The organism is Bacillus sp. FSL W8-0645, from assembly GCF_038007905.1.
In the GTDB taxonomy this organism is placed as follows: Bacteria; Bacillota; Bacilli; order Bacillales; family Bacillaceae; genus Bacillus; species Bacillus pumilus.
This window is the reverse complement of the sequence record NZ_JBBOYC010000001.1, coordinates 1729174-1786844: the sequence shown is the minus strand read 5'-3', so window position 1 is coordinate 1786844 and position 57671 is coordinate 1729174. Positions and strand designations below refer to the sequence as shown.

General features: G+C 40.7%; 50 protein-coding genes and 4 pseudogenes (1 of these 54 running past the window's edge). 8 read left to right on the top strand and 46 right to left on the bottom strand.

What is annotated here, in order from left to right; translation table 11 throughout:
* The 9 genes and pseudogenes from NST39_RS08955 to spoVK all read right to left on the bottom strand — a co-directional run.
* Positions 1 to 136: pseudogene (locus NST39_RS08955) on the bottom strand (peptidoglycan-binding domain-containing protein) (its annotated part extends 41 nt beyond the left edge of the window); the annotation flags it as partial.
* Between the two features lie 2 nt (positions 137 to 138).
* Positions 139 to 603: pseudogene (locus tag NST39_RS08950) on the bottom strand (XkdF-like putative serine protease domain-containing protein); the annotation flags it as partial.
* Positions 604 to 607: 4 nt separating this feature from the next.
* Positions 608 to 1018, bottom strand: coding sequence for a hypothetical protein (locus tag NST39_RS08945; RefSeq protein ID WP_341027979.1), 411 nt, complete (start codon positions 1016 to 1018; stop codon positions 608 to 610).
* Between the two features lie 431 nt (positions 1019 to 1449).
* Positions 1450 to 1686 (bottom strand): annotated as a pseudogene (locus NST39_RS08940) (hypothetical protein); the annotation flags it as partial.
* Between the two features lie 144 nt (positions 1687 to 1830).
* Positions 1831 to 3165, bottom strand: a complete 1335-nt coding sequence (gene glnA, locus NST39_RS08935) for a type I glutamate--ammonia ligase (RefSeq protein ID WP_003211015.1) — start codon at positions 3163 to 3165, stop codon at positions 1831 to 1833.
* 59 nt (positions 3166 to 3224) lie between these two features.
* Positions 3225 to 3635, bottom strand: coding sequence for a MerR family transcriptional regulator (locus NST39_RS08930; RefSeq protein WP_003211674.1), 411 nt, complete (start codon positions 3633 to 3635; stop codon positions 3225 to 3227).
* Positions 3636 to 3725: 90 nt separating this feature from the next.
* Positions 3726 to 5006: a methionine gamma-lyase family protein gene (locus NST39_RS08925; RefSeq protein ID WP_044141654.1), complete on the bottom strand. Its 1281-nt coding sequence runs from the start codon at positions 5004 to 5006 to the stop codon at positions 3726 to 3728.
* A gap of 18 nt (positions 5007 to 5024) precedes the next feature.
* On the bottom strand, positions 5025 to 6287 hold the full coding sequence (gene hflX / locus NST39_RS08920; RefSeq protein ID WP_217016905.1) for a GTPase HflX: 1263 nt from the start codon (positions 6285 to 6287) through the stop codon (positions 5025 to 5027).
* A gap of 121 nt (positions 6288 to 6408) precedes the next feature.
* A complete protein-coding gene (spoVK, locus tag NST39_RS08915) occupies positions 6409 to 7368 on the bottom strand; it encodes a stage V sporulation protein K (RefSeq protein ID WP_003211912.1) in 960 nt (319 codons plus the stop codon).
* A 320-nt stretch (positions 7369 to 7688) separates the two neighbouring features.
* Here spoVK and NST39_RS08910 point away from each other — a divergent pair, with 320 nt between their 5' ends.
* Positions 7689 to 8447: an N-acetylmuramoyl-L-alanine amidase gene (locus NST39_RS08910; RefSeq protein WP_106067501.1), complete on the top strand. Its 759-nt coding sequence runs from the start codon at positions 7689 to 7691 to the stop codon at positions 8445 to 8447.
* A 66-nt stretch (positions 8448 to 8513) separates the two neighbouring features.
* On the opposite strand, the gene NST39_RS08905 is transcribed toward NST39_RS08910, so the two are convergent.
* The 9 genes from NST39_RS08905 to NST39_RS08865 all read right to left on the bottom strand — a co-directional run bounded on the left by NST39_RS08905 (position 8514) and on the right by NST39_RS08865 (position 15391).
* Entirely contained in the window at positions 8514 to 9131 is a 618-nt protein-coding gene (locus tag NST39_RS08905) for a hypothetical protein (protein WP_341027975.1), read from the bottom strand.
* A gap of 84 nt (positions 9132 to 9215) precedes the next feature.
* Entirely contained in the window at positions 9216 to 10196 is a 981-nt protein-coding gene (gene nrdF, locus NST39_RS08900) for a class 1b ribonucleoside-diphosphate reductase subunit beta (protein ID WP_003212452.1), read from the bottom strand.
* Between the two features lie 17 nt (positions 10197 to 10213).
* Positions 10214 to 12316, bottom strand: a complete 2103-nt coding sequence (nrdE, locus tag NST39_RS08895) for a class 1b ribonucleoside-diphosphate reductase subunit alpha (protein WP_283924500.1) — start codon at positions 12314 to 12316, stop codon at positions 10214 to 10216.
* The gene (gene nrdI, locus NST39_RS08890; protein ID WP_008360380.1) at positions 12276 to 12668 is read right to left on the bottom strand and encodes a class Ib ribonucleoside-diphosphate reductase assembly flavoprotein NrdI; all 393 of its coding nucleotides are present in this window, start codon (positions 12666 to 12668) and stop codon (positions 12276 to 12278) included. Before nrdI ends, nrdE begins: the two co-directional genes overlap by 41 nt.
* Positions 12669 to 12933: 265 nt before the next feature.
* The gene (locus NST39_RS08885; RefSeq protein WP_003212415.1) at positions 12934 to 13146 is read right to left on the bottom strand and encodes a hypothetical protein; all 213 of its coding nucleotides are present in this window, start codon (positions 13144 to 13146) and stop codon (positions 12934 to 12936) included.
* Between the two features lie 79 nt (positions 13147 to 13225).
* Complete coding sequence (locus NST39_RS08880; RefSeq protein ID WP_113767695.1) at positions 13226 to 13555, bottom strand: YmzC family protein; 330 nt, start codon at positions 13553 to 13555, stop codon at positions 13226 to 13228.
* A 161-nt stretch (positions 13556 to 13716) separates the two neighbouring features.
* Positions 13717 to 13938 (bottom strand): RNA chaperone Hfq, encoded by a 222-nt coding sequence (gene hfq, locus NST39_RS08875; RefSeq protein WP_003211269.1) that lies wholly within the window; start codon positions 13936 to 13938, stop codon positions 13717 to 13719.
* A 25-nt stretch (positions 13939 to 13963) separates the two neighbouring features.
* Positions 13964 to 14920, bottom strand: coding sequence for a tRNA (adenosine(37)-N6)-dimethylallyltransferase MiaA (miaA, locus tag NST39_RS08870; RefSeq protein WP_185107309.1), 957 nt, complete (start codon positions 14918 to 14920; stop codon positions 13964 to 13966).
* Between the two features lie 69 nt (positions 14921 to 14989).
* A complete protein-coding gene (locus NST39_RS08865) occupies positions 14990 to 15391 on the bottom strand; it encodes a YmaF family protein (protein ID WP_341027970.1) in 402 nt (133 codons plus the stop codon).
* A 104-nt stretch (positions 15392 to 15495) separates the two neighbouring features.
* On the opposite strand from NST39_RS08865, the gene NST39_RS08860 reads away from it, so the two are divergent.
* The 4 genes and pseudogenes from NST39_RS08860 (at position 15496) to erbB (ending at position 17110) form a co-directional block, all read left to right on the top strand.
* A complete protein-coding gene (locus tag NST39_RS08860; RefSeq protein WP_341027968.1) occupies positions 15496 to 15750 on the top strand; it encodes a spore coat protein in 255 nt (84 codons plus the stop codon).
* 112 nt (positions 15751 to 15862) lie between these two features.
* Positions 15863 to 16408 carry a TetR/AcrR family transcriptional regulator gene (locus tag NST39_RS08855; RefSeq protein ID WP_106065322.1) on the top strand — a complete coding sequence of 182 codons (546 nt, stop codon included), beginning with the start codon at positions 15863 to 15865 and terminating at the stop codon, positions 16406 to 16408.
* Positions 16408 to 16726 (top strand): annotated as a pseudogene (gene erbA / locus NST39_RS08850) (SMR family multidrug efflux transporter EbrA). Before NST39_RS08855 ends, erbA begins: the two are co-directional and overlap by 1 nt.
* A 15-nt stretch (positions 16727 to 16741) precedes the next feature.
* Positions 16742 to 17110 carry an SMR family multidrug efflux transporter EbrB gene (erbB, locus tag NST39_RS08845; protein ID WP_113767693.1) on the top strand — a complete coding sequence of 123 codons (369 nt, stop codon included), beginning with the start codon at positions 16742 to 16744 and terminating at the stop codon, positions 17108 to 17110.
* A 47-nt stretch (positions 17111 to 17157) separates the two neighbouring features.
* Here the strand turns inward: erbB and NST39_RS08840 are convergent, their stop codons facing one another.
* Both NST39_RS08840 and NST39_RS08835 read right to left on the bottom strand, forming a co-directional pair.
* Positions 17158 to 17607: an OsmC family protein gene (locus NST39_RS08840; RefSeq protein ID WP_050944954.1), complete on the bottom strand. Its 450-nt coding sequence runs from the start codon at positions 17605 to 17607 to the stop codon at positions 17158 to 17160.
* A gap of 77 nt (positions 17608 to 17684) precedes the next feature.
* Positions 17685 to 18419, bottom strand: a complete 735-nt coding sequence (locus NST39_RS08835) for a poly-gamma-glutamate hydrolase family protein (protein ID WP_044141847.1) — start codon at positions 18417 to 18419, stop codon at positions 17685 to 17687.
* A gap of 585 nt (positions 18420 to 19004) precedes the next feature.
* Here NST39_RS08835 and NST39_RS08830 point away from each other — a divergent pair.
* On the top strand, positions 19005 to 20330 hold the full coding sequence (locus NST39_RS08830) for a S8 family peptidase (RefSeq protein WP_065097320.1): 1326 nt from the start codon (positions 19005 to 19007) through the stop codon (positions 20328 to 20330).
* Positions 20331 to 20422: 92 nt separating this feature from the next.
* On the opposite strand, the gene NST39_RS08825 is transcribed toward NST39_RS08830, so the two are convergent.
* From NST39_RS08825 to NST39_RS08815, 3 genes are all read right to left on the bottom strand, one after another.
* Complete coding sequence (locus NST39_RS08825; RefSeq protein WP_341027961.1) at positions 20423 to 21571, bottom strand: Rap family tetratricopeptide repeat protein; 1149 nt, start codon at positions 21569 to 21571, stop codon at positions 20423 to 20425.
* 165 nt (positions 21572 to 21736) lie between these two features.
* On the bottom strand, positions 21737 to 22486 hold the full coding sequence (locus NST39_RS08820) for a poly-gamma-glutamate hydrolase family protein (protein ID WP_217012506.1): 750 nt from the start codon (positions 22484 to 22486) through the stop codon (positions 21737 to 21739).
* Between the two features lie 313 nt (positions 22487 to 22799).
* Positions 22800 to 23273 carry a CarD family transcriptional regulator gene (locus NST39_RS08815; RefSeq protein WP_341027957.1) on the bottom strand — a complete coding sequence of 158 codons (474 nt, stop codon included), beginning with the start codon at positions 23271 to 23273 and terminating at the stop codon, positions 22800 to 22802.
* A 568-nt stretch (positions 23274 to 23841) separates the two neighbouring features.
* On the opposite strand from NST39_RS08815, the gene NST39_RS08810 reads away from it, so the two are divergent.
* Entirely contained in the window at positions 23842 to 24237 is a 396-nt protein-coding gene (locus NST39_RS08810; RefSeq protein ID WP_341027955.1) for a hypothetical protein, read from the top strand.
* A 125-nt stretch (positions 24238 to 24362) separates the two neighbouring features.
* Positions 24363 to 24896 (top strand): biofilm surface layer hydrophobin BslA, encoded by a 534-nt coding sequence (gene bslA / locus NST39_RS08805; RefSeq protein WP_044141854.1) that lies wholly within the window; start codon positions 24363 to 24365, stop codon positions 24894 to 24896.
* Between the two features lie 159 nt (positions 24897 to 25055).
* Here bslA and mutL read toward each other — a convergent pair whose 3' ends face one another.
* From mutL to NST39_RS08690, 23 genes are all read right to left on the bottom strand, one after another.
* Positions 25056 to 26951: a DNA mismatch repair endonuclease MutL gene (gene mutL / locus NST39_RS08800; protein WP_341027953.1), complete on the bottom strand. Its 1896-nt coding sequence runs from the start codon at positions 26949 to 26951 to the stop codon at positions 25056 to 25058.
* Between the two features lie 5 nt (positions 26952 to 26956).
* Positions 26957 to 29548 (bottom strand): DNA mismatch repair protein MutS, encoded by a 2592-nt coding sequence (gene mutS / locus NST39_RS08795; protein WP_341027951.1) that lies wholly within the window; start codon positions 29546 to 29548, stop codon positions 26957 to 26959.
* A 124-nt stretch (positions 29549 to 29672) separates the two neighbouring features.
* On the bottom strand, positions 29673 to 30218 hold the full coding sequence (cotE, locus tag NST39_RS08790; protein WP_003212450.1) for an outer spore coat protein CotE: 546 nt from the start codon (positions 30216 to 30218) through the stop codon (positions 29673 to 29675).
* Between the two features lie 265 nt (positions 30219 to 30483).
* Positions 30484 to 30918, bottom strand: a complete 435-nt coding sequence (locus NST39_RS08785; protein WP_065097314.1) for a RicAFT regulatory complex protein RicA family protein — start codon at positions 30916 to 30918, stop codon at positions 30484 to 30486.
* Between the two features lies 1 nt (position 30919).
* Positions 30920 to 32446 carry a tRNA (N6-isopentenyl adenosine(37)-C2)-methylthiotransferase MiaB gene (miaB, locus tag NST39_RS08780; RefSeq protein ID WP_341027947.1) on the bottom strand — a complete coding sequence of 509 codons (1527 nt, stop codon included), beginning with the start codon at positions 32444 to 32446 and terminating at the stop codon, positions 30920 to 30922.
* Positions 32447 to 32604: 158 nt separating this feature from the next.
* Positions 32605 to 33783: a glycine C-acetyltransferase gene (locus tag NST39_RS08775; protein ID WP_065097312.1), complete on the bottom strand. Its 1179-nt coding sequence runs from the start codon at positions 33781 to 33783 to the stop codon at positions 32605 to 32607.
* Positions 33783 to 34847, bottom strand: a complete 1065-nt coding sequence (tdh, locus tag NST39_RS08770) for an L-threonine 3-dehydrogenase (RefSeq protein WP_341027944.1) — start codon at positions 34845 to 34847, stop codon at positions 33783 to 33785. Before tdh ends, NST39_RS08775 begins: the two co-directional genes overlap by 1 nt.
* A 175-nt stretch (positions 34848 to 35022) precedes the next feature.
* Entirely contained in the window at positions 35023 to 38067 is a 3045-nt protein-coding gene (locus NST39_RS08765) for an efflux RND transporter permease subunit (protein ID WP_341027943.1), read from the bottom strand.
* A gap of 202 nt (positions 38068 to 38269) precedes the next feature.
* Complete coding sequence (gene spoVS / locus NST39_RS08760; RefSeq protein ID WP_029281188.1) at positions 38270 to 38530, bottom strand: stage V sporulation protein SpoVS; 261 nt, start codon at positions 38528 to 38530, stop codon at positions 38270 to 38272.
* 201 nt (positions 38531 to 38731) lie between these two features.
* Positions 38732 to 39526, bottom strand: coding sequence for a TIGR00282 family metallophosphoesterase (locus tag NST39_RS08755; RefSeq protein ID WP_003212177.1), 795 nt, complete (start codon positions 39524 to 39526; stop codon positions 38732 to 38734).
* An 88-nt stretch (positions 39527 to 39614) separates the two neighbouring features.
* Positions 39615 to 41177: a ribonuclease Y gene (gene rny / locus NST39_RS08750; RefSeq protein WP_003211958.1), complete on the bottom strand. Its 1563-nt coding sequence runs from the start codon at positions 41175 to 41177 to the stop codon at positions 39615 to 39617.
* A 501-nt stretch (positions 41178 to 41678) separates the two neighbouring features.
* Positions 41679 to 42719: a recombinase RecA gene (gene recA / locus NST39_RS08745; RefSeq protein ID WP_003211102.1), complete on the bottom strand. Its 1041-nt coding sequence runs from the start codon at positions 42717 to 42719 to the stop codon at positions 41679 to 41681.
* A 177-nt stretch (positions 42720 to 42896) separates the two neighbouring features.
* Complete coding sequence (locus tag NST39_RS08740) at positions 42897 to 44147, bottom strand: competence/damage-inducible protein A (RefSeq protein WP_341027938.1); 1251 nt, start codon at positions 44145 to 44147, stop codon at positions 42897 to 42899.
* A 16-nt stretch (positions 44148 to 44163) separates the two neighbouring features.
* Positions 44164 to 44745 (bottom strand): CDP-diacylglycerol--glycerol-3-phosphate 3-phosphatidyltransferase, encoded by a 582-nt coding sequence (gene pgsA / locus NST39_RS08735; RefSeq protein WP_044141864.1) that lies wholly within the window; start codon positions 44743 to 44745, stop codon positions 44164 to 44166.
* Between the two features lie 75 nt (positions 44746 to 44820).
* Positions 44821 to 45732: a helix-turn-helix domain-containing protein gene (locus NST39_RS08730; protein WP_003212257.1), complete on the bottom strand. Its 912-nt coding sequence runs from the start codon at positions 45730 to 45732 to the stop codon at positions 44821 to 44823.
* 23 nt (positions 45733 to 45755) lie between these two features.
* Positions 45756 to 46547 (bottom strand): DUF3388 domain-containing protein, encoded by a 792-nt coding sequence (locus tag NST39_RS08725; RefSeq protein WP_099725785.1) that lies wholly within the window; start codon positions 46545 to 46547, stop codon positions 45756 to 45758.
* A gap of 131 nt (positions 46548 to 46678) precedes the next feature.
* Positions 46679 to 46936, bottom strand: coding sequence for a DUF3243 domain-containing protein (locus tag NST39_RS08720; protein ID WP_003211590.1), 258 nt, complete (start codon positions 46934 to 46936; stop codon positions 46679 to 46681).
* A 73-nt stretch (positions 46937 to 47009) separates the two neighbouring features.
* Positions 47010 to 47738 (bottom strand): elongation factor P 5-aminopentanone reductase, encoded by a 729-nt coding sequence (ymfI, locus tag NST39_RS08715; RefSeq protein WP_341027932.1) that lies wholly within the window; start codon positions 47736 to 47738, stop codon positions 47010 to 47012.
* 31 nt (positions 47739 to 47769) lie between these two features.
* On the bottom strand, positions 47770 to 50889 hold the full coding sequence (locus NST39_RS08710) for an MMPL family transporter (RefSeq protein WP_341027929.1): 3120 nt from the start codon (positions 50887 to 50889) through the stop codon (positions 47770 to 47772).
* Complete coding sequence (locus NST39_RS08705) at positions 50867 to 51343, bottom strand: MarR family winged helix-turn-helix transcriptional regulator (RefSeq protein ID WP_065097306.1); 477 nt, start codon at positions 51341 to 51343, stop codon at positions 50867 to 50869. Before NST39_RS08705 ends, NST39_RS08710 begins: the two co-directional genes overlap by 23 nt.
* Positions 51344 to 51661: 318 nt before the next feature.
* Entirely contained in the window at positions 51662 to 52954 is a 1293-nt protein-coding gene (yfmH, locus tag NST39_RS08700) for an EF-P 5-aminopentanol modification-associated protein YfmH (protein ID WP_341027925.1), read from the bottom strand.
* The gene (gene yfmF / locus NST39_RS08695; RefSeq protein ID WP_106067486.1) at positions 52951 to 54231 is read right to left on the bottom strand and encodes an EF-P 5-aminopentanol modification-associated protein YfmF; all 1281 of its coding nucleotides are present in this window, start codon (positions 54229 to 54231) and stop codon (positions 52951 to 52953) included. The genes yfmH and yfmF overlap by 4 nt, the downstream gene beginning before the upstream one ends.
* Positions 54232 to 54376: 145 nt before the next feature.
* Complete coding sequence (locus NST39_RS08690) at positions 54377 to 57493, bottom strand: MMPL family transporter (protein WP_341027922.1); 3117 nt, start codon at positions 57491 to 57493, stop codon at positions 54377 to 54379.
* Positions 57494 to 57671: the final 178 nt, after the last annotated feature.

The following is a 57671-nucleotide window of genomic DNA, read 5'->3' as shown; positions in this document are numbered from 1 at the left end:
CATAAATACCGTCAGCAGCAAGACCATGCATCAATTAGAATCGTTTTATTGAATTTGCTGTTTTTGGTCCACAGTATCCATCAACACCGTTGTTTTTTGCTTCTTTATCCAGGTAGTAGTAAACCTCCGCTAGAGCTCACGCTGTTGCTTACCTATATCCGCTGTTCCGGCCATTGAGTATCCGGTGATCTCACCCTTTTGAATCTGTTCCCAGATTTCATCGGAAGCCTTTGTCACAAGGACCCACGATCCTTTCTTGATCAGCTCATCGCCCATTTCAAAGTCAGACGGAGCAATGTACGATTCAACGACTTCCCCGACACCGCCTTGGAAATCATGCTGCTTGTCGATCTCACTTGCATCCTTCAGGAACCCATGAGCGGCTTTTTCAATCTCCGCCGGCCCATGTGCATCTGCTACGTTTGGTTCGTATACAATAACGTACACAAGATGCTGTGCATCATCTGCTTTGGCAATGACCTTGATTTCTTTTTGAAAGTCTGGCTGCTTTTCTGATTTCATAAAAAAGAACTGCTTTTGATTAGCAGCCTTGTTCACATATGAAACGTGTGTGATTTTTGCATTTATCAATTCTCGTGGCATATTTTCACCCTCTTTCAGTTTCAGTTTCATCGTTTTCTTCTAAGAGCTCCATGCTTTCCCTTTCTTCTTCACGAATAGCCTTCTCTCTTTTTAGCTCTCGACATTTCAATGAAACCTTTTTCCACAAATAAGTTAAGCACAGTATTAAATAATCGTAGAAAGTTTTCTTTTGTTTTATGTCATCTGCAACAGCCAAGTTAATCAGCGAAGATATATATAGAATCAATTGCGAAATACAGAAAAATAATAGTAGATATAGTACCTTTAGTTTAAAATCTTCAATCCATATGCTTTCCTTTGAAAATTCATCCATCATTGCAAAAATGATAACTGCAACTACTTTCCAGCTAATAGCAAAGAACGTACTTTCAATAAAAATAGAGATTCTATAAAAAAAGCGGAACAGATAATTCATGTCGACAGTTCTCTTGAAATAATTGTGATCCTTATATATAGCTTCAAAGAGCTTCCAATACTCTTTATCTAAAAAATATTCCAAAACTTTTAACTTTAAGAAATAAGAATTTCTTACTTTGATCATGAAATTCGGTTAGATAGTGACTGTAAGCTGAATGTGTTTCTCTAAATCTGTTTATTAATTTTCTATTTCCAAGCTTTGAAACATTTATTTTTTCAGGATTATAAGTATTGAAAAACTTTCTTATAGATTCAACCTTATGGTGATCATCTTTTATATTTTTTATATTATTCATCTTAAAATACATAGGTTCTATCAATTTATATAAATTTTCCTCAGCATTTTGATAAAAGCAATCTCGATCTTTATGACGAATATTTGTAATAAAAGCAATAGTGGCTGATACTTTCTTCTTTTCGTCTGCAGCCTTCTAAATCCTTGAACCCATGCTCAGCATTAATAAGATCATCATACTTTGCGTTAATTGATTTTTCGACTTTTTCAAGCTGATATTGCAGCGCTTCTTTACGCTTAGAGTTTTCACGATCTTTTAGGAATTTATCTAAAACAAGCTGTTCATTTTGCATCTGTTCACTAAGTTATTTAACTTTTGATTTACCGAACTCAGAGTCATGGAGTGAATATCGATTTATTTGATCTAAAAGTTATGTTTGCTTTTGAAATTTTCTGTTGAATTTGGTGGTCAAAAAGTGGCCAATCTTCATTTTGATTCTGGTCACTATAAATTTGACCACCAAATCCTTTTTAAAAACCCCCTGAAGCCAATGGCTCCAAGGGGTTTCTCGAGATTAATACTGAGACATATACTGATCGCGTTCCCATGGGTGTACTTGGGTGCGGAACATATCCCATTCGATTTCTTTTGATTCGATGAAGTGTTCGAATAAGTGATCGCCTAGTGCGTTGACCATGACTTCGTTTGATTTCAGCAGCTCAAGTGCTTCTGCAAGTGTTGCAGGTAGGTCAGCGATGCCGTTTTCAAGGCGCTCTTCTTTGTCCATGACATAGATGTTTCTGTCGATTGGTGCTGGTGCGTCTAGTTTGTTTTTGATTCCGTCAAGACCTGCTGCAAGTAATACGCTTAGTGCAAGGTATGGGTTTGCAGATGGGTCTACGCTGCGTACTTCTACACGTGTGCTGATGCCGCGTGATGCAGGGATACGGATCAATGGGCTGCGGTTTTGTGCACTCCATGCCACATAGCAAGGTGCTTCATAACCAGGCACAAGACGCTTGTAAGAGTTCACCGTTGGGTTTGTGACCGCTGTAAAGCTTGTTGCGTGCTTGACGATACCCGCGATAAAGTGTCTAGCAGTCTCGCTTAATTGTAAATCTGCTTTTTCATCAAAGAATGCGTTTTTACCATTTTTGAATAATGATAGGTTACAGTGCATACCTGATCCGTTTACACCGAACAATGGTTTTGGCATGAATGTCGCATGAAGACCGTGCTTTCTCGCAATCGTTTTGACAACGAGTTTGAACGTTTGAATGTCATCACAAGAACGGATGGCGCCTGCATATTTGAAGTCAATTTCATGCTGTCCAGGTGCTACTTCGTGGTGAGACGCTTCAATTTCAAAGCCCATTTCTTCAAGCTCAAGCACGATATCACGGCGGCAGTTTTCGCCTAGATCTGTTGGTGCAAGGTCAAAGTATCCACCTTTATCGTTTAATTCAAGCGTTGGCTCGCCTTTTTCATCTAATTTAAATAAGAAGAATTCTGGCTCAGGTCCAAGGTTGAAATCACTAAATCCTAGGTCTTCCATTTCCTTTAAGACACGCTTTAAGTTATTACGCGGGTCTCCATCAAATGGCGTCCCGTCCGGCTTGTAAATGTCACAAATAAAGCGTGCAACTTTACCTTTTTCTGCTGTCCAAGGGAAAATAACAAATGTGTTGAGATCTGGGTATAGATACATATCTGATTCTTCAATACGTACGAAGCCTTCAATAGATGAACCGTCAAACATACATTTGTTATCGAGAGCTTTTTCTAACTGGCTCACAGGAATTTCAACATTTTTAATCGTTCCGAGAATGTCTGTAAATTGCAGACGGATGTACTTTACGTTTTCCTCATTTACTAATTTTACGATATCTTCTCTTGTGTATTTTGCCATTTCGTAAAACTCCTCCCCTACAAAAGGTAAAATTGTATAGCAATGCTTTTGCTAATTGGTTAACGGAAGAACCTTGACATATCCCCCTGCCTAAAGGTCGTTCCTTGTTGGAAACGTCCAGCCTGAATGAGTTCCTTCTTCAGTAGCTTCCTGAGTTCATCATCTGTCAAGTTGTGCTTGGCTGTGGTTTTCTCCTCGGTCTTTGCATCAGACGCTGGATGTTCTGCCTCAGCTTTGGCAAAAAGTTTTTTGATTCCTGCCATGTTTACACCTTGTTCGATGAGATTTTTAATTTCTAGTAATTTATCAACATCATGGAAAGAAAATAATCGGCGATTCCCATCACTTCTTGCTGGAAATACTAAACCATTTTCCTCATAATAGCGAATTTGCCTTGCAGATAATTCTGTTAGCTGCATGACAATCCCAATTGGGAATAAAGGCATTGAGCGGCGAATGTTATCACTCATCTCAACTGTCTCCTCCTCTTTGCTTAAATTTATTATATGTCATGTTATATTATGTGTCAACAATATGTTAGGAATATTAACATGGATTTTTTATCGAGCAGGTATGTCGATAAAACCTTGTTCCAATAAGGCATCTACAGCACTGCAAATCGCATTTTTCACATGGGCATACGTGAGTCCGCCTTGAACGTAGGCTGTATAAGGAGGTCTGATCGGTCCATCGGCTGATAACTCGATACTAGCTCCTTGGACGAAGGTGCCCGCTGCCATAATGACATCATCCTCGTATCCCGGCATATAGCTTGCATGCGGTGTGACGTGACTGTTGATCGGAGATGCATATTGAATCGCCTGACAGAATGCAATCATTTTGTTAGGATCGCCAAATTCGACGGATTGAATTAAATCCGTTCTTTTCGCATTCCACGCTGGGTTCGTTTGGAACCCGAGCTTCTCAAGAAAACGAGCCGTGAACACCGCACCCTTTAAGCTTTGTGCCACAACATGCGGTGCTAAGAAAAATCCTTGATACATTTCTTGGAGCGCATACAGCGAGGCACCCGCTTCACTGCCGATGCCCGGAGATGTCATTCGATAAGAGCAAGCTTCGACCCATTTTTCTTTTCCAACGATGTAGCCGCCTGTTTTGGCAAGCCCGCCGCCCGGGTTTTTAATAAGTGAACCCGCCATAAGATCCGCTCCCACATGACATGGCTCTTGTAATTCAGTAAATTCACCATAACAGTTGTCCACAAACACAATGATTTCTTCATTGATCTCTTTTACAAATGAAATCATTTGCTCGATTTCTTCTATTGTAAAGGAAGGTCTTGACGCATAACCTTTCGAACGCTGAATGCCGATCATTTTTGTTTTAGAGGAGATCGACTCTTTTACTTTGTCATAATCGACGGATCCATCTTGCCTTAAATCAATGGCCTTATAATCAATCTGGAAGTCTTTTAATGAGCCTGTCCCTTCTTTGCCGCGAATCCCTACAATTTCTTCTAGCGTATCGTATGGTTTTCCCGTCATATAGATTAATTCATCACCAGGTCTTAGCACACCAAATAACGCAATGGAAATCGCATGTGTGCCGGAAATGATCTGCGGACGCACAAGGCCGCTTTCTCCCCCGAAGACGTCCGCATAAATTTTTTCTAAAGTGTCTCTTCCCATATCATCGTAGCCATATCCAGTTGTTGGATTAAAGTGAGAGTCACTGACTCTATGCTTTCGGTAGCTTTCAAGCACCCGCCACTCATTTTGTTCGCTCTTTTGATCAATTTGCTGATGCATGTGTAAAATATCTTGTTCTGTTTCTGCTGCTACTTTTTCTAAAATACTGCCGTGTTTTAATGTATGAAACATCTTGATTTAATTCCTTTCTTACAACATATACTTCTTGATTTGACCTAATATGGTCTGCTCCTCACCGCTAAACCCGGTGATGTCATAAAGTTCTGCTTCTTTTTGAAATTCTAGTGATTCCACGAGCGTTTCTGATTTTAATGCGGAGATGAGCTTTCCTTCATACGCTGGAATCTTCACATGGTATGGCTTTAAAAAGGCTTTTTTCAGTTCAGCCATGATATCTTCTTTTAACCGCTTCACATCTTCTTCGCGTCTCGCACTGATTAACAGATGACGATGCTTTGAAGATGGGATGAAGTCTGGTCTGATTTGATCTTCTTTGTTATAAACCGTCAGCATTGGAATACGATCTGCTTCTAATTCCTCTAAAAGCTCATGAACCGTCCGTTCGTGACCTTCGTAATCCTCATTAGAAGAATCAATGACATGAAGCAAATAATCAGCTTCCTTCACTTCTTCAAGAGTGGAACGAAATGCCGCAATGAGTGTTGTTGGGAGGTCTTGGATAAAACCAACGGTGTCTGAAATCAGCACACTGTAGCCAGATGCTAATGTCATCTTACGTGTCATTGGATCAAGTGTCGCAAACAGCAGATCTTCTTCATGACTATCTGCATCTGTTAATTGGTTAAACAAAGTAGATTTTCCGGCATTCGTATACCCAACAATGGCAATTTGAAACACACCATTTTTCTTCCGGCGTTCCCGGTATCTTGTACGGTGTTCTTTGACTGTAGATAATTGTCCATTAATTTCGTGAATACGGTTTCGAATATGACGTCTATCTGTTTCAAGTTTTGTTTCACCTGGACCTCTTGCGCCAATTCCGCCACCTTGTCTTGAGAGGCTGATCCCTTGTCCGCTTAGTCTCGGCAAGGCATACTGAAGCTGGGCAAGCTCTATTTGCAGCTTCCCTTCTCTTGTCCGGGCTCTTTTTGCAAAGATGTCTAATATCAATTGTGTCCGATCGATAATTTTCACATCTAAGGCAGTTGCCAAAGCTTTTAGCTGACTTGGAGACAGTTCGTCGTTAAAAATAATGACATCACATTCGAATTCCTCACAAAGCACTTCAAGCTCTTCTACTTTCCCTTTACCGATATATGTTGCGCTGTCTTGTCTATTTCTCTTCTGCGTCATTACGCTGACAGCTTCACCGCCAGCCGTTTTGGTTAAGGAAGCTAATTCTTCCATTGAGTATTGAAAGCGTTCATCCGTGACATGCGGCAATTGACAGCCGACAAGGATCGCTTTTTCTGTCATTTCATGTTCATTCAACGTCAGTTGTTTCCTTTCTGTACTTAAGTTTTCAGTAGTACCATCATACCAAACACATCACACGTATACCACTATTCGGATGGTTTATTTTAGTATCTCTTTATAAAAAGGATACGCCATTTTAAGTAGGCGTATCCTCTTTCATTTGGAGATCGTGACTTTTAATCGTGAGCAAATCTTTTTTATCATAATGATCCACAAGCAGGAGTCTCATCGCTTGGGTTCGAATGGCCTTTTCAATCGTGTTTCGCACAAAACGGCCGTTGCTGAATTTTGCAGGACTCGTGGTGCTTTTAATGTGCATTAAGTAATCTCGCAGCTTCCATTCAGCTTCTTGAGTAAATATATATTCTCTGTCAGCCATCATCCGTTTGGCAATGTCCATGAGCTGATCGACGGTATAATCAGGAAAGCTGATATTGATTGGAAATCTGGATTGCAGCCCCGGGTTTAATGATAGAAAATGATCCATTTCCTTGGAGTAGCCAGCAAGAATGAGAATGAATTCGTGCTGTTTGTCCTCCATATGTTTTACTAGGGTATCAATCGCTTCTTTCCCAAAATCCTTTTCGCCTCCGCGGGCAAGAGAATAGGCTTCGTCGATGAACAAAATGCCGCCTAGTGATTTTTTAATTAAGTCTCTTGTTTTTTGAGCAGTATGACCGATGTACTCCCCGACTAGATCTCCGCGTTCCGCTTCAATTAAGTGACCCTTTGAGAGGACATTCATTTCAAAGAAAAGCTTCCCGACAAGTCTTGCAACCGTTGTTTTCCCTGTGCCTGGATTCCCTTTGAACATCATATGAAGCGCTTGTTTACCTACCTTTAACCCTTGTTCCTGCCTTTTTTGATTGACAAAGATCCAAGCATAAATCTCTTTTATGTTTCGTTTCATTTCATCCATACCGACAAGGCTGTTCATTTCACGCTCTATTTCCCGTAAGATGCTGTGTTTTGCCTCATTTTTCTGCAAGGCTTCCAGGTATTCTGCCTCTGAATCTGCATCAACCAATACTTGCTTTTGTCCGTTAAGTATAATATTGATTTGGCCGTTGTTTTTATATGTGACAGCTCGCTCCAACGTATTCACCTCTCGCTCTTCTCTCTTTATTCTATTCGGGTGGAGCTGTAATCGTGACAATCGCCCGCTTAAGCCCAAGTTTGCTGTCAAAATGACCCGAGATACCGAATATTGTAGGGATTTCTGCGGTTTCCCAGGAAATGATGTGCTATTTCCATTGTATTCATCCCATTTAGGCGGACAAACCAACAATTTGTTTTTTCTTTGAAAAATGTAGCTTTCTCATCACAAATTGTGCAGAAAAGAGTCTCAATGATTTCCGCATTTTGTACAGGCAATTTTTCTATTTTCTCATAAAATAAAGACGAGGTGATGAATAGATGGTGAAAATTTTTATTGATCCTGGTCATGGAGGAACAGATTCTGGAGCTGCTGTTAATGGACTTTTGGAGAAAAATATCACACTGCAAATTGCGATTTTATTGAGAGATATGTTGATTAGTGATTATGATGACGTTTCCGTCCGCTTAAGTCGTTCAATTGATCAATCCGTTACTTTGGCCCAGCGTACAAATGCGGCAAACAGCTGGGGAGCTGACTATTTCGTGTCTATTCATGTTAATGCAGGCGGGGGCACAGGTTTTGAAAGCTATGTGTATCCTGGCGTTTCAGCACCAACCACCACGTATCGCAATGCCCTTCATGATGAAATTGTTCGCTCGGTGGATTTTGCCAACCGCGGCAAGAAAACAGCGAACTTCCACGTTCTTCGAGAAACTTCTATGCCCGCTATTTTAACAGAGAATGGTTTCATTGATACGGCAGCTGATGCAAATAAGCTCCGCAACGCAACCTTCCTTCAAGGCATCGCTCGCGCTCATGCCACTGGATTAGAGAAAGCCTTTCAGCTGAAAAAAAAAGCAAGTAATCTTTATAAAGTACAGGCTGGAGCTTTCAAGGTGAAAGCCAATGCAGATGAATTAGCAGCCACACTGAAATCAAAAGGCTTTGACGCCTTTGTTGTATTAGAGGGCGGTATGTTCCGAGTACAAGCCGGAGCTTTTCGTACAAAGCAAAATGCAGATGACCTCGTCGCAAGATTGAAACAGGCCGGTCATGACGCATTTGTTTTCCAATAACTGAAGCTGTTATAACGAAATAAACCGGCTCAAGTCTGCTGCTGAGCCGGTTTATGATTGATTCCTTTATGCTAAAATGTTCACGACAAATTGAGACCACGTTTCAAGTCGATCGAAGTATTCAGGCTTTTTCAAATCGGATGCTTTCATCCATTTTCCTGATATTTGATCTGTTTCTTTCACTTCTACATGAGCATCTGGAGATAATTCAAGCGCTGATAACAGTCCAATGTGCACACGGCCGACACTGTTGTCATCATCATTAATTAAACCAAGGGTTTTCATCTCAAGTTTGTCTTCTTCTCGAATAGAAAGTTCCTCGTCTAGCTCACGATCCGTATTTTCTTTTAGAATTTCAGCAAAGTTTTTGCCTTCGATGAAATTCATGTGACCACCAAAGCCAAGAGATAACTTATGATGCAATCGAGTCTCTCCCCCGCCTTGAAGCCTTTCATATACATACACTTCGTCCTCACGCTTAATCACAACATAAGGAATCGGCTGCTTGAAGTCAGGATTTTCTTCCGCATCGCCTCTTCGCATCTGCTTGAAGTGCTCTTCGATTTCTTTCATAATTGTGTTGATTGTTTTCTCTTCACTATTCACACCATTAAACGCAAGCGTTTCATTTTGGAATACGCGTGTGCGCGGTGCAACTAATATGATTTCATCCATTTTTCCCATGTTCTTTAACCTCCAGTATGTAACGCATTGTATGAAATGGCAAAAAGCCAAAACGAGTGATGCGTTTTGACTTTTACGCCTTACTTATGATTCATCTCCAAAGAAGAAATCGTCATCTTTTAACGGCTCAACTGTTGCTTTTTTGTAGCCATTCCCTTTCATCGAGAAGAAGTCATGCGATTTTGTTTTTGTATTAAGTCCGTTCAATACAATTGGATTGATCTCTTCTTCTTCAAAGTAAGGGGCAAATCCAAGGTTCATTAACGCTTTATTGGCATTGTAACGAATGAACTTTTTCACATCATGCGATAAATTGACTTGGTCATATATATCTTCCGTGTAATGAAGTTCATTTTCATAAAGCTCGTTTAAAAGGTCAATCGAGAAATCATATAGCTCTTTTTGAACGTCAGGTGTTTGTTTGTTGTAAATTTCTTGTGCTAATAATCCAACGTACACACCGTGAATCGCTTCATCACGCAAAATCAAGTTGATGATTTCACCACTTTGCATGAGCTTTCCTTGTCCATAGAAATAAAGCGGGTAGTAAAAACCACTGTAAAATAGGAAGCTTTCTAAATAAACAGAAGCAACCATTGCTTTAAAGAGGGAAATCGGATCGTCCTTTTGAATCGAACGGTATAAACTGACAATCATATCTGCTTTCTTTTGCAAGAATTTATTCTTCTTGACCCATTCAAACACTTCACTGATCGTTTCAGTTGGTGCGAGTGTCATGAAGATATTTGAGTATGATTTCGCATGTACCGCATTTTCCATCATCGCCATAAAGTTTAATACCGCTTTACGCTGATGGCCTTCTACATGTTCAGCCACAATCGGCATCCCTGTATTTCCTTGTTCTGTATCAAGTAAAGTCAATCCAGCAAGTACCTTCATGTACGTATCTCGCTCTTTTTCACCTAAATATTTCCATGTCAAGAGGTCCCCGTTTAAGGAAATCTCTTCAGGAAGCCAGAACTGCTTCACATTTTGGTTGTAAAACATTTGTGTAAAATCGTCTTCGTGTTTTGACCAGTTGGCTGCATCATAAATTTTTGTCACGTTAAACTCTCCTTTAATCAAACAACACAAGAAAGACAGCCTTCCTGCCCTGTATCCTTCGTTCTTGCATAATAAAGTGTCTTAATGCCTTTATGGTGTGCATACAGATCGATGCGGTTTAAGTCACGCGTTGTCATCGTATCTTTCAGGAATAGTGTAAAGCTGATTCCTTGATCGACGTGCTGCTGAATCGTTGCGATCATATCGACCACTTTAAACATATCCATATCGTACGCTTCTTTATAGAAGAACCAGTTTTGCGCTGAAAGACCTGGCATTGGGTAATACGTTTTGCTGTTGCCGTATGTTCTTTCTTCGATACGTTCCATAATTGGCATAACAGAGGCTGTTGCCGATTGCACATAAGAAATGGAACCTGTTGGTGCAATACATAAGCGGTAGCTATGGTACATGCCATTTTCCGCTACAAAGTCTTTGAGTGCTGCCCAGTCTTCTTTTGTTGGAATGTGCATGCCTTCAAATAATGCTGCTGCTTTTTCTGTTTTTGGTGTGAAATCATTCTCCACGTATTTATTGAAGTACTCGCCCGTTGCGTAGCCAGAGCCTTCATAACGATGGAATGTTTCTCCTTTTTCTTTTGCAAGCTCACTTGAACGTTTAATTGAATAATAGTTTACCATCATAAAGAACGTATTCGCGAAATCTCTTGCTTCTTCACTTTCATAGGCCATTTGGTTTTGAGCCAAATACCCGTGAAGGTTCATCGCGCCAAGTCCGATTGACTTCATCGCTTTGTTCGCTTTTCGAACAGCTGGTGCATTGCGAATGTCTGTTGTTTCAGATACAAGCGTTAGTGAGTCTGTTGCTAGTTTGACCGTTTTTTCGATCGATTTGTTTTTCATGACATTCATGATATTTAATGAACCAAGGTTACAAGAAATATCAAGACCAATTTCATCTTCTTGATCGTAGTCAGCGTAAGAAGAGACCTCTGAAGCTTGAAGCACTTCTGAGCAAAGGTTTGAGAATTTCACTCGTGAAATATGGTTTAATGCATGCTCTCTATTCACATTATCTTGGAACATGATATATGGATAGCCAGATTCCGAGCGAAGAACAGCCAATTTTTCAAGAAGCTTTCTCGGATTGACTTTTTCTTTTTTGATTTTCGGGTTTTCTACAAGCTCATCATACATTTCTTCCATGTCCATCTCATCAAGATGCTGTCCATATTCTTTATAGACTGTGTGCGGATAGAAGGTGTAAGCTGTTTTATCTTCTCTTGCAAGCTCGATAAATTTATCCGGGATGACGACACCGATGGACAATGTTTTCACACGCACATCTTCATCTGCAGAGATTTTTTTTGTATCTAAGAAATCATTAATATCTCTGTGGAAAATATTAAGGTAGGCACTGCCCGATCCTTGTCTTTGTCCCATTTGATCTGCATATCTGAACGCATTATCAAGAAGCTTCATCACGCCGACGACACCTTTTGTCGCGTTTTCAACATCTTTGATTGCTTCGCCTTTTGCACGAAGTTTTGACAGGTTCAAGCTGACGCCGCCGCCTAATTTTGAAAGCTGCATAGAAATATCAATCGCTCTTGAAATATCGTTTAATGAGTCATTCACTTCAAGCAAGAAGCAGCTCACAAGCTCACCGCGTCTTTTACGTCCAGCGTTTAAGAATGTTGGTGTACTTGGCTGGTATTCCTGATTGATCATCAGTTCTACAAACTCAAGGGCTTTTTCTTTATCTCCGCCCGCAAAGAAAAGCGCTACAATTGAAATGCGGTCTTCATAGCGTTCAAGGATTTTCTTTTTATCATTTGTTTTCAGTGCATAGTCGTTGTAAAACTTAAACGCACTCATGAATGATGGGAATCTAAATTTCTTCGCATATGCAGCTTCGAATACTTCTTTAATATCTGCCATGCTGTATTGTCTTAAAAATTCTTCCTCATAGTAGTCGTTTTCTATTAAGTAATCAATCTTCTCTTCTAAGTTGTGAAAGAAGACTGTATTTTGATTAATATAATCTACGAAATAACTATGTACAGCTTCTTTGTCCTTATCGAACTGAAACTTTCCTTCTTGTTGAATCATAATCTCGTTATTTAATTGTATCCACTTTGGAACCTGATTTTGTGACAATTCTTTCTACCTCCTGTGTAAACAATTCAACATCCCTTTTTGTTCCGCTTAGTTCAAAGGTGTGCAAAATAGGAACTTGATATTGTTTAGAAATCGTATCGGCGCTTTTGGCAAAATTATCTCCCCACACTTTGTTTCCACTCACCGCTACACCTAGTAAAAGGTGAGCATTTTTCTCTAAAAAGGATTGAGTGGTACTTGGGACTTGTCCAAATCCTGTCGTAAAGGTGACGAGAATAAACGGCGTATCCAAAAACTCTTCTCCAGTCAATTTTCGTTTGTCTGTAAAAGGGGTCTTGTCCAAAAAGCGTTGAACATTTCCTGTTTTTGAATCAAATACGATTTGAATCAATTCCATCACGACCTAGTTTTTAGTATTGTTGATCATTTCGTTATTCACTATATATAGTATACTATGTTTTTTCAAAACACAATATATAGATGTTCGAAACGAAAAAAATCAACCAACCCGGCCGAACATTCATAGCCGAACTCGTACGTTCAAATAAATAGAGCAGAACAGGATCTAAAAATAGACTGCTCTACTCTCTATTCAACTGAAACCGAAATCTATCATAACACGAAAAAAAATCGCTTAGTAGACTAGACTTTTTGTTTTATTTTTTGTAGGCATCGCACTGTAAATCTTCTGATACTTCTGTAATTTCCACTTCAACACCTAATTCTTTTAGCACCGCTTCAAGCGCAGAGACGATTGAAGCTTCTCTGACTAATTCTTTCCCATTTACAGAAACACTTGTTCCATATTCAAAACAGGAGTCGTCTTCACAAGTTTGTTCCCAATGATTAATTTTAATTTTGTGTGTCATGAACTCATCCTTTTCTGTCTAGATGTCTGATGCATGATTATAGTGTAGCGACTTCACATTCATTTGTAAATTTACGTGCTTACTCTTCCACAGAATCGTCATCATCATCATCTTCGTCCCACTCATCTATGTATTTTGTTTTAATAAGGGTCAGTTCTCCCTCTTTTTCATCAAACCGGTACACATGTACTTCATCATCTTTCACAACAGCAAAGTGATTATTTTTTAGTGCAACAGCTGATTGTAATAGGCCATCTATATGTCCATGATCATCTTGATTAGAATAGTTATGCCAGCTTTCCTGTCTCGATTCAATGTTTGAAATGGCGCATGATCCAAATAAGACAACAATCCCAACTAGTAGAAGGATCACTCTAATCCTTCTTAATTCAAGCTCTGCATTTTCCATATCGCTTCCCTCACCTTTCTTCATATCCAATAAGGGATTATACGCAGAATAGGCAGAAAAGTTTCACGGCATGCAAAATAGCCCCTCTGCACTGACAAAAAACGTAGCGGGTTCCGGCCGGTTTATTCGCAGATGCATGGGGCTATTAGGTCGAACATATCCTATTCTAATTCTAGATTTACATTCTTTTGAGGTGCAAATGTAGAAATGGCGTGTTTATAAATAAGCTGCTGCTTCCCTTCTGTTTCAAGCAGCACCGTAAAATTGTCAAAGCCTTTCACTTGACCGCGAAGCTGAAAGCCATTCAGTAAGAATACTGTGACAAATGTATTGTCTTTACGAATTTGATTCAAAAATTGGTCCTGAATATTAATCGGTTTCATGTTTCGTCCTCCTTGATTCTGATAACTACAGTTTCGCTTTAAGTCCAAGCTTTCCTGCTATATATGCGAAAATTTCCTCTTTTTTGTCTGAAAAGTGGCAAGGCGGTGTCATGTCGAACCAAGTGACATCCATTTTATTACGGAACCACGTGAACTGACGTTTCGCATATCTACGGGAATTTTGCTTTAATTGCAGGATAGCTTCATCCAGTGAGCAGTCACCTTGAAAATACGCATACAGCTCTTTATAACCAATCGCTTGAACCGATTGACAATCCTTCAAGCCAGATTGATAAAGTGCGCTCACTTCCTCAATTAAGCCTTCATCTATCATCATATCAATTCTTTGGTGGATGCGCTCGTACAAAAGCTCTCGATCCATTTTCAGCCCAATGAAGGCTGTATCATAAAGAGGAACTTCTTGATGACCATTTTGCATCTCCGACATTTTCTGACCTGTTGTATGGATCACTTCCAGCGCCCGGATCACGCGGCGGACATTATTCGGATGAATGGCCTTTGCAGCATCAGGGTCTACTGCCTTTAGCTTTTCGTGTAGCTGAAGGGAGCCATGCTGCTGTTCAAACAGAGCCATTTCTTCTCTAAAAGAAGGGTCACTTTTCTCATCGGTAAATGTGTAATCATATAAAACAGATTGGATATACAAACCTGTTCCGCCGACAATCATGGGTGTTTTCCCTCTAGCGGCAATCTCTTTGATTTTCATACGGACTAGCTGCTGAAATTCAGCTGTAGAAAAAGATTCATCTGGCTCTTTCATATCAATTAGGTGGTGCGGGACACCATCCATTTCTTCAGGGGTGATTTTAGCTGTTCCAATGTCCATTCTTTTATAAATCTGCATAGAATCACCGCTGATAATTTCTCCATTAAATGCTTTGGCTATATGAATGCTCAGTTTTGTTTTGCCGACAGCCGTCGGTCCTACTAATACAATCACTGGTTGTTTCGTTTTTTTCATAACATCACTCTCTTTTACAAACTGCCTACAGTATAGCATAACTTCTCTTTCTCTCCTATATAGGGCCTATCACCAGCCGAGTGGTTCATTTCCGACCACTTCATATGTTTTTCCTTTTAAACGATGGGTATGCGTTGGCCTCTCTTGATCTGGACTATAGACGACACCTCCGTATCGGATGGGGACAGGATCTGTATAAGCAGAGTACGTGACCTCCTGGATTTCGTGATAATGTGTGCCATCGGCTCTTGGGATAGCAGGTCCTGTGATGCCATAGTATCTATGAAAATGGCCTCTTTCAAAAGAGGTGACCCCGCGATAGTAATGCGTATGCTGATCGGTATTGCTCCCATTGACAGGCTGAGAAATACCTTCTATTAAATGATAATGCTCTTCTGTTACATTCGTTCGTGCTTTATAGGCATGAGCATGCGGCGGGCATTTTGCCCAATCAGATGGATACAGGCCCATTTTTAACATTCCTCCTTATAATAGGCGTTCATCCAAACACATATAGGCCAATCGAATACACTGATGTCAGGTACAGTGATTTTATGTGAGAGGAGCCTTTTTTTATGAATTATTTTGATGCACCGCCATTTATGCAAGAAGACATGAGAAGACCTTTTGGATTTGGAAGACCTGGATTTGGATTTGGAGGCCCTGGGTTTGGAAGACCTGGATTTGGGTTTGGGAGACCTGGATTTTTTGGACCTCCATTTTTAGGTGGTTTTGCTGGAGGACTACTTGCAGGGTCCCTGCTTGCGCCAGGCTATGGCTATCCTTATCCACCACCATATCCGCCATATGGACCATACCCTTATTATTAAATGTGACTTTTAAGTGAAAACAACCTTTCATAAAATGAATCGATTGACACATTAGTTTTTCATGGGTTAACATTTACTTTACCGACCGTTCAGTAAAGTAGGTGTTTTTTTTATGTCTAAAACCAAAAAAGAGCAAATTTTTGAGGCAGCTGCTCGTACGATTTTAAAAGAAGGATTAAGTCAGCTTACCCTTCAGAAGGTAGCAGAGCATGCACATATGACCAAGGCCGGTCTGCTTTATCATTTTTCAAGCAAGGAAGAGCTCATTCAAAAAATGAATGAGCACGCGATTGTCTGCTTTCGTCAGCAGCTTGAGTCGTATCAGGAAACATACAAAAACGAAAAGGCTCCTTATGTACGTGCATATATTTTGGCGACATTAAATGATCTTGATATGCAAAACACGACCCAGTTATGTACAAGCATGCTGGCCACCATGTCATTTGATGAAGCGTTATTGAACCCTTGGCGTGATTTTTATGCGGAGTTTAAAGAGAAAGCAGCAGAGGAAATAAATGATCCTGCGCTGAGCCAACTGATCCGACTTGCATGTGATGGGATATGGTTTTCAGAGATGTTTCAACTTGAACCGCTGAACCGAGAGGAAAAAACTCTTTTACTTCATCGGATTTTACACCTTTTAGAGGAGGGAACATGATGATCCTCGGATATCTTTTTTTAGCTGTGGCCATTTTTTTCAGAAGCCGTTGGCGCCGTGATGTTAAAATTCTCAAATGGCTTTACTCGCTTTAAGCCTAGCGCTGTCGTTGTTGCTGGATATACACTTGCCTTTTATATGCTGTCATTGACACTGAATATCATTCCGCTTAGCATGTCTTACGCAACATGGTCTGGGGTTGGTACAGTCCTCACGGCTATTTTTGGCGTGCTTTTTTTCAAAGAAACCTTGAACCAAAGAGCAATCATTGGGATGGCGATGCTTGTCTCAGGGGTTGTACTTTTAAATATGTCATAAAGGATGTGAGAGATCATGAAAGGAATGCTCTATTTAACAGGGGCTATTTTGACAGAGGTTTTTGGCAGTACGATGCTGAAGCTTTCCCAAGGTTTTTCGCAACTGCTGCCGAGTATTGGGGTCCTGATCGGATTTGGGTGTGCCTTTACCTTCCTCAGTCTGGCACTTAAAACGATTGACCTTTCGTCTGCTTATGCAACATGGTCTGGCGTTGGAACAGCACTCACTGCTCTTATCGGACTCGTGCTGTTTAACGAAACCATTCACATAAAAGGCTTCATCGGACTTGCACTAGTGATATGCGGCGTGATTGTCTTGAACCTGTCAAAAAAACAAAAGAAAGAAAACAAAGAACAAATCGATCAAACCGAATGGACGTCATAAAAAAAGTCATTTTCTCCATTTCAATAAGAGAAAATGACTTTTTGTTTTTACCCGCCGACTTGAATGGTTTCTTCTAAGGAAATGTCCACATTTCCTTGAACAGCTCTTGAGATCATACATGAGCTTTCGGCTTTGTGCGCGAGCTTACGGGCAAGCTCAATATCTTGCGGAGAAGCAGAGGCTTTGAGGATGATGACAGGCCGGTGAATGATTTTTTCATATGTAAACACACCATTTGTCACATCTACGACAGCCTCAGAACTCATTGTGAGATCCTCTTTTTCTAATTGGCTCCGCTCCATCATAGCGGCAAGTGTAATAATATAACACGTAGCCGCTGCACCTAAGAGCATCTCATCTGGATTTGTTCCGATGCCGGGACCGTCCATTTCTTTTGGAATTGAAATCTTCGTTTTTAACTGTTCGCATGAGATTGTACCCACATCGTTACGCAGGCCAGGCCAGCTCGCCTGAAGATGAAAATGATGACGCGCCATATTTGTCTCTCCTTTTGTTATCACTTTTTTTAGTGTAACAAGAATTCACGCTGCTTGTCTTAACATGTGCACCATCTTTATGTATATTCCTCATCCAGCACTGTCCGAATCGCCCTGACATACCGGTAGAACGTCTCGTTTTTTGTACTCGACCGCCGCCGAAAGTCAAAACTGTCAAATAAAGCTTCACGCTGACTTCTACTAATCTCTAGCTGTACACTTTGCCCTGTTTTAGTAAGATTATTAATATTATGATTGCTTGTTCCGCTCAGGGTTGCGTGTGCGACAGCCAGTTCAGCAGAAAATCCGTTCCGCTCTAATGAGTTCACTATTTTTTCTGCACGGTCGTAATCTGTTCCGCCAACGAGCGTATGGTCAATGCCTTCCTCACCTTTGTATCCATGCACTGCTAAGATATAATCGTGTGCTTTTGCCTGCGCGACGCCGACTGGCTCATCAAAGTTTGTACTTGTCACATGAAGTTCTGACGCATTCTCTCTTAAACCTTCAAACAAATACGTAGAGAAATCATTATCGAAAAAATGGACGATCTCACTCACGCCGCCTTCAATTCTCCCGCCATGGGGTGACATCACAAGAAGACGGCTTCCAGGCACTGGGTTGGCTGTAATTTGATAGCTGCTTGTTGATTCGTTTTCTTCCAGTTCTTTAAAATTGCTATAAATATCATTTGAACCGCTTTCGTCTTCCCCACCTGATGACAATGGCTCATCAGGTTCCTGTGCTTGCATTGTATAATAAACGCCCCATCCGATCGCAAGCAGGAGAAGCAAAGCAAAAAACTTCTTCATTCCCGTTCTCCTTTAACAGATTTCTAAGCCGTTTCTATGATTTATATTGAATCATCATTTCTTTTCATTTTTTCCACTTTTTCTCTTCAAATTTGATCATAACACTCTAGATCATGAGATTCCTCAAAAATAAGATAATTGCATTTATATACACAGAAACGCCTCTCGTCTTTGAAAACAGAGTTAGAATAGTATGACAGACAAATGAAGTTATGTTTAAAATGACCTAGTTCTATCCAGTCTGTTTTCTTTAATTCGGCTACTTTTTATATGGATTTGATTTTTCCCCTCTGTGACAAGTCACATTTGTATGAGCATTGACCCTGTCTAACCCCTCCTTTTTTTCTGCAAAATCGTTTGTTTCACCGGTTCTCTAAGAAGAACTCTCCCACCTATCATCGGCTGATTCTACATGTTTTCCACCTTTTTCTATTATTTTACAAAATGTAAGCGCTTTTCTTTTTCATCAGAAATGAGTAAGCCGCCAATATGAAGAAAAGAAGGGACAAGAATCCGAACAAAGCAGCTCTCATTCTCATAACGTAAGAGTGTACAAGAATGGATAGCTAGAATGGAGGGCATCACATGTTTGGATTTTCGATGGTGCAAATGGTCAGAACACATGCTAGTAAACTGGATCAGCCTTTAAGAGAGACCGTCCTTCACCTTTATAAACCTTTTAAATGGACGCCATGCTTTCTTCATCGTTTCTTTGAAGGAAGATTAAAGAAGAGAAAGAAGCTTCGTGTGATTATTGAATTTAAGGAAGACGCGGTCGAAGCAGGGATTCAAAGCACAAAACAGCTCATGAAAAAAAGTAGAAAAACAAATATCAAACGGCACTTTTCACATATCGACTGCTGCGCTGCAGACCTAACACCGGCTGCTTTAGAGGAGCTGTTAGCAAATGGTGAGCATATTCGTAAAATTTATTTAGACCGGAAAGTTCATGCACTTCTGGATGTTGCCACACAAGCAAGTCACGCGGATGAAGTCATCCGAAACGGTACAGCCTTAACTGGGGAAGGCATTACGGTCGCTGTCATTGACACAGGAATTTATCCACATGAAGATTTAGAAGGAAGGATTCGCGATTTTGTGGACTTAGTCAAGCAAAAAACAAAGCCTTATGATGATAACGGGCATGGCACTCACTGCGCTGGAGATGTAGCTGGAGACGGAGCGGCCTCAGATGGCTTGTACAAAGGACCTGCTCCAAAAGCTCATTTAATTGGCGTAAAAGTGTTAAATAAACAAGGGGCTGGATCGCTTTCTACTATTATAGAAGGGGTTGAATGGTGCATTCAGTTCAATGAAGATCACCCTGATGATCCGATTCATATTATGAGTATGTCACTAGGCGGAGATGCTCAGCGTTATGATGACGAACAGGACGATCCGATGGTACGTGCTGTCAATGCTGCTTGGGATCAAGGCATTGTAGTATGCGTCGCAGCCGGAAACTCTGGTCCTAACAGCCAAACGATTGCGAGCCCTGCCGTCAGTCAAAAAGTGATTACGGTTGGCGCTTTTGATGACCGGAATACACCAGAATCAAACGATGATATCGTGGCACCATTTTCAAGCAGAGGTCCTACTGTATATGGTGAGACAAAGCCTGATATCCTTGCACCAGGAGTAAACATCGTCTCTCTCAGATCACCAAGATCCTTTCTAGATAAACTCGACAAATCAAGTAGAGTCGATGATGATTACACGACGTTATCTGGCACTTCTATGGCAACACCGATTTGCGCTGGTATTTGTGCTCTTCTATTAGAGCATTCACCAGATTTAACGCCCGATGAGGTCAAAACCCTGTTAAAAGAAAATACAAGCAAGTGGCCTGGGGATGACCCGATGATTTACGGAGCAGGTGCCATTGACGCAGAAAAAGCCATCAAAGAATAAATAAAAAAAGCCCTTTACGTTGATTCGTAAAGGGTGTTGTTTTTGTCTGTTATTACGTGTGAAGTCTTTCATCTACTTGATCAGCTGACATGTTATGCTTCGTTCTCATACATCTCATCTCCTTTTTGAATGTGCGTACGCGCTTCGATCACAATCTCAAAAAAAGTGGAGGATTCCTTGTACATGTCGCGTTCCTTATAATAATTAGCCGCATCAAGTGCTAATTCCTCTAAATCAGCAAACATTTTTTTGCTTCGCAGTCCAAATAGTGCCGATCTTAATTGCTCACAGCTGTCTTTTTCTATATAAAGCGCCTGCAAAAATTGGAATTTCAACTGATAAATTTCATCTTCCAATGAACAAGCCTCGTTCATTCCTTTACGTATAGCCTCACCCGCTCGCTCGATATCTCCGAGTTTAAACCAGGTAAGAGCAAGTGAAAATAATGATTTGATCATCGTGGATGCTTGATCTTTTTGATAAAGGGAAATGGCTTGTTCAAAAAAGACTGTCGCTGTATGGTACGTTCCCATACTATAATGACAAGCTCCTAAGTTATTAAGAGCCATCGCTTTAAAATAAGATGTGCACTTTTTCCGCTCCATCGCTTCACAGACCTTTAACGTTTTTTCTAGGTAAGGAAGCGCTTTTTGGTGCTGACTCACATCAATCCAATTACCTGCCATGACAAAATCACATTGAATGCTTCTTTTTCCATAAAGCTGATGTTTCTTATAAATGTCTCTCGCCTTTTTAGCATAATGCATGGAGAAATAAGTTTGTTTCATATGATAGTATACTTCAGCGATTTTATAGTAAAATTCCGCTTTTTCAATCTCATCTGTCACTAAGATCAGTTGATGTTCCGCATGCTTGTAATAGGAAATGGCCTCGATGTACCGGCGCTGGATAAACGCATACATTCCATGAAAAAAATGAAAGTAATAGCCAAGTAAGCCTGTCATCTCATCTTCTCCATCTTCCATTTCTTTCGGAAAAGACACGGCTTGAAGTGTTTCACTCCCTGCATGGACTGGCGTTAAATGCTGAAGCATCAGTTGATGGCGAAAATCCATTAGAGAATAATATAGAAGTAAATCTTGATCTTCTTCCATCTCATGAATTTCTTCTTCAACAAGGCGCTTCATATCGTTTGCTTGTTCGACTTCAAATTTGCAAATATGCGTGTACCATTGATTGATCTTTACACCTACTTCGGAAGATGGTATTTTATGTGCCATCCACTTCAGCCCCATTCTATCATATCAAACTGATAACTATTATTTTACATAATTTATGTTTTTAAGGCAAATTGTAATTTATTGCATAATTTATGTTCATTTCGCATATTTCTATCTTTTTTACCAAGTTTAAATAGAGTACTTTTGCCCATCAAAACGATTTTTCTATGAAGATGGGTCAAATTCTCTTAATACTTCTTTTAAAGCACGGATATAACGTCTGAATGCTTTTTTCTTTCCTTTTCTCGTATCAAAATGGTCGAAAAAAGCCTCTCTCTGTGCCGTACTAATTTCTAACTGAACGCTTTCACCACTTGCATTTCGATTATTAATGTTTTTAGGGTCTGTTCCTGAAAGCCGTTCGCCTTCTTGCACCATTTCTGCAGAAAATCCTCGATCTTTTAATTCTCGTACAACTGCTCTTTGCATTTTTTCATTTGTACCGCCAACTAACGTGTGCCTTTTATCACTTTTGTAGCCGTGGATGGACATGGAGAAGGGGTACGTTTTAATCATTTGAACCAATATCGGTTCATCAAACTTGGTGCTTGTAATATGCAAATCACGATTATTCTCTTGTTTCGTTCCTTCAAACAAATACGTCGAGTACCTTTCTTGAAATGCTTCGACAATTTCACTTGTTCCTGGTTCAATTTCCCCTCCATGAGGAGAAAAGACGAGTAAATCACTTCCGCCCTTTTCGTGAAATTCTATTTCATAGCCTTCTTTTTCATGCCTGATAAGCTGTTTAAAGCTTTCATATTGATCCCCTTTTTTTCGCTCTTTTTGATACTTTTCTACCTCTTCTTGATGTTGCTTTTGCTCTTTTTTTTCTTGAACAGAATGGCCGCATTTCACCATTAAAAGAGCACATAGGATCAGAAAGATGAATCCACATATCAGTAGCCTTTTCATTTCACCGCTCCTTTTCATTCTCTAAGGTGTCATCTTATCGCATTATTTTACTATCAATGGCTAACAGAATTCAAAGGTTGTCCGGCTCTTTTAAACGAATCAGGAGAACGTACCTGTTTTTTTATGCCTCTCTAGGTATTTCTGACTTCTTTGAATCATTCGCTGCTTGAATAAAAACTGCATCGTATGACCTTATTTTAACTTTAGTTAAAATCACCTACAAAAATGGACATATTCTTCTGATTTCAAACAAAAAAAGCCGTAAACAAAAGGGATACCCTTCTGTTTACAGCCAATTATTGTATATCCATCATTAAACTCTTAGTTCATTCTCTATAGCTGAAAGGACTTCATCTTGTGAAAGCCCTTGTGCAAGAGAAATTTCACTCACTAACATGCCTCGAGCATCTTCAAGCATCTTCTTTTCACTTGAATTTAATGCTTTCTTCTGATTTCGTCTCATCAGATCTTTGACAACGTCTGCACCATCTTCGATCGCACCTGTTTTTAGCTTTTTCATATTTTCATCATATCTTTGCTTCCAAGTAAGCGTGTCGTCGTTTGTTTCTTCTGCAAAATTGTTCATCACAACTTTCAGCGTTGCTTGATCTGCTACCTGACGTATACCTAGTTGATTGATTCTGCCTCTTGGGATCATCATCTGCATATTCGGCATTTGAATCAGAAAATATTCTTCCGTCTTACCTAAAATCTCTTTTTCTTCCATTCCTTCAATCACACCGGCACCATGCATAGGATAAACAATTTTATCACCTATTTGAAACAAATCCGCCACCTCCGAAAGTATTCACAATTTGATTATAACACATTTCATCGGCGAATAAAAATTTATATTTTATCATGTTATTTTAGCACTAGTCAATTCTTTTCATTTAAATTTTTCAGAAAAAGCCTTTTTTTACAAAAGATGCGCCACCATCCAGTCCCCTTGTCTTATTCGTGCATATACTAGCATTGAGTCACATTTAGGAGGGATGACAATGTGCAAATGCAAGTGCAAACATTCCCACTCAAACTGTTATAACCAGCATGACGATCATCGCCATGTTGATCCATGTAAAGAAAAGAAGTCTTATCATAAAAAAGATGATTGGTTTGAGAGCGATTTCTGGGATACTTCTAGAAGCTACGATCCCTATTACTATCCTAAAAGTGTCTGTAGCAGCTGTAAGAAGCGTCGCAGAAGAAGACACAGCATCTCATTTTAGCACCTGACGCTTTCACCTGCTTTTTGTTTTCCCGGCTGAAAAGCCGGTTTTTTTCATATGGATAGGCTCATGAAACGGATCATGCTCATAGGATATGGCAACCTGACATAAAGGATGAGATATCAAATGAACAATATGAATAGCCAAATGAATCATCATCACGAAGGAAATCCGTACCATACGTTTGAGAATGTGTATACAGCCAATCATGAGCATGTGGTCGCTCCAAACATGCATGATCATATGAATATGCCAAACCATTATCATGGTAAAAAAGATAAGTACAGCGGACATTATCCGCATCATCATTCAGCCTATCCGTCTTTTCCAAATCAGCATGACCCCTTTTCACATGTTCCAATGAAAGATCACCATCATCATGGCCACTATGGTGGATATGGAATGATGCCATATCATCCATTCGGATATCAAGATATGCAAATGATGATGCCGAATCAACAAATGCCAGGCTTTGGTTACGGAATGAACCAACCAAATGCACATTTCCCCCGTTATTATTAAGAAAAATGACAAAATAAGGGCACAATATACCATTTAATACCATGTAGGGATATGGTAACATTATAGGTAAATAATGGATTTAATCGTCTATTATTTACCTATAATCAACAAGGGGGAATGAAGAAATGAAAAAAACATGGACAATGATCATGATGGGGATGCTGACACTGGTCATGGCACTATCGGTACCGATTGCCGCATCAGCTGAAGGAGCCACAGAGGAAGGCAAAGCATCAACAAATGCCAGACCAGCAGAACTTTATGCGAAAATTACAGGTACAAGTAAGCAGGAATGGTCTTTTTCTGACATTGAGTTAACATACCGCCCAAATTCTGTGTTAAGTATCGGTGCCATTGAGTTCACATTACCTGCAGGCTTTCAAGCGACAACAAAAGACATCTTCAACGGAAAAGCATTAAAAGACAGCTACATTTTGAACAGTGGAAAAACTGTCCGCATTCCAGCTAGAATCGATTTATTAGGAATCTCACAATATAAATTACAACTTTCACATAAAGTACTTCCTGCTGCAGGTACATACACGTTCCGCGCAGAAAACCGTGCGCTTAGCATTGGTTCTAAATTTTATGCAGAGGACACCCTTGATATTCAAACACGACCAGTTGTGGTCACACCGCCAGATCCGTGTGGATGCTAAATAAAAAAGCGCTCTAAGTAAGAGCGCTTCAGCGTGTAGACAAACCCTCGCATTCGGTACTCGTCTTTCCTAGGGCTGCAAAGGTTTTCTATCACGCTGAAAAGAAGACAAAGGGCTAAAATGATTTTTATTTTAGCCCTTTGTCTTCTTTTTATTTGATCACATGACCCGTTTAAACATTTTCTCCATTTCATATGTCGAGTGATGAATGATAATCGGCCGGCCGTGCGGACAAGTGAAAGGGTCCTTTGTCTGCCTGAGTTCATCTAATAGTGCTTTGATTTCATCATTTCGCAAATGACGATTTGCTTTGATAGAGCCTTTGCAGCTCATCATGATTGCCGCTTCTTCTCTTAATTTTTTGATATCTACACGTTTCTCATCCAGCACTTGCTCTATAATCTCTTCGATCAGTTCAGCCTCTTCCCCTTTTGGAAACCACTGTGGATGCGACCGAACAATGTAGCTTCCTGAACCGAAAGGCTCTAAGAAGACACCCACTTTCGTTAGTATCTCTTTATGCTCTTCAATAATCAGCATATCGTTTTTCGAGTAGTGGAATGTTAATGGAACGAGCATTTCTTGCACTTCCTGTTTGATCTCTCCTACTTTCTCACGATAATACTCATACTTGATTCGCTCCTGGGCCGCATGCTGATCGATAATATAAAGCCCACGTTCATTTTGAGCCAAAATATATGTGCCGTGCATTTGCCCGATGGGATACATGACAGGAACTCGTTCGTTTTCTAAAATGGTTTCTGCAGCATCTTCTCTCAGTTCTGACTCTTCATATTCAAGAGAAGCGGCGGATTCCTCTACATGAACACGCTCAGATGGAGCATCTTCATTAAATACGGGTGATGATGCACTTGTCATTTCCTGCGTAGGCGTCCCGTATGTGCTCATCTGATTCGTCTCGTATACAACCGATTCGAAAGGCTCCGGCTGATAGGATGTTTTCGCCTCGTTTTTGTTTCCTTTTTTCGCATCAAAGGTTAAGGATTGCTGCTCATTTTTGATCGCTGGCATTGGTGCTTTCTTTGGCACCGAAGCACTTGGAATGAGCTGCTGCTTTTGAAATACTTCCTTAATTCCTTGTTTGATTAGCTCATGAAGTTCCTGCTCTTTACTAAGTCTCACTTCAAGCTTCGAAGGATGAACGTTCACATCCACTAAAATGGGGTCCATCTTCATCTCAATAAATGTAATCGGGTGGCGGCCAATCGGTAGCAGCGTGTGATACCCTTCATGGACCGCTTTCACGAGAGGAAAATGTTTGACATATCTGCCGTTTACAACAGAAGACATATAATTTCGTGATGCCCTTGTCACTTCTGGCAAGGAGATATATCCTTTCACTTCAAAATCAAGTGATTGCACATGAAGTGGCACCATTTTTTTCGCAACAGCTGTCCCGTAAATGGCCGCAAGCACATGCCTCACATCCCCGTTTCCATTCGTCTGAAGCAGGACTTTTCCTTGGTGACGCAAGCGAATCGATACTTCTGGGTGAGCCAGCGCAATTCGATTGACGACATCTGATATATTGCCAAGCTCCGTATGAACGGTTTTCATGTATTTTAGGCGGGCCGGTGTATTGTAAAATAAGTTGGTAACGACGATCTCGGTACCGCGGCGACTAGAGGTTTTTTTCTCTGAAATGATCTTTCCGCCTTGCAGCACCAGGTGCGTTCCAGCTCCTTCACCAGTACTTGTTTTCATTTCTAGATGAGAGACAGATGCGATACTTGGCAGCGCCTCTCCCCTGAATCCGAGCGTTCTGACACGGAACAGATCATTTTCATCTTTGATTTTACTCGTTGCATGGCGCTGAAAGGCGAGCTTACAATCTTCAGCATCGATTCCAACACCATTATCAATCATTCTAATAGAGGAAAGACCTGCTTCTTCTACATCGATTTCAATCACTGTACTACTTGCATCGATTGCATTTTCCATAAGCTCTTTTACGACAGAAGCTGGACGCTCGACTACTTCACCTGCAGCAATTTTATTGGATAGGTCATCGGATAACTGAATAATCTTTGCCATTTTGCTCACCTCACCTTACATGATAATTTCTTTTGCAATTCATATAGCTTAGTCATCGCTTCGAGCGGAGTCATATCCATTAGATTGAATGACTTTAATTCCTCGATCACCGCTTGATCTTTCTGTTTTAGAACTGGTTTGGTTTGCGGTTTTTCTTCTACTTCAAAGAAAGAAAGCTGCTGTTTTTCCTCGGCCTTTTCTGTTTTTGAAGCTGCAGATACGTGCGGGGTCACTTCATGTGATCCGCTCTCAAGCTCCGTCAAAATGGTCTGGGCCCTATCGATGATCGCATCAGGCAATTCAGCAAGCTGCGCTACATGAATACCATAGCTTTTATCAGCTGCACCCTCTTTGATTTGATGTAAGAAAACGACCGTGCCTTCATGCTCTTCAGCACGTACATGAACATTTTTCAGCTCGCTTAATTGAGATTCAAGAACTGTCAGCTCGTGATAATGTGTGGAAAAAAGCGTTTTGGCACCAATATGATCGTGAACAAATTCAATGATCGCCTGCGCAAGAGCCATTCCATCATAGGTGCTTGTCCCGCGTCCAATTTCATCAAATAAAATCAAGCTGTTTTTCGTTGCATGCACCATTGCATTTTTTGCTTCGAGCATCTCTACCATAAAAGTACTCTGACCAGAAATCAAATCATCTGCCGCCCCAATGCGTGTAAAGATTTGGTCAAAGATCGGAAGAGTTGCCTTCGATGCCGGCACAAAGCAGCCAATTTGCGCAAGAATGGAGATAAGCGCCATTTGTCTCATATACGTACTTTTCCCTGACATATTTGGTCCAGTAATGAGTAAGGTTTGCCGGCCATTTCCCATATGGCAGTCATTCGGTACATACTCCTGGTGATCCATCACTTTTTCAACGACTGGGTGACGACCATCTATGACATCCACCTCATCCTCTGAGAATTCCGGACGGATATAACGGCGTTTTTCACTGACAGTCGCAAAGCATTGAAGCGCATCCAGCTCACTCATTTGTTTTGCAAGCAGCTGTAATCTAGGAATATAACCTTTCACTTGTTCTCTGAGAGCTGTAAATAGTTCATATTCCAATTCGTTAATATTTGATTCTGCTTCAAGTATCAGTGCTTCTTTTTCTTTTAATTCAGGTGTGATATACCGCTCTGCATTGGCAAGCGTTTGTTTTCTTTCATAACGGCCTTCCTCCAGCAGATGTGTATTTGCGCGTGTCACTTCGATATAATAACCAAACACTTTATTAAACCCGACTTTTAAGGAGCGAATGCCGGTATATTCTCTTTCCTGCTGTTCAAGACGTGCAATCCAGTCCTTTCCGTTTCGGCTGGCATCACGGTATTCATCTAATTTTGCATTGTAGCCATCTTTAATCAAATTGCCTTCTTTTATCGTCATCGGCGGATTTTCATAAAGTGCATCTTCTAATAAATTAAGCAAGTCGCCACAAGGATCAATCTCATTCGCTCTTGATTTTGCCATTTCCTCTGGCAGTGAGTGCACAAGCTCTTTAATGGCTGGTACTTGTTTTAAGGATTCCTTTAACTGAATGAGATCACGGGCATTTACGTTGCCAAATGCGACGCGGCCCGCTAAACGTTCGAGATCATATACTTGCTTTAACCGTTCACGCAGATCCTCTCGTTCAAAGAGATGGTCCATAAGAATTTGCACCATTTCCTGGCGTTCTTTAATGTGCGAAAGCCGAATTAACGGCCGGTCGATCCATTGCTTGAGCAGCCTTCCACCCATCGCTGTTTTTGTTTCATCTAACAGCCATAACAAAGAGCCCTTCTTGCTTTTTGAGCGGATCGTCTCTGTTAATTCAAGATTTCGTTTTGAGTAAAGATCAATTTTCATTGTTTGTTCGAGCTCAAACACTTGAACTTGCTGAAGGTGATCGAGACTTCTTTTTTGCGTTCTTCTTAAATAAGCATATAATGTCAAAAAGGCCGATCTTAGTTGCTCGCTCAGGCGGGACACGAGCCGCTCAGCTTCATCGATCAATTCATCACTATCTTCGTATGAAATGGTCGCTTGGCACCGATCCTTTAAGGTCTTGACTGTTTCCTCATCCAGCTGCTTTGACACCACAATTTCTTTTGCACCGACAGAATAAATTTCAGACACGACTTCATCTAATCGATCAATGAAAGCCGCCATGTTTTCACCAGTAGATAAATCGGAAAGTGCAAGTCCATATCCACTTTCAAATTTTGTCACAGAGGCAATGAAGTTGTTTTCATTTTCACTTAAGCCTTTACCATCCATCACCGTACCTGGTGTAATGAGTTGAACGACTTCTCTTTTGACCACACCTTTTGCCGTTTTAGGATCTTCCACCTGCTCACAAATCGCGACCTTGTAACCTTTTGAAATCAATTGTTCTATGTATGCAGAAGCAGAATGATAAGGAACACCGCACATTGGTATGGTCCCGCCATCTCTGCTTGTTAGCGTGATTTCTAATTCTTGTGACGCTTCTTTTGCGTCATCAAAAAACATTTCATAAAAATCGCCTAAGCGAAAAAATAAAAAGGCATCTTGATACTCTGCCTTGATTTTTAAATATTGCTGTATCATGGGCGTATAACTTGCCATATTTCTAATCCCTCACTATATTACATTCGAATTCATACCATCTTTCATTATAGCATAAAAAATCACCTTTTTTCTCCTAGATAGGACACAAAAAAACTAGGGGGATATGCGCCCTAGTCATCAATTACTCTTCTGGATCACCCGCTAGGAATTCTGGATGAATATCCTCTAACTCCTCATCCACCTCTTCTTCCCACTCATGATCATCTTTTTCTTTCCAGCTTGAATTGACCTCTACAACAATTTTTGTTTCTCCTACCACTTCAGCAATGAACTCCCGCTCTGCTTGAACGATAATTTTATTGCCGTTTGGAGAAATGGTCACTTCTAAGCAATTCGGCTGCTGCAGCACTTTTGCAATCACTTCGTGCTCATCATCAAGGAAATTTTTATCTTTATATCTCAGTTTGATGATGTCTACATATTTCACCCGTTCTGTGACGACTTCTGTTTTTGTGTTATCAGCGTAAGAATACCATACGTTAATATCAAAGGTTCCTTCAATCTCAACAGTTTTACCGACCTTTTCAGCATCATACTTATGATTAATGATCCAACCACCTAGGATGCTGGTTGGTTTTTGCGATGGAGAAATGGTGTGTGTGCTTTGGGTGAATTTCCTCCCTTTTGCAACCACCGCTTTTGTAATAATTTCTCTGTATTCAGACATTCCGGCATGCCTCCTTGTTCTTGATCGTTTTATCTTATGCTGGGCATTCGTCTAGTGTGTCACGATTTTGAACTTCATGTTCAATTAAATTCATTTCTGTTTCAGTGTATGCATGGTCGCCCATAAACTTGCCTTGAAAATTGGAAAAGTTGGAGAGTGAGAGATTTTGGGGTGACGAAGCAAGAAGTAGAATGGGAAGTGAGATTTTTGTTCTTTCAAAAAATGATGATAGCAAAACAAAAAACCCCGCATCTGCGGGGTTTTCTCATTTAATGGAGCAACTTGGTGATGAGTTTTTGACTTTTGAACCGGTTTCTCCTAATAAGAGGTCACCGCCGGTTGAAAGAATAATTTCATCTGTTACTTGATTAGAAATCGTATGCGCTACGAGCTGAAGCAGGGAATTGACTACCACTTGTGATTCTTTGAATTCTTGAATCACTGGGATTTCATCCAGTTCTTCTTGCAGGGCATCGATTTTTTCTTCCACTTGCTTTAAGGCTTCATGTTTGCCGTAATGCTTTAAATTCACAGCTTGTTTTTGAAGCGCCTTAATTTGATTAATAATCGTTGAAATTTTTGTATTTTCATTGATTTGCGCTTCTGCTTTCTTGAAGAAATCAACTTCTTCTGTTTCAGAAATCATTTTAGCGAGCTCTCTTGCGCGCTCGACAATCTCTTTTTTTGAATAAAGCGTCATTTTAATTCACCTCGATAGCTTCTCCAACCATTTCTCCGTCAAGAGACCAAGTTTTGGCTTGTGTGATTTTCACTTTGACGATGTTGCCAATCGCTTCTTTTGGTGCTTTAAAATTCACAAGCTTGCTTTTACTTGTATATCCGGCTAGGATTTCAGGGTTGTTTTTACTTTCACCCTCTACTAATACTTCGACAGTCTGCCCTTCATATTCCTTCATTTTTTTCGCAGAAATTTCATTCACGAGGGCATTCAGGCGCTGCAGACGTTCTTTTTTCACATGAATTGGCACGTTGTCTTGCATTTTCGCTGCTGGTGTTCCTTCTCTTGGAGAGTAAATGAACGTATAAGCAGCATCAAACTCAACCTCGCGATAGAGGGAAAGTGTTTCTTCAAATTGCTCATCTGTCTCATTTGGGAACCCAACAATAATATCCGTTGTTAATGAAGCATTTGGCATCGCTTCTTTGATTTTGCGTACAAGTTCAAGGTAACGTTCACGGTCATATTTTCTCGCCATAAGCTTCAAGACAGAAGAACTGCCTGATTGAACTGGCAAATGAATATGATCGAGAAGGTTCCCACCCTTAGCAAGCACTTCAATTAAGTGATCGTCAAAGTCACGTGGGTGGCTTGTTGTAAAACGGATACGCGGAATATCGATTTTACGCAGCTCATCCATCAAGTGTCCAAGACCATATTCCATGTCTTCAAAATCTTTTCCATACGCATTCACGTTTTGACCAAGAAGGGTAATTTCCTTATATCCTTCTGCCGCTAAACGTCTAACCTCTTGAATAATTTCGTCAGGGCGGCGGCTTCTTTCTTTACCGCGCGTGTAAGGGACGATACAGTATGTACAGAATTTATCACAACCGTACATAATATTCACCCAGGCCTTAATTTTTCCTTGGCGGGCTCTCGGAAGGTTTTCAATGACATCGCCTTCTTTTGACCAAACCTCAATGACCATTTCTTTTGAAAGATAGCATTCAGATAACAACTCTGGCAAGCGGTGAATGTTGTGTGTACCGAAAATCAAATCAACAAATGGATGTTTCTTCAAAATTCGGTTGACGACAGATTCCTCTTGCGACATACATCCGCAAACACCTAAAATTAAATCTGGCTTTTCACGCTTTAATGCTTTTAAATGACCAAGCTCTCCGAACACTTTGTTTTCCGCATTCTCACGAATTGCACAAGTGTTTAATAAGATGACATTTGCATCATCCGTTGAGTTTGTCGGTTCATAACCAAGCGCCATAAAAATACCAGCCATCACTTCTGTGTCATGCTCATTCATTTGACAGCCATATGTGCGAATATAGAACTTGCGCCCGTTTCCTAACCCTTGAAAACGTTCGTCAATTTGAAATTGATTGTATTCGACTTCTTCTTTACCCCGTTTTTTTGCATCTTTTAAGGAAGGCGGAATGTACACAGCTTCAAAATACTGGCTGTAGTCCTTCTCGGATTTTTTGTCCGATGAACTTACTTGTCCACTCGCTTTTCTCTGCTCTTCATTCATGAATTTGTACTCCTTTCAAACCAAGCTCCACCCTACAGTATAGACTATTTTGTCGTGAATTGAAAATAAATTCATATACAGTCTTTCTATAAAAAATGGCTATTCATCAAGAAGGTCACAGCCAATCTCTTTATCAAAAAAAGAGAGCCCGCGCTCTCTCAATCAAGTATGTTTAGTTTTTTTGCTTCTTCTTCGATGATCGTCAGTGCACGGTCTAGTTCTTCTTTTGTGTGCTCGGCTGTGATGATGGCTCTAATTCTCGCTTTTCCTTTTGCCACAGTTGGGAAGGCGATGCCTTGAGCAAACACGCCTCGTTCTATTAAAGCCTTTGAAAAGCGAAAAGTAAGGGCTTCGTCTCCAATCATGATGGGGATAATCGGTGTCTCTGTCGGTGCAACTTGAAACCCAAGACTGACGACCTTTTCTTTAAAATAGGCGGCGTTTTCCCAAAGTGTATCGATTCGCTCCGGTTCATCTAACAGCACTTCAATCGCTTCTTCACACGCTCTAGTCACAGCTGGCGGATGTGAGGTGCTGAATAAAAACGGTCTTGCTTTATGCTTTAAATAATCAATTAAAACGGCTGAACCCGCTACATAGCCGCCAAGGACTCCGACAGCCTTACTAAGTGTCCCAACCTGAATGTGCACTCTGCCGTCGAGTTTAAAATGGTTGACTGTCCCGCGGCCATTTTTACCAAGCACGCCCGAGGCATGCGCATCGTCTACCATCACAAATGCATCATATGCTTCTGCGAGCCTGACAATCTCAGGAAGTGGCGCAATATCTCCATCCATTGAGAACACACCGTCTGTGACGATGAGACGCACGCGGTAATTCATAGATTTCTTTAAAATTTTCTCAAGCTCTTCCATATTGGAATGACCGTATACTTTTTTATCTGCTTTTGTTAACCGGATGCCGTCAATGATTGAGGCATGATTCAGTTCATCTGAAATCACAATATCATCTTTTGTCAGGATACTTGATAAGACCCCTTGATTGGTCGTAAAGCCTGATTGGAACACAAGGGATGCCTCGGTCTTTTTAAATGCAGCGAGCTTTTTTTCAAGACGTTCGTGCATCGTCATTGTGCCAGCGATGGTTCGTACAGACCCCGTACCAGCACCGAATTCATCAATGGCCTCTTTTGCCGCTTTCATCAGCCTTGGATGTGAGGTGAGTCCTAAGTAGTTATTTGAGGAGAGCTGTATGACAGATTGTTCATTTAATGTCACAGTGGATGATTGTTTTGAGTCAATCTCTTTCAATGTTTGGTGGGTGCCTTGCTGCTTCATTGTTTCCAGTTCATTTTGTAAATACGTGAATTCTTTCATCATTTCTTCCCCCTTTGGTTTGATGGCATTATCAGTACGACTTTTCCGCACGTACCATTTCTCATGAGTTCAAATCCCTTTTCGAACTGTTCAAATGGCAGCGTATGGGTGATAACTGGCTGGACATCGATGGTATTCGTTCTTAATAGCTCAGATACTTGACGCCACGTCTCAAACATTTTTCTCCCCGTGATTCCTTGCACGGTTAATCCCCTAAAAACAATTTGATTCGTAATGTCAATGGTCACTGGTCGTTCTGGCAAGCTTAGTATATTGACTTTCCCTCCATTTGCACACGCTTCGAGAGCTTGATTAATGGCAACTGGATGTCCTGACATCTCGCATATCACATCTGCCCCCTCCATCCGCGTGAACTGCTTAATCACCTCAACAGGATCATCTTTTCCAATATCCACGATATGGTCTGCCCCCATTTTCTGGGCAAGATCCAGCCTATATTCGTTTTGATCGACAGCAAACACTTGGACAGCACCGGAAGCTTTCGCGACGGCGATCGCCATTAAACCGATTGGTCCGCAGCCAAAAATCGCCACTGACTTACCTGAAACAGGTGTGTGTAGTACTGTATGAACCGCATTTCCAAGCGGCTCTTGGATAGACGCAAGCTCTACTGGCATTTGAGCTGGATTGTGCCACACATTTTGTTCAGGTACTTTGACATATTCAGCAAAACAGCCGTCAATGTCTACCCCTAAAATTTTCGTTTCATTGCACAAGTGCTGCTGCCCTGTTAAACACATAGAGCACTGATTACATACAACATGTGTCTCTGCCGATACAAAATCCCCTACTTTTGCTCGTGAGACTTGGTTCCCCGTTTTGACAACTTCCCCTGTAAATTCATGTCCAAAAATGTAGGGCGCTTTAACTCTTCCCTTTGCCCAGTCATCCCAATTATAAATATGCACGTCTGTTCCGCATATCGATGTGGCTTTTACCTGAATCAATACTTCATGATCATTGATTTCTGGAATCGGCATCTCCATCAGCACCGCTCCGTAAGCGCTTTCTTTTTTAACAATCGCTTTCATCGTTCCACACATGACGTACAACCCCTTTGTTAAAAAACTTCTCCCAATGAGATTTTAACACGTCTTATTTTCGTCGTAAATACCACTGTCCTCCACAAAAATACAAATGAACACTCCACATATTTTTTTGGATATTTTTCTAAATAAAAAAGCAAATCCCCGTAGAAAAGGAGATTTGCTTTTTGCGTCACCGTCTTTTTGAAACGGCAATATATAAGGCAGGTACGATTAATAGTGTCAAAATTGTTGAGAAAAAGACACCCGATACAATGCAGATGGCCAGCGGCTTAAAGAGCGGATCATTACTTAATGCTACAGGCATAAGGGCGACAAGTGCTGTAAATGCTGTTAGTAAAATTGGCCTGATCCTTGCTCTTCCCGCTTCAATGACAGCTGTCTGTTGATCGAATCCCTGCTTACGCCGCTGCTCAATAAATTCGAACAAGACAACCGCATTTCGGACCACGATACCAGCTAATGAGACAATTCCCATTGTGGCCATAAAGCTGAACGGCGTTTGGGTGACAAACAGTCCGATAACAGCTCCAGATATCGCTAAGTAAACCGTTCCTAGAACTAATAGTGGAAGCATCAATGAATTGAACTGGAAAGCGATGGTCACATAAATGAGCAGCAAGACAACTCCAAATAAGAGACTAATTTCAATAAAGAACTGGGATTGATCTTCATTTTCTCCGCCTTGAGAAATGGCTAAATCCTTCGCTTCATCCGTTTTTCCTACTTGATCGACAACTTCTTTCATGTCGTCTTTAAACGAGTCTGACGTGCCAGGGTACGCCTTCAGCGTAATGGTCGGAATTCCATTTTCATGTGGAATGCTTTCGTACTGCTCTGTTTCTTTTTCTTTTACATATCGGCTAAGCGGCTCTAGTGAAGGCATACCGCCTTCATTTGAATTGACAGGCACTTTTATTTTGTTTAGCTTTAATCCATTTTGATGTGTACCTACATCCTGTTTGACCACTAAGTCGATATCTTTTGTTCCTTGTTTAAAGCTGCCTAATGGCATGCCTTCAGTCACAAGACCGAACTGTCTGCTGACAAACTGAGCGCTGAGACCATCTTCTGCCATTCGGTCACGGTTTAGTTCAAAGGAGATCGTTTTTACCGGCTGATTGACATCGTCAGTGATCAAGCTTGCTCCTTTTTCTTTCATTTCACTTGTGAGCGTTTCTTTGACATCAATGAGCTTTGCAAAAGAGTCACCCGCAATGGTTACTGTCACAGGCGCACCAGTTGGCGGTCCTTGAACAATGGTTTTCATAAAGATATCAGCATCTTTAAATTTCTTACGCAATGGCTCTGTCATACGATCTATTAATTGTTTACTCGTCATCTGATCATTGTCTACTCTCACGACAACCTGACCAGTATGATCACTTGCATTTGAAATACTTTCATTAAACAGGTTCGGTACACCGCCGCCTGCAAAGATCGCCGTTTCTTCAATGCCTTTCTGCTGTTTCATCTCTTGTTCTATTTTCTCTAATGTTTCATTTGTTTTGTCTAATGTTGTTTCACTTGGAAGTGTGACAGTGACAACCACTTCTTTCTTATTCGCTGCAGGGAAAAATTCAAATGGTGTGACGAAAATCAGTAAAAAGGCAAGCGTTGCAACAAGCAAACCACTTAAGCCCATAAGCAGCGGACGCTTCACAATGTTCGTCAGCACACGGTCTGCATAAAAATCAGCTAATTTTTTTAACGGTTTGCCTAGGAACCCTGGCTCTTTTTGAATTTTCTTGTTCTGTCTTTTTCGGTTCACGGTATATTGATAGACTGGCACTAGTGTCAGAGAAATCACCATAGACGCAAGTACAGTCGTTACGAGAACAGACGGTAATGCTCGTATAAATGAACCGTTTGCACCTGATAGGAAAACAAGTGGCAAGAAAGCAAACACAACCGCTAGTGTTGATGTCAAAATAGACCCTGCAACTTCTTTGACCCCTGCAATCGTTCCTTTCAGCGGACTTTCATATTTTTTCATCTGTCTTAATATATTATCGTTGACGACAATGGCATCATCGACAAGTATTCCTAGGGCAATGATAAAGCCGATAATCGAAATCTGATTGAGGTCCACTTGTAAAAATGGCAGCGGAATCGTTCCGATTGTGATTGATAATGGGATGGCAAGTGAAACGATAAACGCACCGCCAATGGTAAGACCAAGTGTGGTGACAACAATAACAGCGATGACCGCAACAATGGCTTCTTTTATCAAATCATTAAAAATGGCATCCACTTCACTTTTTTGTGAATAGTAGTTTACCCACTCGACACCACTTGGAAGCTGCTTCTCTTTCTCAATAACATCACTGACTTTGTCATACATTTTAGGTATATCAAGCCCTGGTTTGATATTGACTGTAAATGAATAGGCGGGCTTTCCGTTATACGACACAATGTCACTTTTCTCTTTTTCTACTTCTTTTAAGCTGCCAAGCTGACTGATTGTGACCGGTTCACGGTTCGTTTTGGAGAAAAGCTCAAGCTTTTTCACTTGATCCAAGCGGTCGTAGGTATTGATGGACAGCTTGACCTTCTCGTCGCCTGTCCGAATGTCGCCTAGTGGAGATGTATCAAATTCCTGATTGATGGCATTTGTGACATCCGTTACATTTAACCCTTCATCCTCTAGTTTGCTTGAATCTAAGTTTAATACCGCTTGTTTATCATTGAATCCTTTGATGACGACACTGTCTAACCCTTTGATGTCCTCAACCTTTTCCTTCAACGCACGCAGCGATTCCTGACTTTTTGCTAAGTCTGCTGATTGACTTGCCACAACCATATAAGAACCAACCGGCACGTTGCCAAACTCATCCTTTACATCAGGCTCCATCACTCCGTCAGGAAAGGACGACGCAGCACTTGTGGTTTCGTTCTTAATTTGACTTGCCACCTTTTGAAAGTCGGCTTGATCATCAATTTCAAGCACAATATTTGAAAACCCAATGGCAGAAACAGAGCTCGTTTTCTCTACACCATTGATATCAGATATGGCTGATTCGAGCTTATTGGTTACATCAATTTCCACCTGTTTTGCATCCGCACCCGGAAACACGGTGGAAATTGTGACAATATTCGCTTGGAATTCTGGCAGTTCTCGCTTAGGAAGCTGCGTAAATAAATAGCCACCAGCAATGAGAACAATAAAAAATAAAATAAAAACAAGCTTTCCTCTTTTCAAAAAAGCTTCAACCATTATTTCACCTACTTAAATATTTATTTTTGATGAAGTATTTTTAACTTAATCTTAATTTATCATCATGGTGAAAAAATGCAAGCTCTAATATGTCATTTTTATCTATTTCATGAACTGAATATGTTATATAAGAAATGTATAGTGGTAAACAAAAACAACCTGCTTACATGATGTAAGCAGGTTGAAAATAATAAAATTAGAATTATCGTGGCTCAATAATCAATTTGATGGCTGTTCTTTCTTCTCCATCGATAAGAATGTCAGTAAAGGCTGGAATGCATATCAAATCCACTCCGCTTGGTGCAACAAATCCCCTTGCTATGGCTACAGCCTTGACCGCCTGATTCAGCGCTCCAGCGCCGATTGCTTGTATTTCCGCTGCACCGCGTTCACGTAAAACGCCTGCTAATGCTCCTGCTACTGAATTCGGATTTGACTTTGCTGAAACTTTTAAAATTTCCATTTCTGCTCCCCCTTAAATTTACAATGGATAAGTGAGTGTTCATTAGAACAATCTTTGTTAGATGATGCTATTTTTTGAAAATCCATCCCCAAAATGTTTTTCAAAAATAGCAGGCTACCTACCATTTTTACTATATTCACGATAGAGGGCGCATATTCCTTCTTTCTGATTAATATTTTTCTGAAATAAATATGTGAACATTTATTCAAAGAAAATATGGTCATCATTTATCAAAATTCGATCAATTTTGACAGCTTTTTTCGACTGTTCGTCAATTTCTACGATCACTGCACTTAATGTCGTGCGGCCTTCTGCAATTTCAAAACGGACTGGAAGACTTGTTTTGAATCGTTTAATAATCGTCTCCCGATCAACACCTAAAATGCCATCATAAGGTCCTGTCATTCCCACATCTGAAATATACGCAGTTCCTTTTGGCAAAACGCGATTATCTGCTGTTTGAACATGTGTATGCGTTCCAACGACACATGATGCACGGCCGTCTGTATACCAGCCCATCGCTAGCTTTTCACTTGTGGCTTCACCATGAAAATCAATAAAAATAAACGGTGTACGTTTGGATGCTTCCGCAATTAACTCGTCTACTTTTTGAAATGGGCAGTCAAGTGGGGGTAAAAAAGTACGTCCTTGCAGGTTGATGACGGCTAATTCTTTCCCTTGTTTTTTTATAAATGTAAGACCTTTACCAGGTGTACCTTCTGGGAAGTTCGCCGGACGAACCATGTTGGCAGCGTCATCGATGAAATCAAAAATGTCTCTTTTATCCCAAGTATGGTTGCCCATTGTGAGCACGTCAGCTCCTGCTTGCAGCAGTTCATGATAGATTTTTTCAGTGATCCCTTTCCCATGAGCAGCATTTTCTCCGTTGACAATGGTAAAGTGGGGCTGATATTTCTTCTTTAGCTTTGGTAAGTATTCTTTCAGTGTGTCTCGTCCAGGTGAACCGACAATATCTCCAACAAATAATATTTTCATGCGCTTTGAACCCTTTCTCTTATAAATTGACTTCTTATCAGTGTTGCATATTTACACAAAAAAATAAAGCGGCGCTAAGCGCACCGCTCTATTTTGCATACTCTACTGCGCGAGTTTCTCGAATGACCGTCACTTTGATGTGACCAGGGTAATCGAGCTCGTCCTCAATTCGCTTACGAATATCCCTTGCTAGACGGTGAGCTTCAAGATCATTAATTGAATCTGGCTTCACCATAATACGCACTTCACGTCCAGCCTGTATCGCAAACGATTTTTCAACACCTTCATAAGATTCAGAGATATCTTCTAATTTCTCAAGTCTCCGAATGTAATTTTCAAGCGTCTCACTTCTTGCACCAGGGCGTGCTGCAGATAATGCATCTGCTGCCGCAACAAGAACAGCGATAATAGATGTCGGTTCTTGGTCACCGTGGTGAGAGGCAATACTGTTGATGACAACAGGATGCTCTTTATATTTCGTCGCAAGCTCAACGCCAATTTCTACGTGGCTTCCTTCTACTTCATGATCAATGGCTTTTCCAATGTCATGCAGAAGACCTGCTCGTTTTGCAAGCTTTGCATCTTCTCCAAGCTCTGAAGCCATGAGACCTGCAAGATGTGCAACCTCAATTGAATGCTTCAGGACATTTTGTCCATAACTTGTACGGAATTTTAAGCGACCGAGAATTTTGATGAGATCCGGATGCAGACCGTGAACTCCGACTTCGAATGTCGTTTGCTCACCCATCTCACGGATATAATCATCGACTTCACGGCGTGATTTTTCCACCATTTCTTCAATTCGTGCAGGATGAATGCGGCCATCCTGGACTAGCTTGTCCAGAGCTATCCTCGCTGTTTCACGTCTAATCGGATCAAAGCCCGATAGGATAACAGCTTCAGGTGTATCATCTATGATCAAGTCAATACCTGTTAACGTTTCTAACGTACGGATATTTCGTCCTTCACGTCCGATAATACGACCTTTCATCTCATCATTTGGAAGATTGACTACAGATACCGTCGTTTCAGCTACATGATCAGCTGCACAACGCTGTAACGCAAGTGAAAGAATGTTTTTCGCCTTTTTATCAGCCTCTTCTTTCGCTCGGTTTTCAGATTCTTTCGTCATGACTGCAATGTCGTGGGAAAGCTCATTTTCAACTTGATCCAGAATGATTTGTTTCGCTTCATCTCGAGTTAAACTTGAAATACGTTCCAACTCGGCTTTCTGCAAACGAATCATATCATCCACTTTGCTTTCCATCTCTTCAATATGTTGTTGTCGTTCATTCAGAGAATGATCTCTCTTCTCCAACAGGGACTCCCGTTTATCTAAAGATTCGTCTTTGCGATCAAGATTTTCCTCTTTTTGAAGTAAACGGTTTTCTTGTCTTTGAAGCTCATTACGTCTTTCACGAACTTCTTGCTCCGCCTCTACACGAAAGGAATGAATTTCATCTTTCGCTTCCAAGAGCGCTTCTTTCTTCAATGCTTCCGCATCACGCTTTGCATCCTCAACAATTTGTTCGGCCATGTTTCTTGCGCCGGATATTTTTGCTTCTGCAATGGTTTTACGAACAAAGTAGCCAACAACTAAACAGATTAGGCTCAGCAAAATGGAGATGATCGTAAACATCGTAGGCGACATATTTTCACCTCCTCTTGCTATGAACTTGGTTTTACAAATAAAGTGTCGGCATGTACATTGTTTTGTGTCTCAACATACAGGGCCTTCACAGGGAATGAGATCCTCACTGCCCTTGTCAAGTTTAAATTAGTTATCAATCATGTTAAGAAAAACAAGTGATACATTTCCATTGTAATTGTGTCGGAAATACTTGTCAAGCTAGTCAGACTGAGGCGTAAGTCGTTATTTCAAGCAAAGACAGAACTTTTGACCTGCTAGCTGTCATGTAAATGTAAAAAAAAGACGCTTTTCAGCGTCTTTAGCGTGTAGACAAACCCTCGCATTCGGTGTCAGGTCTGCGCTCCGGTGCTCACGAATGGTTTAATTCGCTCCGCTCCGGTACTCATCCTTCCTAGACTTCAAAGGTTTTCTATCACGCTGAAAAGAAGACAAAGGGCTAAAATCAAGATCATTTTAGCCCTTTGTCAACCATCTAAGACGCTTTTCAGCGTCTTTTAGTCTTTAAATTTCCAATTCCTCTTGACCTTCTTCTTCTTCAGCTGCTTTCACTCCGTTTGTATCCAAACCGTAGTGCTCTCTAATTTGTTCTTGAATCATGAGAAGAATATCTTTGTTTTCTTTAAGGAACTGTTTCGCATTTTCGCGGCCTTGTCCAAGACGTTCCTCTTGGTAAGAATACCAAGCACCGCTCTTTTGTACGATATCTAATTCGCTTCCAAGGTCGATAATTTCGCCCTCTTTTGAGATTCCTTCACCGTACATAATATCTACTTCTGCAATACGGAATGGCGGTGCTACTTTGTTTTTCACCACTTTAATTCTCGTTTTATTCCCCATAATGTCATTGCCCTGCTTCAGCTGTTCAGCACGGCGCACTTCTAAACGAACAGATGAATAGAATTTCAGTGCACGTCCACCTGGCGTTGTTTCAGGGTTACCGAACATGACCCCAACTTTTTCACGAATTTGGTTAATAAAGATGGCAATGGTTTTTGATTTATTAATGGCACCAGATAGTTTACGAAGTGCTTGGGACATCAAGCGTGCTTGTAGACCAACGTGTGAATCACCCATGTCTCCTTCAATCTCTGCTTTTGGTACAAGAGCAGCTACTGAGTCAATAACAACAATATCAACTGCCCCGCTGCGGACAAGAGCTTCTGCAATTTCAAGTGCTTGTTCTCCTGTATCAGGCTGAGAAAGTAACAGCTCATCAATATTGACACCTAGTTTTTGAGCGTAGACTGGATCGAGCGCATGCTCTGCATCAATAAATGCAGCTTGTCCTCCCTGCTGCTGAACCTCAGCAATGGCATGAAGTGCTACTGTCGTTTTACCAGAACTCTCTGGACCATATACTTCAATAATACGGCCGCGAGGATATCCACCTATTCCTAGTGCAGTATCAAGTGCTAACGAACCACTCGGTACTGTTGAAATACGTGTATCTGTTCGCTCTCCTAGTTTCATAATAGAGCCTTTACCAAACTGTTTTTCTATTTGTTTAAGAGCCATATCTAAGGCTGCTTGACGATCACTCATTCTATTGTTTCCTCCTTTATCAATTCCACTATCTATACTATACCTTGTTTCACGTCATTTGCCAAGAAAAAAACGAACACATATTCGATTTTTTTCTTGGCAGATTTTTAAGAAAAGAGTGATTTCTATTAGAAAAAACACTCTTTTATAAAGGAGTAAACCTAACAAAAAACAAAATTAACTTTCTTTTAATAAATTGAGCAAGTGTTGCAGTCCGTATTTCACAGCGCGCTTTCGAATGCCCGACCGGCTTCCTGTAAACATCCATTCAAACACGTCTGTGTGGTCTTTCGTAGATAGCCCGATGAACACTTTTCCGACAGGCTGTCCCTCGTGGGTATCAGGGCCCGCTACACCCGTAAAGCTAATGCCAATATCACTTCCCGTAAGCTTTCTAGCACCTTCAGCAAGCTCTAAAGCACACTCTTTGCTAACAGCACCATGAGAAGACAATGTTTCCTCACGGCAGCCAAGCACCTGCTGTTTGACTTGGTTTGTATAACAAACGATACTGCCGCTTAAAATCGACGATGCACCTTCAAGGTCTGTCAGCCATTCAGAAAACATTCCGCCTGTCAGGCTCTCAGCCGCTGCCACTGTTTTCCCGTGTTCGTGCAGGGCCTTGGAAGCTTCACGGACAAGTGATGTATCACCATACCCGTAGAAGTACTCTCCTGCACGCGCTAAAATTTTCGCTTCCGTCTCTTTTAACAGACGCTCCGTTTGTTTTTCATCCTCATGCTTAGCCGTGAGCCTAAGTGTCACTTCACCGTCAGATGCGAGAGGTGCAATCGTTGGGTTGGTTTGAGCATCAATTAAATCTTCTAGGTCTGTTTCAAGCTGTGATTCACCGATTCCGAAAAAGCGGAGAACAACAGACACGATTTTTTCCTTTAAGTCCAGTTTCTCAGATATCAGCGGCTTCGCCTCGTTCTCAAACATTGGATGCAGTTCACTTGGTGGTCCAGGAAGTAGCATATAAAACGTATCGTCTTCTTGAATAAACATACCTGGGGCCATCCCAAACCGGTTCACGAGCACATCAGATCCTTCTAGAACGAGTGCCTGCTTCCGGTTATTCGGTGACATGTCTCGTCCAGTCTTTCGAAAGTATTCTTGAATGGATTCAAATGCTTCTTCATTTAGCACGAGCTCTTTTCCAAGTGTACTCGCGATGGTTTCTTTTGTTAAATCATCTTTCGTTGGTCCAAGACCACCTGAGAAGATAATAAAATTCGATCTTTCCTGCGCCACTTGAATGGCCCTTTTTAAACGCTCTGGATTGTCACCAACTGCTGTATGGTAATACACATTCACACCAATTTCAGCTAGCTGTTTGCTGATGAATTGTGCATTCGTATTCGTAATTTGCCCTAGCAAAAGTTCGGAACCGACTGCAATAATTTCTGCTTTTCTCTCTGACTTCAAAGCGTACACGTCCTTTTTAGTTAGCATTCTTTAAAGATTCCCAGTTTTTCACAAAGTAATCCCAGCCTGACACAACAGTGAAGAACACTGCTACCCACATCGCAAGGTCACCAAACGGGAATGATACAAGTTCGAACGGCAGGTTATGCAATAGAAGAGCTGAAATCGCAATGATTTGCGCCCATGTTTTCACTTTTCCAAGCATATTAGCCGCTACCACTTCACCGCCTCCGGCTAGTACAAGTCTTAGACCAGTTACAGCAAATTCACGGCTAATGATCACAATCGCCATCCATGCCGGCGTGAGGTTGTACTGAACAAGTATAATTAAAGCAGCTGAAACAAGCAATTTATCTGCAAGCGGATCTAAAAATTTACCAAAATTCGTCACTAAGTTCAGTTTACGCGCATAGTACCCATCAATCCAGTCCGTTGTCGAAGCAACAATAAACAGGATTGCTCCAACAAGATGCGTCACTTCGATGCTGACGTGACCAAAACGTGCAACGCCCCAATCTAAAGGTGCAAGCATAATAATCATAAAAACAGGGATCAAGGCGATCCTAGAAAGAGTTATTTTATTCGGTAAGTTAAACATGAATTTCAATCCTCCAATAAGCCATTTTTTTATGTATATATAATAGTAGGAACAAAAGAAAAGTCATCTACTTGCTTAAGATGACTTTTCCTTTCCTTTATTCACAATCACAATGTTTTGTGTCATGGTGTTCTTAGGGTCTAATTCGTACTTAAGTGTCTCGTCATTCACCTTAATATCAATTCCAGTCGCATTGCCTAGACGGATATCGACCTGAGAGAGCTCAGACAGGTCTGTTTTAAACGATTCACCATCTTTTAGTTCACCCATTTTCAGCACTTTTCCAGATTCGTCTCTGACGCGCAGCCAAGAAGCTTTTGTAGCAGAAATGGTTAACTCCATCTCATCTGCGCCTGACACTTCATACGTTGTCGTTGAGCCTTCTGTATTCGCTGCCTTCAAAGAGACCGTTTCATCGTCTTTGGATGAATCCTTTGATGAGTCATCTTTTTTAGATGATTTTTCTTGATCATCTGACGAAGCTTTTTCTTTTTTCTTTTGATCCTTTGCAAGAGATGAATCCTCAGATACTTCATACTTAGATTCTGACTGCTGAGGAGCCGTCTGGTTGTTCTTCTGTCCACTATCATGATTGACCGCCTGCACGATGACATAAATGATCGCGATGACCACAAGGACGCCTCCAATAATCAAAATGGTCGGCAGCAGCTCAAGCACCTTCGAGGCAGGCTTAGGCAGCTCTCTTTGCGGCTTTATATTTGATAATTTATCAGATACTTCATCGTTATACGTGCTCGGCACATCTTTACGAAATTCTTCGAACAATTGTTCAGGATTTAGTCCAACGGCTTCGGCATATTGTTTAATAAACGCTCTGACGTAAAATTTACCTGGAATAATATCATAGTTTCCTTGTTCGATTGCTAGCAAGTAGCGCTTTTGGATTTTGGTCACCGTCTGAAGATCCTCCAGCGACATCCCTTTTTCCTCTCTGGCCTCAATGAGCCGTTTTCCCAATTCAGTCAAAACAAACACCTACCATTACCATATTAAAAATCGAAGCCAGAAAAACCAGAATGATCAAACACTTGTGGTTCTTCAGCGTGCTCATATGTAATCTCTTCGTCTGCACTATTACGCAATTCAATGATATAGTCGAAATCATCCATTGTATATTCTGAATTTTGAATAAAGATGTCTGGATGCTCAACTACTTTTGTTGCCGGCAGTCTCATAATTTCTCTTAAAAGCTGCAAGTGCTTCTCAGAACCTCTTCGCGTCGACACAATTCCATCAATAATAAAGACGTTATCTGGGCTGTATTCATCCGCAATCAGCTGGCTTCGGATCGTCTGTTTCAAAAGAGTGGACGATACAAAAAGCCATCTCTTGCTGGCACATACACTTGAAGCCACAATTGATTCTGTTTTTCCGACACGCGGCATCCCGCGAATCCCAATTAATTTATGCCCTTCTTTTTTAAATAGCTCAGCCATAAAATCAACAAGAAGACCAAGCTCGTCCCTTTCAAATCGGAACGTCTTTTTGTCATCTGCATCACGCTGAATATATCTGCCGTGACGAACCGCTAAGCGGTCACGAAGTTTTGGCTGTCTTAATTTCGTTACTTTTATCGTTTCCATTGTATTTAAAATTGATTCAAGGCGCTTAATTTGATCTGTATGGTCACAGCGCAAAAGCATTCCGCGTCTTGATACATCAACACCATTAATTGTCACAATATTAATTGAAAGCATCCCCATTAGAGATGAAATGTCTCCTAAAAGTCCGGGACGGTTTACATGTATCTCATATTCAAAATACCATTCGAGCTTTGCCAAATGATATTACCCCCTTCATTGTGGCAAATTTTTACCTTCCTATATCATAAAGCATTTTCACATTTTTAGAAAGCACAATGTTGTGAAACAGTTAAAATAAAAAGAGAGGCACAAACGACCCCTCTTTTTGTTTAGTGCGAGCTATTATTTTCAACCAGTTTGACCATCATATTGGCAATTGCACGCTGCTCATCTTCTGATGCAACGCTCCAAAGGTCAGCAAGTACTCTTTCTTGCTCGTTCTTTGCTTCAACTTCGTTAGCTAAATATCCGCCAATTTCATACGCAAGGTTATTGATGGTATCATCTTTTAAGCCTTTATCCTGCGCATGATTTAAACGGTCACCTAAAAAGTTTTTCCAATGGTCCCAGTTCTCAAGTACTGACATGTCGATTCCTCCATTCGAAAAGATGAATTACAGCCATAGCTTTTGTCATGGAGAGACGAATTATACACGTTTTTTAACAGTACCAGCCGCCATTAACGGATAAAATTTGACCTGTCATATAACTTGACTGCTTTGAGGCGAGAAACCAAATGACATCAGCAATCTCCTCAGGTGATGCAAGCCGGCCAAGCGGGATTTCTTCCTCCAGCATTTCAATATCTTCTTGTGTGAAGCTTTTCATCATGTCTGTATGGACAGCACCTGGTGAAACAGCATTTGCTCTAATTCCACTTGGGGCAAGCTCTTTTGCCAAACCTTTAATAAACGCATTTTGCGCCCCCTTCACCATGCTGTACAGCACTTCACACGATGCACCTGTTTCACCCCATATCGAGCTTATCGCAACGATATGACCTGTTTTTTTTTGAATCATGGCTGGCAATAGGTGCTGGGTGAGCTCATATGGACTTGTCACATGAAGCTGCACCATACTGGCTAATACGTCTTTATCTGTATCTGTCACTAATCCGACATGACTCTTACCGCTATTTAACACAAGAATATCCGGAGATACGGGCAGACGGCTGACGAGCTCATCTGCACCGCCCATTTTGGCTAAATCCGCTTGAACGACATGCGTCTGAATATGACATGTTTCTTCCAGCTCAGCGGCAAGCTGCACGGCTGTCTGTTCATTTTTGTGATAATGGAGTATCACATGGCAACCTTCCTGGGCGAGCTTTTTTGCCGCAGCCTGCCCAATCCCGCCACTGGCACCTGTTATCAGCGCCCATCGACTCATCACATGGATTCCTACTTTCTATTTGAAATATCTATTCTTTTCGTTTAAATGGGAACCAGTTCGCTGATCCGAACAATTTCACCATCACAGGTACGAACAATGGTAGCACAACGAGTGCGTACAGCAAAAGTCCTGTGAGAACAAGAGTTGCAATCTGCAGGAGAGACAGCACTCCTGAAGGGAGCATGGCTGCAAATGTTCCTGCCAAAATAACAGCAGCAGACATAATGACAGAGCCCATATTTTTCATTGATTCGGTCATCGCAAACTGAATGTCTTTTGTTTTGTATTCATTGAACCTCTCCATTAAGAAAATCGAATAATCGACTCCGAGCGCCATTAATATGACAAATCCAAAGAATGGAACCGCCCAGTTAATACCAGGATATCCGAAGAAATGAGTGAAAATAAATTCTGTCATTCCGATAGCTGTAAAGTAAGTCAAAATAAGTGAACCTACCAAGTACAGCGGCATCACAAGCGAACGGAACAGGATCACCAGGATGAGGAAAATACCGATCATCATGTAAAGAACCGTCTTATTGAAATCTTGGTCTGACAGCTGTTTTAAATCAGCGTTCATACTTGATACACCTGAAACGCCGAATGATGCATCTTTTAAATTCGTTTCAGGAAGTGCCCGCTTGACAGAAGCTTCTACTTGTTTGATCGTCGACATGGCTTCGTTGCCATATGGATTTTTTTCTAAAATGACATCAATCTTTGTCATCTTGCGGTCATCCGACATGTATGAATCAAATACTTGCTTGAATGCTTTGTTTTTCAGCACGTCTTTTGGGATAAACCAGCCGGCCATGTCTTGATCTGGTGCATTTTTCAGTTCGTCTAAGTAGTCACCTGCACCCATTAGTCCGCTTGAAATTTTCTCCAAGCCATCGACGCTTTTGTTCAGCCCGTCTGTCAGCTTGGTCAGGTCATCACCGAAGCCGCCAATCTTTTCTTTCATTTGTTTTTGACCATCAATCACTTGCCCGGCACCATTTGCAAGCTTTGGCATATTATCAGCTATTTGTCCTTGACCTTTAGACGTTTTATCCAATCCAGTTTCAATTGCATCTAAGCCAGCAATGAGCTCATCGATTTGACTCGTCAAAACTTTTTGCTGCTCTCTAGCTTTTGCGATAAAGGCATCTGCTGCTTCAAGCTGTTTTCTAGCTTCTTTCGCTTGTTTGGCATAGCTGTCTGCCTGTTTCGCCCCTTCTTGCAAGGTCGTAGAAAGTTCATTATATGAAGCTTTGATGGCTTGATACGATTGATTTTCTTTCACCTGCGGAATTTGTTTTTCAAGTGTACTAAACTGTTTATTTGCTTGTGTGATTAATGCTTTTACATCCGCTGCGGCAGAGGATGACGTATCCACCTGCGCCAATGCTGCCTTTAATTCTTTGGAAATGCTTTTATACAGCGACACTTGCTGATTCACTTGTGCGACTTGGGCCGTTAATTCTTTTTTCGCACCTTTAATTTTTTCTTTAATCTGTGCAACACCGTTTTTGTTTTGATCGATTCCGCTTTGTAAATCTCTCAACGATTTTTCGATATTTTGAATGCCTGTTTGCACTGATTCTGTACCAGAAATCAATTTGTTAATACCTTTTCCAGATGATTTGATTTGCGGCGTTTGATCCTCAATGGATTGACTCATTGTCGTCAGTGCATCTTGGATTTTTTTTAAGCCTTCATTACTTTTATCAAGTCCGGTATTCAGTTCTTTGGCTTGTGATTTCACGTATAGATCACTTAGTCCTTTACCGACAGGACGTGTCGCACTTCTCACTTTACTTACGCCATCTGTTTGTTCAATTGCACGGCTGAGTTTTTCAACAGCAATCAGCCCTTTATTGTTGTCTAACAGATCAGCTGATTTCACGACAATCGTTGCCGGTAGAGCTTCTCCTGGCCCAAATTTGTCGGAAATCGTATTGAATGCATTGACTGATTCATATTTATTACCGATTTCATCTAAGCTATTATAAGAAAGCGTTCCTTTATACATGAGAATGGGAGGAAGCGTAATGACTCCTACGATTAGTAAACTGAAAAGTGGTTTTTTAAATGAAAAGCGTCCTGCTGTCTCCCACATTTTTGACTGCGGATGCGCAATATCACCTTTAATCGGCCAAAATAACACTTTTCCTAAAACCGCCATAAAGAACGGAACAATCGTGAGAAGCGCCACAATGAGCACAGCGACACCAACTGCTACTGCAACAGCTGATTTATAGAGCTGAAACTGTGCCAGACCAATACATGTAAAACCGATGAGCACAGCAATTCCGCTGAATAAAACAGTCTTCCCTGCTGTTTTATACGTAATGAGAATCGCCTCAATTTTATCTTTACCGTGTGCGATCTCTTCTTTAAAGCGGCTGAGAAGTAGAATGCAGTAGTCTGTTCCTATTCCAAACATGATCGCGACCATGAAAATTTGGGTAAAGGTCGAGAGCGGGAAGTCGAGATATTTAACTAAATAAGCCACGATGGATTGACTCACCAAGTAAGACAGAGCTACTGCGACTAATGGAACGAAAGGCGCCACAGCTGATCTAAAGACAAGGACAAGAACGATGAGAATAAACCCAATCGTAATAAACTCTGTTTTCTTCAGACCTTCTTGCGAGCTTGTGATCACGTCATCATCAATTAACGGCTGTCCTGTCATTTCATATGTCAGATTTAAGCTCTTCAGCTTTTCATTGACTCTTTCTTTAAAATCGGAAGCTTTGATTTTGTTTGAGTCATATGTAACTGGAACAAGAAGCGTCGTGCGATCTTTAGAGAGCATCTGTTTTTTGATATCTTTATTGGCGTCAAAATAAGAAGTGATGTCCTCGACATGTAGATCTTGGTCCTTTTCTAAAATCTCCATTGCCTTTTTTAAAGATGTTTCTCTTTCTTTGACGATGTTCTTTTCTTGAAAGACAATGACAATTGATTTTTCTGTATCACCGTTTTCAGACATTTTCTTTAATAACTGATTTGCATATGAGGACGGATAGCCGTCTGGTACTGAAATTTGCCCTTTTTCTTTTGTTAATTGCGCCATATTAGGAGCGGTGATGAGTAACACTGCCGCTAATACGATCCATAAAATCGTGATCAGCCATCTACCCTTTATGATTGCTTTCATTAGTACTTTGTGCCTCCTCTTCGATGATTACTTGATAGATCTTTTCATATGTTTGAATAAATGATTCCATTTCTTTTTCTTCCAGCTTTTCGAAATAAGATCGAACAAGACCCTGAAGCTGTTTTTCCATTCGGCTAACCACATCTTTGCCCTCTGGAGTTACGTACAGATGCACATTTCTTCTATCAGCCTGATCGTGCTCACGAACAATGTAGTTCTTTGTGAATAGACGGTTTGTCATTGATGTCACAGCACTTTTATTCACATTACATACATTAGCTAGGTCTGTTGATGTACACCCTGGATGTAAATTGATGTATCGAAGCGAGAAATACTGATCAAGTGTCAGCTCTTTATCAAGCTTTTCTGTGATCATACTCGATACTTTTTTCTCCAACATGAGATAGACGTCTGCATACCTCTGAATGAGCTGTGCAATTTTTTTTTGTTCCATACGCTGCTCCTTTTTAGTTTAAGTGTTTAACTATTAAAGAGTTTAACTAATGAACAAAATGATTGTCAATGAAAATCCTCACAAATCACAAGGCTTTTATTCATTAGACACAAAAAGACAAACTCATTTATCTGAGTTTGTCTCAGCATGTAGACAAACCCTCGCATTCGTTGTCAGTCCTGCGTGCTGGTTCTCACGAATGTCAAATTCGCTCCGCGCCAGTACTCGTCCTTCCTAGACTTCAAAGGTTTTCTATCAAGCTGAAAAGAAGACAAAGGGCTAAAATCAAGATCATTTTAACCCTTTGTCTCTCTTTATTTATTTTGTTTTCGGGACGACTTTGAAAACGGACATCCGTTCTTCGTCAATTTCTTCCTCTAAAATTTGCTGAATGTCGGTTAATTGGATCTGTTCCAGCATGGTCACGACATCAAATAAGCTCATGTCTAAAAATGCATATCGAGTGAATTGATTCGCAATGTATTCAGGAGAGTTCATGGCTTTTAAAAAGCTGCCGATTTTCTTCTTACGCGCGAGCTCAATTTTCTCTTCTGAGATCAAGTTCTTTGCTTGAAGAAGGGTTTCTTTTAATACTTTTGCCAGTTGATCAGGATCATTTGTGTCTCCGCCAACTGACGTGAAGCCAAAGCCGCCTTCTTCCGTATAATCGTAGCTGAAGGTCTCATCAATTAAGCCTTTTTCATACATTTGTTCATATTGTAAGGAGCTTTTACCAAACAGCGTCTCTAAAATGAGATTCATTCCGAGTTCATGTTTTAGCAGTTCATCTCCTTTTTTATGAGGATTCTTAGTTTTCAAACCGAATATACATTTCGAGCCTTGTACGTTCATTGGAAGTTCGTATTCTTTTCGGTACACACCTTCAGGCTCATTGATGTCTTTTCGTTTGATCTCTGGCTGGTCTGTAAATGGCTTTTTCGCCTGATTCGCTCGAACTTGGTCTAATATTTGCTTCGGGTCAACGGGACCGACAACAAATAGAAGCATATTACTCGGGTGATAGAACGTTTCATAGCATTCATACAAATGATCTTTTGTAATCGGAGCAATACTTTCTACAGTTCCAGCTATATCAATTCTCACAGGGTGCTCTTGATATAGATTTTCAATCAGACCGAAGAATAAACGCCAGTCCGGATTGTCATCATACATGTTAATCTCTTGACCAATGATGCCCTTTTCTTTTTCGACCGTTTTTTCAGTAAAATAAGGCTCTTGAACAAAATCAATGAGTGTCTCAAGATTTTGTTCGACATTTGAGGTGCTTGAGAATAAGTAAGCTGTTCTCGTAAATGTCGTAAAAGCATTTGCGGATGCTCCTTGTTTACTAAATGTATGAAATACGTCTCCGTCTTCTTTTTCAAACAGTTTATGCTCTAAGAAATGGGCAATTCCGTCAGGCACTCGAATCATGTCTGCTTTGCCAAGCGGCACAAATTCGTTATCGACAGAGCCATATTTGGTTGTAAAAGTCGCATAGGTTTTGTTAAACCCTTGCTTTGGGAGCACATAGACGTCAAGTCCGCTCTCCATTTTTTCGTGATAGACCGTTTCTTGCAGCTGGTCGAATTGAATTGTTTTCACTGTCATGAAGCACCCTCCGTTCCTTTAAGAAAATAGGTCGTATCCCATTCGATTTTCTGACCCACTTTGATGATATCCTCTTTTGTCACTCGGTCAAGTGCTTCTAAAAAGGAATCAAGCGTTTCCCCTGTTGGCACAACGGCATGCTGATACAGGTATTCCGCTGTCCCATAAGATGTATCGATCGTTTCAAGAAGCTGATTTTTGACCACAGCTTTTGTTTGGTCAATCGCTTCATCTGAAAAATCACCTTTTTGCATCGCTTCAAATTGTTCTTTAATGATGTCTACTGCCTGCTGATAGTTGCCGACTTCAATCCCTGACATCACCATCATCAAGCCTTTAAAGCTCTCAAGTCTAGACACAGCGTAGTACGCAAGACTTGCTTTTTCCCGAACATTGATGAATAGCTTCGAGTGCGAGAAGCCGCCGAATATACCATTAAACAAATGCAAAGCCGGATAATCGTCATCTGCAATCGTCGTATGCGTGCGAAAGCCGATATTCAGTTTGCCTTGCTTCACGTCTTCTTCGTCGATGACTTCTTTTGCTTCTCTTTGCGTGCTTGTTGATTCAGCGTGTTGTTTAACCGGTTCTCTATCACTTGTTTTGAAGTATTGAGAGACCATTCGGCTGATGTCTTGTTCGTCTACATCTCCCACAACATAAAGATCAAGCTGATTTGTTTGAAGCGCATGCTTATATGCTTCAAACAGCGATTGAGCTGTGATCGTTTCGATATCTTCCATTTCTCCATTGACGTGCAGTGCATACGGTTCACCTTTGCACATTTCCTGCACAAGCCTTAAGTTCGAGTAACGCATTTTATCATCATACACTGCTTGAATTCGCTGTTTTAAAGTGCGTTTTTCTTGATCTACATATAATTGACTAAACGCTCCATTTTCAACATACGGATGGAATAGTAGATCAGATAGTAAGGCAATCCCTTTTTCTAGTAAAGGGGTTTGATCCTTTAAATATTTCTCATTCGCCATTTCCAGGCGGAAGGTAATGATGTGATTCTCCCCTTTTTTCGCCATGTCTGCTGAAACCGTAGCACCATAAAGCTCATCAAAATAAGCACGCAATTCTCCTGTTTTCGGCATTTTCTCTGTTCCTCTTAACAGCACATGCGGGAAAAGTGAACGCATGGTGACGTCATCTTTCGATAGAGGCGCGAGCATTTTAAAAAGGATTGTGACCGTTTTAAATTTTTCTGTTTTGACAATATGAGTATGAAGACCAGGTGTGTCTAGTGTCTTCTCTTGTAAGTACGTCATGAGAAACCTCCTTTGTTCATCCTATTTATTATGTATTAGAACATAGCTGATATATACGTAAAACAGCCATTTAATAGACATTATATCAATCAGAGGAAAGGATAGGAAATAAAAACGCCTCTGCTATAAGCAGAGACGCCGGTCGTTATTTCATTCTAAAAGGCCACCAATTCCATTTACCGAAAATACGAACCATGACCGGGATGAAGAGCGGTAATACAACAAGCGCATATAATAAAAGCCCAATGAGTATGACCGTTGCAATTTCAACAAGTGATAATACACCGGACGGCAGCATAGCGGCAAAGGTCCCCGCTAATATCGCGACTGCTGAACTAATGACGGAACCCATATTTCTCATCGCTGATATCATTGATGCTTGCACATGCTCTCCCTTCCATTCATTAAAGCGATCCATTAAGAAGATCGAATAATCAATGCCAAGGGTGACAAGAATTACAAAGCTGAAAAATGGAACAGCCCAGCTGAGACCGTCGTAGCCAAAAAATGTTTTAAAGATCCATTCTGTTAAACCGACGGATGTAAAATACGTTAAAATGAGTGAAAGTGTTAAGTATATCGGCATGACGATTGACCGTAATAATATAATTAAAATGATAAAGATGCCAACTAACATGAAAATGACTGTTCGAATAAAGTCACCATCAGATGTTTCTTTTAAATCTACATTTAAACTTGAGATACCAGACACACCGTAATTTGCATTTTTTAACCCGCTGACAGGTAAAAATTGATCAAGGGTGTCCTCAATTTTCGCAACGCCTTTCATCGCTTCATTGCTGTATGGATTCACATTTAAAATAACTTCAAAGGTTGTTAATTTACGATCTGGAGACATATACGTATGAAAGATTTGCTTAAATTCTTGGCGTTTCAGCACTTCTTCTGGAATAAACCAGCCTGTTATTTCTTCATCTGGCGCTTTCTGAAGCTGCTTTAAATAGCCGTCCGCCTCTGTGAAGCCGCTTTTGACCTGCTCAAGCCCTTCAATACTTTCATCTAAACCATCTGTTAACAATGTGAGTTTTGATGAAAGCTGACTAAATCCTTTTTTGATGGCTTTTTGGCCGTCTGTCAGCTGGTCTGCGCCATCTTCAATTTTAGGCATTTCTTTAATCAATTGTTTTTGGCCCTCATTTGTTTGTTCAAGACCGTTATAAACTTGATCGAGCCCTTCCATAAGCGCTTGTACTTGACGTTTTACTTCTTTTTGCTTGCTTGATAGGCTTTGAATCACTGAATCTGCTTTCTTGATCTTTTCTTTAAAGACAGAGGCTTCCTCTTCATACAGATTCATTTGGTCCCCTGCTTGATCAAGCATTCCTTTTGTGTTTTTGAATACTTCCTTGATTTCTTTATATTCATCCATATCTTTTACTTCTGGCAGCCGTTTTTCAAGTGCTTCAAACGATACATTTTCATACGAACTTTTTACTTTTTTAATGGTGGTTATCAGCTGCTGATTTGATTTCGCATGACGTTCAAGCGTACTCACCATTCGTTTAAGTTCTTGAATCATCGCTTCACTGCTTCGATATTCTTGCTCTAATTCCTTTTTTGCTTCTTTGATTTTACTTCGAATGGTTCCGACGCCATCTTTACTGCGCCTCACCCCATCTTCTAAAGAGATCAGGGACACCTTTACTTCTCCAATGCCGCTTTTGATCGCTTTTGTTCCATCAATCAGCTGATCAATGCCTTTAGCGGATTCTTGAATTTTTGGTTTTTGTTTAAGAAGGGCAAGATTTGTTTCGGTCAAACCATCTGAAATTTTCCCGATTCCTTCATGGCCTTTTCCTAGTTCTCCGCCAAGCTCTTTTGCTTGAGAGGTGACGTAAAGCTGACTTAGCCCATCTCCAACAGGCCGAGTGACACTACGGACCGTTTTTACTTCGTCAATGTCATTTAATTTACGGGTCAGTTTTTCAATCATGACAATCTTTTCTTGGTTATCTAACTTATTGTCACTTTCAACAAGTACATTCAGGGGCAGCGCTTCCCCAAAGCCAAATTGCTCTGATATCGTATTAAATGCAGACACTGATTCATACTTTGTCCCAATCTCATTTAAGCTGTTATAAGAAAGAGTCCCGTCGTACATCAGAATAGGAGGCACCGTAATGAGTGCAACTAAACCTAGGCTGATCAGTGGCCTTTTAAATGAAAAACGCCCAGCCCATTCCCACATTTTACTTTGCGGGTGGCGAATGTTTTCTCTTTTAGATGGCCAGAAAAGGGATTTTCCAAAAACAGACATAAAAAAGGGAACGATGGTGACAAGGGCGATCAGCAGGATGCCAACTCCTACAGCAACACTAACAGCCGATTGATACAATTGAAATTTGGCAAACCCAATGCTTGAGAAGCCGACTAACACGGCTAAGCCACTGAAAAGGACCGTTTTCCCTGCACATTTATATGTGATGATAATTGACTCTTTGACATCACGACCTTGACCGATTTCTTCTTTAAAACGGCTTAAAAGCAAAATACAATAATCTGTTCCTATACCGAACATAATCGCTACCATAAAAATCTGAGTAAAATTAGATAGAGGAAATTGCATATATTCTACTAGAAAAGCCACAATACAACGGCTGACAGCATAAGAAATGCCGATCGTAATGAGCGGAACAACAGGTGCCAAAATCGATCTGAAAACAATGATTAAAATAAAGAAAATAAAAATGATCGTTATAAGTTCAGTTTTCTTCAGACCTTGTTGAGAGCTTTGAATGACATCTGAATCCACAAATTTTTGTCCCGTCATTTCATATGAGACATGATAGGGCTTTAAAACTTCCTCAATTTGTTCTTTAATCTTCACAGCTTTTGTTTCGTAGTGGTCGAATTTGAATGGAACAAGAAGTGTACTTTTATCCTTTGATAAAAGTTGTTTTTGAATGTCCGGATCTACATGAAAATACGAAGTAATTCCGTCAATGTGGAGGTCTGGAGCATGTGTCATGAGTGCAGATAAAGCCTTTTTTAATTCCTGCTCTTTCTTAGGGAACAGATGTTGTTCGGAGAATACAATAACACCCGTATCTTTTTTCCCGTTTTGATCTGTGAGCTTATCCAATAAGTGAAGTGCCTCAGCTGTTGGTGTCCCCTCCGGAACCTTTAATTGCCCTTTTTCTCTTGTTAATTCCTCTAAATTGGGCGCAGTAATAAACAGAATCACAGCTGTTATCATCCACACCACTAATACAATCCATCTTGCTTTAATTATTTGCAACATAGCTGCTTCAAGCTCCTTCTAGTTCATCAATCAATTTGCTATATTTGAGCGTGTCTGAAGTGCTGACTGCGTCTCCTTCAACGTGCTAATGGCAGGATGACCTATTCAATTGTCTTTTCGTGTTGAAGAAACACACATTCATCATCACCACGCGAACTCAATTTCTGCCTAAAGAAGG

Coding starts and splice junctions, on each gene's coding strand:
- NST39_RS08945 (WP_341027979.1), bottom strand. CDS start 1,018: ATGAATTATCTGTTCCGCTTTTTTTATAGAATCTCTATTTTTATTGAA.
- glnA (WP_003211015.1), bottom strand. CDS start 3,165: ATGGCAAAATACACAAGAGAAGATATCGTAAAATTAGTAAATGAGGAA.
- NST39_RS08930 (WP_003211674.1), bottom strand. CDS start 3,635: ATGAGTGATAACATTCGCCGCTCAATGCCTTTATTCCCAATTGGGATT.
- NST39_RS08925 (WP_044141654.1), bottom strand. CDS start 5,006: ATGTTTCATACATTAAAACACGGCAGTATTTTAGAAAAAGTAGCAGCA.
- NST39_RS08910 (WP_106067501.1), top strand. CDS start 7,689: ATGGTGAAAATTTTTATTGATCCTGGTCATGGAGGAACAGATTCTGGA.
- NST39_RS08905 (WP_341027975.1), bottom strand. CDS start 9,131: ATGGGAAAAATGGATGAAATCATATTAGTTGCACCGCGCACACGCGTA.
- NST39_RS08885 (WP_003212415.1), bottom strand. CDS start 13,146: ATGACACACAAAATTAAAATTAATCATTGGGAACAAACTTGTGAAGAC.
- NST39_RS08880 (WP_113767695.1), bottom strand. CDS start 13,555: ATGGAAAATGCAGAGCTTGAATTAAGAAGGATTAGAGTGATCCTTCTA.
- hfq (WP_003211269.1), bottom strand. CDS start 13,938: ATGAAACCGATTAATATTCAGGACCAATTTTTGAATCAAATTCGTAAA.
- miaA (WP_185107309.1), bottom strand. CDS start 14,920: ATGAAAAAAACGAAACAACCAGTGATTGTATTAGTAGGACCGACGGCT.
- NST39_RS08865 (WP_341027970.1), bottom strand. CDS start 15,391: ATGGGCCTGTATCCATCTGATTGGGCAAAATGCCCGCCGCATGCTCAT.
- NST39_RS08860 (WP_341027968.1), top strand. CDS start 15,496: ATGAATTATTTTGATGCACCGCCATTTATGCAAGAAGACATGAGAAGA.
- NST39_RS08855 (WP_106065322.1), top strand. CDS start 15,863: ATGTCTAAAACCAAAAAAGAGCAAATTTTTGAGGCAGCTGCTCGTACG.
- erbB (WP_113767693.1), top strand. CDS start 16,742: ATGAAAGGAATGCTCTATTTAACAGGGGCTATTTTGACAGAGGTTTTT.
- NST39_RS08840 (WP_050944954.1), bottom strand. CDS start 17,607: ATGGCGCGTCATCATTTTCATCTTCAGGCGAGCTGGCCTGGCCTGCGT.
- NST39_RS08835 (WP_044141847.1), bottom strand. CDS start 18,419: ATGAAGAAGTTTTTTGCTTTGCTTCTCCTGCTTGCGATCGGATGGGGC.
- NST39_RS08830 (WP_065097320.1), top strand. CDS start 19,005: ATGTTTGGATTTTCGATGGTGCAAATGGTCAGAACACATGCTAGTAAA.
- NST39_RS08825 (WP_341027961.1), bottom strand. CDS start 21,571: ATGGCACATAAAATACCATCTTCCGAAGTAGGTGTAAAGATCAATCAA.
- NST39_RS08820 (WP_217012506.1), bottom strand. CDS start 22,486: ATGAAAAGGCTACTGATATGTGGATTCATCTTTCTGATCCTATGTGCT.
- NST39_RS08810 (WP_341027955.1), top strand. CDS start 23,842: ATGAACAATATGAATAGCCAAATGAATCATCATCACGAAGGAAATCCG.
- bslA (WP_044141854.1), top strand. CDS start 24,363: ATGAAAAAAACATGGACAATGATCATGATGGGGATGCTGACACTGGTC.
- mutL (WP_341027953.1), bottom strand. CDS start 26,951: ATGGCAAAGATTATTCAGTTATCCGATGACCTATCCAATAAAATTGCT.
- mutS (WP_341027951.1), bottom strand. CDS start 29,548: ATGGCAAGTTATACGCCCATGATACAGCAATATTTAAAAATCAAGGCA.
- cotE (WP_003212450.1), bottom strand. CDS start 30,218: ATGTCTGAATACAGAGAAATTATTACAAAAGCGGTGGTTGCAAAAGGG.
- NST39_RS08785 (WP_065097314.1), bottom strand. CDS start 30,918: ATGACGCTTTATTCAAAAAAAGAGATTGTCGAGCGCGCAAGAGAGCTC.
- miaB (WP_341027947.1), bottom strand. CDS start 32,446: ATGAATGAAGAGCAGAGAAAAGCGAGTGGACAAGTAAGTTCATCGGAC.
- NST39_RS08775 (WP_065097312.1), bottom strand. CDS start 33,783: ATGAAAGAATTCACGTATTTACAAAATGAACTGGAAACAATGAAGCAG.
- tdh (WP_341027944.1), bottom strand. CDS start 34,847: ATGTGTGGAACGATGAAAGCGATTGTTAAAAAAGAAAGCGCTTACGGA.
- NST39_RS08765 (WP_341027943.1), bottom strand. CDS start 38,067: ATGGTTGAAGCTTTTTTGAAAAGAGGAAAGCTTGTTTTTATTTTATTT.
- spoVS (WP_029281188.1), bottom strand. CDS start 38,530: ATGGAAATTTTAAAAGTTTCAGCAAAGTCAAATCCGAATTCAGTAGCA.
- NST39_RS08755 (WP_003212177.1), bottom strand. CDS start 39,526: ATGAAAATATTATTTGTTGGAGATATTGTCGGTTCACCTGGACGAGAC.
- rny (WP_003211958.1), bottom strand. CDS start 41,177: ATGTCGCCTACGATGTTTACGATCATCTCCATTTTGCTGAGCCTAATC.
- recA (WP_003211102.1), bottom strand. CDS start 42,719: ATGAGTGATCGTCAAGCAGCCTTAGATATGGCTCTTAAACAAATAGAA.
- pgsA (WP_044141864.1), bottom strand. CDS start 44,745: ATGTTTAACTTACCGAATAAAATAACTCTTTCTAGGATCGCCTTGATC.
- NST39_RS08720 (WP_003211590.1), bottom strand. CDS start 46,936: ATGTCAGTACTTGAGAACTGGGACCATTGGAAAAACTTTTTAGGTGAC.
- ymfI (WP_341027932.1), bottom strand. CDS start 47,738: ATGAGTCGATGGGCGCTGATAACAGGTGCCAGTGGCGGGATTGGGCAG.
- NST39_RS08710 (WP_341027929.1), bottom strand. CDS start 50,889: ATGAAAGCAATCATAAAGGGTAGATGGCTGATCACGATTTTATGGATC.
- NST39_RS08705 (WP_065097306.1), bottom strand. CDS start 51,343: ATGGAACAAAAAAAAATTGCACAGCTCATTCAGAGGTATGCAGACGTC.
- yfmH (WP_341027925.1), bottom strand. CDS start 52,954: ATGACAGTGAAAACAATTCAATTCGACCAGCTGCAAGAAACGGTCTAT.
- yfmF (WP_106067486.1), bottom strand. CDS start 54,231: ATGACGTACTTACAAGAGAAGACACTAGACACACCTGGTCTTCATACT.
- NST39_RS08690 (WP_341027922.1), bottom strand. CDS start 57,493: ATGTTGCAAATAATTAAAGCAAGATGGATTGTATTAGTGGTGTGGATG.